Source organism: Enterococcus gallinarum NBRC 100675, from assembly GCF_001544275.1.
GTDB lineage: Bacteria > Bacillota > Bacilli > Lactobacillales > Enterococcaceae > Enterococcus_D > Enterococcus_D gallinarum.
The window spans coordinates 173,015-230,685 of record NZ_BCQE01000001.1 but is presented as its reverse complement, the minus strand read 5'-3'; the positions used below and the strand labels follow the sequence as shown (position 1 = coordinate 230,685).

The following is a 57,671-nucleotide window of genomic DNA, read 5'->3' as shown; positions in this document are numbered from 1 at the left end:
GTAAATTTGACAGTTGCGCCAGCCAATGAAACCGTAAATGTTCGGCGTAAAATTCCTGTTTGCATATCCAGTTCCATATAAAAATCGCTCGGACTGATTTTCGCAAGATCAACAGCTTGATTGTTGATGAAAAGATCCATTGCAATGAAGTTAACAGCATTGATCACTTTTCCAAAATAATCCGGATAGCCATTTTTCCACCAGCCAACACGAGTTTTGTCTGGATACCAGACCCCTGCCAGATAAGTCCCTAGATGGTGATCGCCACTATATTGTTCTTCAAAATTGCCCCGCATCCCCATGTAGCCATTTCCAATACTTGTAAGCGACTCTTGTAGTCGGCGATTTTCTTTATCTAAAGTAGTTGTTGCGATTTTCCAAGGATCGATATCGAACAAACGCTGGATTTTTTTCATAGGTTTTTCCTCCAAAATCTTTTTGATAACTCTATAATAAATGCAAACGATTGCGTTAGTCAAGCGTAAATCATTGGTTTCTCTGCTTTTTTAAATGAAAGTGTGACAAAGAGCTGTTTTTGCGCATTTTTATAAATTAATGACTGAGGAGAATGTAAATTGAAATTTCTCGGTTTACAAAATTTTCAATCTCCGCTACAATGTGGTTATTAAGAAACCGATTGCGTAAAACGGTGGAGGAGGAAGAAAGAGGATGAAAAAATTACTAAGCTTTGAATTTTGGCAGAAATTCGGAAAAGCACTAATGGTTGTGGTAGCTGTTATGCCTGCCGCCGGATTGATGATCAGTATTGGGAAGACGATCCCCATGTTCAATGCCGATTGGGCATTTTTGGTAACGACCGGTGGTGTGATCGAAAATATTGGTTGGGCAATTATTGGGAATCTGCACTTATTATTTGCATTAGCTATCGGTGGTAGTTGGGCGAAAGAACGCGCAGGCGGGGCATTCGCTGCTGGGATCGCATTTGTATTGATCAATCGAATCACAGGTTCGATTTTCGGGGTCACAAGCGCCATGCTGACGGAAGAAGGGGCTTTTACTCATACGTTGTTCGGTACGAAAATTATGGTGGACGGCTTCTTTACAAGTGTCTTAGAAGCTCCGGCACTGAACATGGGTGTTTTTGTAGGGATCATCGCCGGGTTTGTTGGTGCGACGGCTTATAATAAATACTATAATTTCCGCAAACTGCCCGATGCACTTTCGTTTTTTAATGGCAAGCGCTTCGTCCCGTTTGTTGTAATCGCTCGTTCCGTGGTTGTTGCGATCGTGTTAGCAATCGTTTGGCCTTACATTCAAGCAGGAATCAATAACTTTGGCTTGTGGATCGCACAATCGCAAGAAAGTGCGCCGATTTTAGCACCTTTCTTGTTTGGAACATTAGAACGATTACTATTGCCATTTGGGTTGCATCACATGCTGACTATTCCCATCAACTATACTGAATTGGGAGGCACCTATACAATCTTATCTGGTGCACAAGCGGGGACACAAGTTTTCGGTCAAGATCCTCTATGGTTAGCTTGGGCAACTGATCTAGTCAATATGCGAAATGCAGGGGATACTTCACAATACCAATTCTTGATAGAGAATTTTGTGCCTGCACGTTTCAAAGTCGGACAAATGATCGGTTCTTCTGGTATTTTGATGGGACTTGCCTATGCAATGTATCGCAATGTCGATGCAGACAAGCGCCATAAATATACCTCGATGTATTTATCCGCTGCCATCGCGGTTTTCTTGACAGGTGTGACAGAGCCATTGGAATTTATGTTCATGTTTGCGGCTGTACCGTTATATGTTGTTTATGCAGTCGTTCAAGGGGCAGCATTTGCTATGGCGGATATCGTTCACCTGCGTGTTCACTCTTTTGGAAATATCGAACTATTGACTCGGACACCAATGGCGATTAATGCAGGTCTGGGTCAGGACTTGATCAATTTTGTCCTGGTAACGATCGCATTTGGGGTCGGCATGTATTTCTTGGCTAACTTCTTAATCAAAAAATTCAACTTTGCGACGCCCGGACGCAACGGCAACTACGAAGTAGAAGGAGCTGACGAAAACGTAGCAACAACTGCCTCTGACGGAACGTTAGATCCAAACTCTCAAGTGGTTAAGATCATTCATCTGTTGGGAGGACGTGAAAACATCCGCGATGTGGATGCATGTATGACTCGCTTAAGGGTTTCTGTCAAAGACCCTAGCTCAGTAGGAGACGAGAAGTCTTGGAAAGGTGCTGGCGCATTAGGTTTGATCGTAAAAGATAACGGAGTTCAAGCGGTATATGGTCCTAAAGCCGATGTACTTAAATCAGACATTCAGGATATCTTGGATTCCGGTGTGGCGATTCCTGAAGCAGTCATAAAAGAAGTCGCTAACGAGACGAATCACGAAAGCCAAGGGATAACCGCTGAGGTTGTTTCAGTAGCCGATGGGCAAGTGATTCCGATCACGGAGGTCAGTGATCAAGTCTTTGCTGAGAAAATGATGGGGGACGGATTTGGCGTGATTCCCGATAATACGCGGGTGTATTCACCTGTTTCTGGGAAAGTGACGAATGTTTTTCCTACGAAACATGCGATTGGTTTGCTATCTGATGAAGGAGTCGAAGTATTGGTTCATATGGGCTTAGATACTGTTGAACTTCAAGGGGCGCCATTCACAGTTTCTGTCACAGAAGGGCAGCAAGTCACAAAAGGTGACCAGTTGGCTTTAATGGATCTCGCAGCTATCAAAGAAGCGGGTAAGGATACAACGATCGTTGTAGTAATGACAAATACCGATCAAATCGATTCCTTTGAATTGGCCCAAACTGGTCAGCAAAAAGCTGCAGCAGTTGTTGGAATCGTCAAACTATAATAAAATGACTAAGAGCTGTGCCATAAGTATTTTACCAAACTGAATATCCAAACGATCGTGGGGTTGCTACAGTCTGGTAGTTTCTCGTCGCAATTCACGAGAAGTACAGCTGATTTCATACAGTGCGGATAGTTTCGTCTGGTTCATACTTATGGCACAGCTCCGTTCTTTTATTTACATTTTGAAAGAAGATAATCAAACGCAGAGGAGCGTTATTCATGAAAGTTTTAACATTAAACACCCATAGCTGGTTAGAAGACGATCAAGAAGCAAAATTAAAAGTGATCGCACAAGAAATCGCAGCAGGTGATTATGATTTGATTGCGTTGCAAGAAGTCAATCAATCGATTGCTGCTACAACGATCGTTCCGGATGGTCTTTATTGTCCGACAGAGGCGATCCTTGAGATCAAAGAAGACAATTTTGCTTTGCGCTTAGTAGAAGAACTGCAGATTCTGGATCACGATTATTATTGGTCATGGACTTACAGTCATGTGGGTTATGATGTCTATCATGAAGGGAATGCCTTACTGTCCAAAAATCCAATCATTGCCAAAGAATATTTGGCTTCTGAGACAACCGATGTCTGGGACCATACTACGCGAAAAAATCTTAGCGGTCTCACAGAAGTAGACGGCAAAATGATCCAAGTGTTAAGCTGCCATTTTTCTTGGTGGAATGACGGCAAGTTTGCCTATGAATGGCAGCAGACCGAAGCGTTTTTGACTGAGCGAGCAGCATCGCTCTTGCTTTTAGGTGATTTCAATAATGAGGCAGATAGCTTGGGTTATCAGCTAGTTAAAAACAGTTCATTGCAGCTGCAGGATAGTTTTCTTGCCGCAACAAAAACGATCGGTGAGGCTTCGGTTGTTAAAGCAATCGATGGCTGGCAAGACAATCAGACAGCCTTGCGTATCGATTATGTCTTTGCCTCACAGAATGAACAGCCCGTAGAGTATGAAGTGGTTTTTGACGGTCAGCGGCTGCCGATAGTCAGCGATCATTTTGGTATCTGTGTGGTTTTTGAATAACCAAGAATAGAGAAGACGACTTCGATTATTCGCTTGCCATCGCTTGAATCGGCTAGAGATTCAGGAAGCAGACAATCGATTAAAAAAAGGATGAGACCAGAAACGAATTTCTGATTTCATCCTTTTTATTTTGATCAAATGTCAATCGAACCATAGCGGTTTTTTAAGGCAGTGCGTATTAAGCGTTCTGCCAAATGTTCATTCCGGGCAAGTAGTGGACCATGGAAATAGGAACCAAAAACATTGCGGTAGACCACGCCTTCTGTTTGATCCTCGCCATTGTTTCCCTGGCCTTCTACGACTTTACCTAGTGGTTTCTCACCTTTGCCAAGAAACGTCCGACCATTGTGATTTTCAAAACCATAATAGGTCTCATCGAATTCTTCATTATGGATAACGATATCTCCGATGAAGCGATTGTTTTCTTGACTCAATGTGTAATGATCCAAGGCACTAATTCCTTTGATTTTCTCTCCGTTAGCTCCCATGTAGTAATGACCTAACAACTGATACCCGCCACAAATGGCCAACATGACTCCATCGTTCTCAATGTATTCCGTCAATGCTTCTTTTTTTGTTTGGATATCTTCAGAAACGATCAGTTGTTCAAAATCCTGTCCGCCGCCAAAGAAGACTAAGTCATACTTCTTCGGGTCAAATGGTTCATGGATGCTGACGACTTCCGAAATGAATTCTACACCCATTTTTTCGGCTACATAACGCAACATCAACAAATTGCCATTATCCCCGTAAGTGTTCAGCAAATTCCCGTAAAGATGAGCAACATTCAAACGATAATTAGCCACGATCCATCCCCCCTTTGATATAGCCTTTTTCTGCCAATTTTTTGCGTAGTTGCAAAACAGCAGTATAGGTTGCTAGGATATAGACTTTTTCAGTTGGTAGATTGGCGATATCTTTAATGACCTCATCAAGGTCTTTTGTTTCGGTGATCTTTTCTTCGGGAATTCCTGCTACTTTTAAACGCAGCGCCATATCTTGATGGCGGTCACCGCCAGCAATGACTTGAGGAATCGCCATTTCGGCAAATGCTTCATGATTTCCATCCCAGATCCAGCTAACATCAATGCCGTCCGCATAATTTGCATTCAAGAGACTGACGAGAGAAAAAGGATACGGAGATAAGCCGATCATATCGATCACTTGATTCAGGCCTACCGGATTTTTGACTAACACGAGTGTACACTCTTTGCCATCAATGGTAATGACTTCTTGACGGCCAAAGACTTTTTCATCATAGGCCAATCCAGCTCTGATTTTTTCAGGTGCGACTTGATAATATTCCGCTACAGCGGTCGCTGCCAATGCGTTATAGACATTGTACATGCCGCCAACTTCGATTCCATATGAATTCCCATCAATGACAAAATCAGCAGAAGTATTGTCCATTGCTGTGATGGCTGTCAGTTTGTAGTCTAGTTCTGGACGTTTGAAGCCGCAGTTTGGACAATAGTATTTGCCTAGATTCGCATAGGTAATCATTTGGTAATGTAAGATGTGGTGGCATTCTGGACAAAGAACCCCGTCTGTATTGTAATGGGCCATCTGCTCCTGATCAGGTAAGTGATCAAAGCCATAATACTTTCTTGGATTAACAGTAGTGACAGAATTGAACAACGGGGAATCACCATTACATAGAATGGTGGCCGTCGGTGAATTTGCTGCTCCTTCAACGATCATTTTATATGTTGTATAGATTTCACCATAACGGTCCATCTGATCGCGAAAAATATTCGTGAAGACAAATAGTTCAGGTTTGATATACTTCGTTACTTTGCTAAGACTAGCTTCATCAATCTCTAGTACTGCAAACTTTTTGCCGCCTTTTGGTTTGGCAGATAAGAAAGTAGAAACGATTCCTTGGACCATATTGGCACCTGTTGGATTTGTCAGCACATCATCAAATTCTTGCCGTAAAATATTCACCGTCAATGCAGTAGTCAAGGTTTTTCCGTTCGTACCAGTGATAACGACAACTTGATAATCTTTTGCTAGATGATCTAAAATATGCGGATCGATTTTTAATGCTATTTTCCCTGGCAGACTTGATCCGCCTTTAAAAAAGTTTTTTAATACCCACTGAGAGGTCTTACCGACTGTGACAGCCAGTTGACTTCTTAACCCCATAGTTGAACCTCCAAACGAGATGATTGTCTTTTTAGTTTAAATTCAATTTATCATACCATATGTTCTAAAAAAGGTTAAACGGCTTTTCGATTTCTTTAAGTTTCTGCAAAGAGTTCAGTTTATTGTACCAAAAAAGGCAGAGACATTCGTTACAAACAAGATGTCTCTGCCGTTTCAACACGCTTGTGGAAGGCTCACGACTTTAAGATACAACGCTTAGAATCTTCAATAGCGCCATTTTACTGGCTGTTTAACCAATAATAATCTTCTCGGTTGGGTATTCATAACCTAAATCTCGGGTTTCTTTTGGCACAAACAACAACAACGTATAAAGCATACCTACACGTCCAATGAACATCAGTAAGGCTATCACTAACTTACCCACACTTGAGAGATCATCGGTGATCCCTAACGATAAACCGGTGGTCCCAAACGCAGAAGCTACTTCGACAATGATGGCAATCAACGGGATATCTTCAGTGGCAGTCAAAAATAATACGCAGAAAAAGCACATTCCTAAGGATAACATGAAGACAACAACAGACTTACGCACATCGTCTTCATCGATCCGTCGGCCAAATATGTTGATATTGTCTTCACTCTTTAAGAAGGCATAAAGATAAAGACCAATAATGGCGATCGTTGTCGTACGAATCCCGCCACCAACTGAACTTGGGCTACAACCGATAAACATTAGTAACGAAAAAACGATCAATGTCGTGGTCTGAAAGTTCCCTAAATCATGGATTTGCAGTCCAGCATTACGAGTAGTCATGGAATAAAACATACTGTTGATCCAGGTGCTGCTAAAGCCGTAATCTTTGAACAGATGGTCTTTCTCTAGGAAATAAATGGCGATCGTTCCACCGATAAACAAAATCACAAAAGCCAACATCGCGATTTTTGTAAACAATGAAAAGCGAAAAGGCAGTTGTCGGCGATTTTTTTTCAGCTTGAAGAGGGCCCATTCTCGGAAATCCATAATCACTGGAAACCCAATCCCACCGATAAAAATCAAAAACATGATACAAATCAAAAAGAAATAATCATGAGCGAAAGGTAAAATGGAATTTCCTGTCACGTCAAAGCCAGAGTTTGTGACCGCGGAAATAGCTTGGTAAAAACCATAAAATAGGGCATCCCGCCAATTGTCATAATAGCCATTAAAATAAAAATAAATAGAAAAAATAGCGCCAGAGATGGCTTGGCAAAGTAAGATGATCGTAAACGTGATTCGAATCATCCGCACGATTCCGCTTAGCTTTGGCTGATTCATATCCGTCATAATCAACTGACGCTGCTTCAACGAGATCTTTCTCCGAGAAACGATCGCAAAGAAAGTGGAGATCATCATAATCCCTAGTCCACCCACTTGAAAAAGAACTTCAAGAAGCACTACACCGCGATCATTGAACACATCATCGATAGGGAATGTCGTCAATCCGGTGACACTGACCGTGCTGACTGCCATAAAAAACATATCGATGAAGGAAGCATGAGAACGAGGTTCACGAAAAAAGGGAAGGTAAAATAAACCTAAGGAAATAATCGTCATCAGAATATAGTAAAAAACGATCACTTGGATCGAAGAAACATTTTGGGCAATAAAATATTTGCTTTTGCGTTGTGTCAGACGAGCAAACCGCGTGAAATTCATAACTAGTCTCCTCACTAAATAAACTACCCACAGTATACCAAAGAACCAAGCAGTTTCAAAAGAAAGCAAGATCGAAAGTAAGTAGCAGCCAATATCATCAAAGAAACGCTTTGCAAAAATATGAGATAGCGCCGCAAAACAATCACTGGAACAGAGAAGACGGTAGCCTGTCATTGAGAGAGTACTAGAAGATAGCGGTGAGTCGGACAAAAAACTGTAAGCCCAACAGACTTATCGGGCATACAGTTTTTTTGAAGAGAGCTGTTAGTTAGAGTGCTTCCACCGCTTCGATTGCGCGAAAGACTTTTTCTGGAGTGATCGTTGGGTCGATCAGGACAAATGTTTCTTCTTCTTTAACGGCATAAGTCAAAACAGGTGCAAAATAGGCGCGATCCACACGAGAGACATGCAAGTCCTTTAGTTTCATAGGTAAGTGCAATGCTTCGTAGAAAGGACGCAGTTCCTCGATAACAGCAAAATCGTTGGTGTAGGCAAGTTGTACCCAGATGCAGTAGGCCACTTTATTGCCATGGAGGACACTGTGGGTTTCACTCAGATAAGATAAGCCGTCATGTAATGCGTGGGCGCCAGAAGTTCTGCCAAACTCTACAGCAAATCCACCAACTTCTCCTGCTAAAGCGATGATGGCATCTGTGATTCGCGCAAAAGCTGGCGTCAAGCGCCCGGCTTCTAAATCAGTGACTGCTTGGATGGCATCTGCGATCAAGAGTTCTTTGATTAGTTTTGCACTTTGAAAACCAAGCCGAACTAAGGCTGTTTTATCTTCTTCTGCCATCGTGCGTACAATGGCTTCCATTTCATAATACTTAGCTAGCGTGTCTGCGATGCCTGCAATGAAATAATCCACGGGTGTTGCTAGCAAGAATCGAGTATCGACGATCGTCATATAAGCCCCTTTTTTGGCATAATCGATCTTGCAGATTGTGTGGTCTGGGTAATAGGCGACGATCACAGGAGTAAAGGGTGCACAGTTGGAAACCAATGTAGGGATGACGATCAGCTCCGCTCCCATTCTTTCTGCAGTAATTTTTGCGGTATCTGCGACACGTCCACCACCGATCGCAAGCAGGACATCTGCATGTTTGATCTTATCCGCTAACTCCTGAGCATTCTCATAACTTGAGGAGCCATCATAGCGATAAACAGGATAGTCAAATGGATGCGGATAATAGGTTTGAAAAACGTCAAATGATTGATCGCCAGTAATGACGGCAACCTGATCAAAATCATTGAGATACTCTGGTAGATCAAAAAGAACTCCTTCACCAGTAATATACCGGTTTGGTCCAGGGCGGACTTCATTGGCTAACATAACACAACACTCCTTTGCAATCGTCAGAATTTTCTAACTAGTGTAACGTGGAATAGCTCCTGCTGTCAATTTTTCTTTTGAGCCGTCTCGTTAAAATCAGTCAGACCAAAGTCAACTAGCGCAGACAGACATAAAAAAAGACCCTCTCAAAGGAGGGCTTGTTCTGGCTAGTCTTCGCATAATTAAGACTGTTTTGCGAAGATGCTCTCCTTTTGAGGGTCAGCTGTTGGGTGAGACAACAGCACTATTTCTATCTCAGAAAACTAAAGGAATATTCAAACTGCCGCTTCTCAAAATAGGTTATGTCCAGTTTTGACGGATGAAACCAGCTCGTCCTGAACCTTCACGGTAGGCGTTGTAATGCGCCGCATTTTTCTTATAAAAATCTTGATGATAGTCTTCTGCTGGATAGAAAGGTTCAGCAGGTTCGATTGTTGTCACGATTGGATCTGTAAAGCGGCCACTTGCTTGCAAAGCGGCTTTTGAAGCTTCTGCGATTTTTCGTTGTTCTTCACTATTGTAATAGATGACTGGACGGTAAGAGTCCCCACGGTCTGCGAATTGTCCAAAGGCATCTGTAGGATCGGTTTGTTGCCAATAGATAGCCACGAGTTCTTCATACGTTATTTGTTCAGGATTGAAAGTGATTTCTACGGCTTCTGTATGTCCTGTGGTTCCAGTTGTTACTTCTTGATAGGTAGGATGAGGGACATGTCCACCGGTAAAACCTGAGACTACCGAAAGAATTCCTGGTAAAGAATCGAAAGGTTTGACCATACACCAGAAGCAGCCACCGGCAAAAATTGCAGTATCTTTCATTGTGATTCCTCCTTTGGTTTTATGGTATGCTTCTTATAGAGAAAGACAAGCGATATGCTTACAAGAAACGGCCAAAGAAAGCGAGGTTTGCTGTGGACACGATCGTCATTTTATTGCGGGGGAATTCTGGCAGCGGCAAAACGACAGTAGCAAAGGCGCTGCATCAACAATTAGGGGCAGAAGCGGTGTTGATCTCACAGGATGTATTTCGTCGAGAAATTTTTCACGTGAAGGATACACCTAATAATCATGCTGTAGGTCTAATGATGGAGGCTCTTTTATATGCGCGAGGGAAGGTTCCTTTCATCATCGTTGAGGGGATTTTTGCCCGTGAAAAATACCAGGACTTCTTGCTCTTTTTACTAGAATCCTTTGAGAAGTGTCTCATTTATTATTTTGATGTGCCTTTTCAAACAACGATTGAAAGACACCGAACACGGCCGCAGCGGGCATTTTTTCCCGAATCATCGCTACAAAAGTGGTGGCTCGAAAAAGACCTTCTTTTTGGGGAAAACGGCATAGCGTCCGAGAGCAATGATACGAGTAATAAATCAGTCCTCTCAAAAGAGAAGATATTTACAGAGAAGCAGACAATATCTGAAATGATCACGATGATCTTGGAGGATACGAAACAGTTTCAAGAATAGCCTTGAAGCAAACGATCTGTTTTCCAAAAAACTAAAGCGAGGTATCTCTATGTTAGACAAATCAATTCCTTATGCAGAAATTTGGATGGAGCGCATGGCTGCGGATGAAGTAGCACCGGTCCCTGCCTCAAATAACTACATCATTCAACCTTATCAATCCGGTGATGCGAGTGAGTGGGCGCGGATTGAGACAGCGGTGGGAGAATTTGATACAGAAGCCGCGGCACTTGCGTATTTTGAAAAAGACTTTCTCCCCTATGAATCTCAATTGCCGCAACGAATGTTTTTTGCAGTGGATCCAGAAGGAACAAAGGTAGGAACAGCGACTGCTTGGTGGAAGAAGAAACAAGATGGCAGCATTGTGCCGCTCGTTCATTGGGTAGCAGTCATTCCCAGCGCTCAAAGACAAGGGATCGCTCGCGGCTTGGTAACCAAAGTTTTAGAAACATGCCAGCAACAAACGGCAGATTCCGAAGAGTCTGCTGCCGCTATTTATCTTCATACGCAAACATGGAGTCATGCGGCGATTGGACTGTATCAACAACTAGGCTTCAAACTTATTGACACAGACTATCAGGGACAGATGAATCCCGAGTACGATCAAGTATTGACTATTTTGAGAGACGTGGCGCAGAAGGAAAACGGGCAGTAAAGCCAATCATTTGCAGGCATCGTTCCGTTCAGTACCCCTCTTAGCGACTTCTGAATTTAAACCTGTAAAAATTCCTTGTTTTCAAGTATAATACCAAAGGAGTATCAGGAAGGATGGGCAAGATGGCACAACTTTTTTTTAAATATGGCGCGATGAATAGTGGAAAAACGATCGAGATTTTAAAAGTTGCACATAATTATGAAGAACAAGACAAGCCGGTCGTGATTATGACCAGCGGCATCGATACCCGAAGCGGGATCGGAACAGTTTCCAGTCGTATTGGGTTAGAGCGTGACGCCATTCCGATTTTCGATGAGACCGATTTGTATCATTTAGTAAAAGATCTAGGTTATCAACCCTATTGCATTTTGATTGATGAGGCACAGTTTTTGAAAAAACACCATGTCTTGGCGTTTACTAAAATCGTAGACGAATTAGGCATTCCTGTGATGGCATTTGGTTTGAAAAATGATTTTCGCAACGAATTATTCGAAGGTTCTAAATATCTGCTTCTTTATGCAGATAAAATTGAAGAAATGAAAACGATCTGCTGGTTCTGCCACAAAAAGGCGACCATGAATCTGCATTACATTGACGGTAAACCAGTCTATGAAGGCGATCAAGTTCAAATCGGCGGTAATGAAGCCTATTACCCTGTTTGTCGCAAACACTATTTTCACCCTGGAATCAAAAAAGAAGGAGAATAAAACATGTACGATCAGTTACAAGCGATTGAAGACCGTTATGAAGAACTAGGCGAACTGCTTAGTGATCCTGCTGTCATTTCAGATACGAAACGGTTCATGCAGTTGTCCAAAGAAGAAGCAAATACCCGAGAGACGGTCGAAGTGTATCGCCGTTACAAAGAAGTCGTTGAGGGCATCAAAGATACAGAGGAACTATTGGGCGAAAACTTGGATGCAGAAATGGCAGAAATGGCTAAAGAAGAACTATCTGACTTGAAAAAAGAAAAAGATGTTCTTGAAGACCGCATCAAAATCTTATTATTACCTAAAGATCCCAATGATGACAAAAACATTATCATGGAAATTCGCGGGGCTGCCGGTGGAGATGAAGCGGCACTATTTGCTGGAGATCTCTTTAATATGTATCAGAAATATGCGGAAACACAAGGTTGGAAAGTCGAAGTGATGGATGCCAACGTTACCGGCATCGGCGGCTACAAAGAAGTCATCATGATGATCAGCGGTGAGAATGTCTATTCAAAATTGAAATATGAAAGTGGCGCGCATCGGGTACAACGCGTGCCGTCGACAGAATCTCAAGGACGAATCCACACATCTACGGCAACCGTAGTCGTGATGCCAGAAGCAGAAGAAGTAGAGATCGATATTGCTGATAAAGATATCCGAACAGATATCTATCATGCTTCAGGCGCTGGTGGTCAGCACGTCAACAAAACGGCATCAGCTGTCCGCTTGACACACTTGCCGACTGGTATCGTCGTTGCCATGCAGGATGAGCGTTCGCAGTTGAAGAACCGTGAGAAAGCGATGAAAGTCTTGCGGGCAAGAGTATACGACCAAATCCAGCAAGAAGCACGAAGCGAATACGATGCAAATCGTAAATCAGCAGTGGGAACTGGGGATCGTTCTGAACGGATCCGCACGTATAACTTTCCGCAAAATCGGGTGACGGACCACCGCATCGGGTTGACTATCCAAAAATTGGATCAAATTTTGGCTGGAAAACTTGATGAGATCATTGATGCATTGATCATGTACGATCAAACATCAAAATTGGAAGAAATGCAAAATGGGTAAAACCTATCGAGAAGTCCTTTCACGGGCTTCTTCTTTTTTAGAAACAAAGGGACTAGAAGGGTATGCGATCCAATACCTTTTTCTGGCTCGTAAAAATTGGCAAAAACTAGATTGGTTGCTGCATATGGATCAGCAAATTTCACCAGCTGATGAAGTGCAAATTGAAGCAGATCTGGAGCAGCTTTTAGCGCATCGTCCCCCCCAATACCTTTTAGGCTATGAAGAGTTTTATGGCCATCGTTTCAAAGTAACAGAAGACACATTGATTCCTCGACCGGAAACAGAAGAATTAGTCGCTTTATGTCTGGAGCAAACAGAACTTGCAGAGAATTTGCGGGTCGTAGATATTGGGACAGGGACAGGTGCGATCGCGGTCTCTTTGAAATTGGCACGTCCTCACTGGCAAATCGCTGCTGTTGATCTTTCAGAGGCCGCATTGGCGGTAGCTAAAGAGAATGCGGCGCAATTAGGTGCAGAGGTCGCTTTTTATCAAGGCGACACCCTGACACCAGTGAGGGATCAATCATGGGACATCATTGTATCAAATCCGCCTTATATCAGTGAGCAGGAGTGGGAGCTGATGGATGCCAGTGTGCGTCAGTTTGAACCCCAAATGGCCCTTTTTGCAGCGGAGAATGGTCTAGTGATGTATCGTAAGATCGCAGACCAGGCAAAGAAGTTATTGACACCTGACGGAAAAATCTTCGTGGAAATCGGTTTTCAGCAAGGCAAATCTGTCCAGCGTATTTTTGCGGAAGCTTTTCCAGATAAAAAAGTTGCGGTTATTCAAGATTTATCTGGAAAAGATCGGATGGTCGCAGTACAATAATCCACAGCATGTGGACAACCATTTTTTTTGAAAAATTTTTTTGATAAAAAACAGTGATAGAGTAAGACTTACTTGCGAATAAAAGTTATAAACAGGGTTATCCACACTTGACAAACGACTTATCCACAAAATGTGGATAAAAACCGAAAAAATGTTGATAAGTGTGGAAGCCCTCAAAATAAGGATGTGGATAAACTGTGGAAACAAAAAAATTCAGTGAAGAACAATTATCCGAAGCAGCAAAAATTTTAGCCGCGGGTGGATTAGTTGCTTTTCCTACAGAAACAGTGTATGGCTTAGGCGCCAACGCTCTTTTGCCTGAAGCGGTAACACAAGTCTATGCCGTTAAAGGAAGACCTAGTGACAACCCATTGATTGTCCATCTCGCCGACCCGGAACAACTGAAGGATTATGTGGATAACTTGCATCCAGCAGCGGAAAAATTGATGGCAAAGTTTTGGCCTGGCCCCCTAACATTGATTTTTTCTATCAAAAATAACAGTTTACCGCCTATTGTGACCGGGGGGTTATCCACAGCGGCATTCCGTATGCCAGCGAATAAAAAAACACTTTCAGTCATTAAACAGGCACATGTCCCACTAGTCGGACCTAGCGCAAATACCTCTGGCAAGCCAAGTCCGACCTCAGCTGAACATGTATTGCATGATTTGAAAGGAAAGATAGCTGGTGTGATCGATGATGGGGCTACTAGTATCGGAGTTGAATCAACAGTCTTGGATTTAAGTGATCCGGCAGCAAACCCAATGATTTTGCGACCAGGAGCCGTGACCAAAGAACAATTAGAAACGGTTTTAGGCAGTGAAGTCGAAATAGATAAACATCTAGTATCTGAAAGTGAAAGACCCAAAGCACCGGGAATGAAATACAAACATTATGCTCCGGATACAAAGGTTGTGATGGTTCAGTCAGAGGACTGGCCAGCAGCACTCGATTGGGTCAAGCAGCATCGATTGCGAGCTGGTGTCTTGGCAGGCCCATCAATTTGTGAGACAGCCAGATTTGAAACAGCAGCTGTTTACATGTATGCGGACGACACGGTTGAGGCAGCAGCAAAAGGACTTTTTGCAGGTTTGCGAGCCTTAGATGAATCGATCGCTGGCTTGGAGATCATTTTAGCGGCCGCTTTTCCTGAGACAGGGATGGGCAGCGCCTATATGAATCGCTTGAAAAAAGCAGCCAATCAAAATTTTTTTCAGGTAAAATAGAAAAAACGCTGCTTTGATCATAGGTAGTGCTTAGGAAATATGATACAATGCTAGCATTAAGGTAAAGGGGTGTTGTATGAATGGACTATCAAACGTTTGATCCTGATTTATGGCAAGCCATTGAAAAGGAAGCGGATCGCCAACAAAACAATTTAGAATTGATCGCATCTGAAAATATCGTTTCCGCAGGTGTAAGAGCGGCTCAAGGCAGTATTTTAACAAATAAATATGCCGAAGGATATCCAGGTCGCCGTTACTACGGTGGTTGTGAATTTGTCGATGTTGTTGAAAATTTAGCAATTGATCGTGCCAAAGAACTTTTTGGTGCGGCCTATGCAAACGTACAGCCTCACTCAGGCTCACAAGCCAATACTGCAGCATATCTAGCGTTGATTGAACCAGGAGATACGGTGATGGGCATGGATCTATCCGCAGGTGGGCATTTGACCCATGGCTCTCCAGTCAATTTTAGTGGGAAAACCTATCACTTTGTTAGCTATGGCGTAGACCCAGCGACTGAAGTGATTGATTATAATGTCGTACGGATCTTAGCGAGAAAACATCAACCAAAATTGATCGTTGCTGGTGCCAGTGCGTATTCACGAACAATCGATTTTGCCAAATTCCGTGAAATTGCTGATGAAGTCGGTGCTAAGTTGATGGTAGATATGGCACATATCGCAGGGTTAGTTGCTGCTGGTCTACATCCAAATCCAGTTCCTTATGCAGATATCACTACTTCTACGACCCATAAGACCCTTAGAGGTCCTCGTGGCGGCTTGATTTTGACCAATGACGAAGACTTAGCGAAAAAAATCAACAGTGCAGTCTTTCCTGGCATTCAAGGCGGACCTTTGGAACATGTGGTCGCTGCCAAGGCAGTCGCATTCAAAGAAGCATTGGATGAAGACTTCAAGACTTATTCAGAGCAAGTGATCAGAAATGCGCAAGCAATGGCAAAAGTGTTCAATCAAGCGCCGCAAGCGCGGCTTGTTTCTGGTGCAACGGACAATCATTTATTGCTGATTGATGTGCGAGGATTTGAGCTTAACGGAAAAGAAGCCGAAGCATTGCTTGACCAAGTCAACATCACAGTCAATAAAAATTCGATTCCATTTGAAACCCTTAGCCCATTTAAAACGAGCGGTATTCGTGTTGGCACACCGGCAATCACTAGCCGTGGGTTCAAAGAAGAAGATGCTGTAGAAGTAGCAAAACTGATCGTCAAAGTGTTGGAACACCCTGAAGATACGGCTGTTTTGGAAGAAGCAAAAGCACAAGTGAAAGAGTTGACGGACAAGTATCCGTTGTATTAAGATGTAGCAGGAAAAGGGTTTGAGCCGTTGCTCAGATCCTTTTTTGAAGGAATATGGCTATGACGTGATGCAAGGTTGTATCAATCGTTGATTTGCTTTAAAATAAAAGAAAAACCAAAGGAGACTTTTAAAATGGGTAAATTCCAAGTAATTGACCACCCCTTGATTCAACACAAATTAACAATGATCCGCGACAAGAACTGTGGAACGAAAGTGTTCCGTGAAGTTGTCGATGAAATCGCCATGTTGATGGCGTATGAAGTATCACGGGATATGCCCCTCGAAGATGTAGTGATCGAAACACCGATCGAAGAATCGACCCAAAAAACACTTAGTGGTAAAAAAGTAGCAATCGTACCGATTCTACGGGCCGGACTAGGCATGGTCGACGGTATTTTAGAGTTGATCCCAGCGGCTAAAGTAGGACACATTGGTATGTATCGTGATGAAGAAACCCTTGAACCACATGAGTATTTCGTTAAATTGCCTGAAGACATCGACACTCGTCAGTTATTTATTGTTGATCCAATGTTAGCAACTGGTGGTTCAGCGATCATGGCCATCGATGCGTTGAAAAAACGCGGCGCTTCTAACATGAAGTTTGTTTGCCTAGTTGCTGCGCCAGAAGGTGTGAAAGCATTGCAAGATGCCCATCCTGATGTGGATATCTACACAGCAAGCTTAGATGACCGCTTGAATGAACATGGCTACATCGTTCCTGGATTAGGCGATGCTGGTGACCGTTTGTTTGGAACAAAATAAAAGAAAGAGCGTGAAACAAAAGTGAAAAACACTTTTGTTCCACGCTCTAAACACGTCTAAACGCTGGGAGCAGAAGCAACTCCTTCGGAAATAAATCGAACTACCAAAAAATTTGAAAAGCAATTTCTGCGTATTTCTCCTTATTTCTAGGAGATTAACACTTTTGTCCCAGTCTCCTTTTGAACGAACTACATTTTCGTTAACTGTTTATAATTAATGATCAATACACCATTACTTTGTGTAACAAGCTTTTGATTCTCCGCTGTCTGATTCAATTCAACAACCGCAGAGTTCTTAAGCTGCTTAGTGACTGTACCGGTTTGTTTTATTCCATGGATCGTGAACATGACAGGAGTAGCGACCTCAAAATTTGCACCTTCAGCTGATGGGACAACGGTTGTTTCGAACTTACCAAATGTTGCCATGTAAAAACCTCCTTGATATAATTAAATTATACCACATTTTTTGAAAATTTTCAGTAATCCTATTTTTTCCCTAAACTTCTCTTTACAAAGTTGTGTTTTTTTCTTATAATCTTCTTTGTGTTAGTTGCCAGCTTAGCTCAGTTGGTAGAGCAACGCACTCGTAACGCGTAGGTCACAGGTTCGAATCCTGCAGCTGGCATTGAAGCAGTCTAATTAGACTGCTTCTTTTTTTAGATGATTTTTTTAGAGAAAACTTTAAAGTTTCTAAATTTTTTCTGAATGAGAACGGGGAATCCTTTCTTTTCTGCGCAAACATCACTATAATGGATAAAGATTCTACAGAAGAGAGTGTGGGCATGGAAAATACACGAATAAAAAAGAATGATAATCGAATTGACTACGGTGTGATATTACCCGTATTTTTATTGTGCTTGATTGGGTTTGCGTCATTGTATGTCGCATTGACGAATGACCCAAGGAATCCATCCGTGGGGAAAACCTTAGGATTTCAAGCTTTATGGTATGTACTAGGAGTTATCGCAATTATAGTGATCATGCATATAAAATCCAAGTGGTTGTGGAAGTTGACTCCCTATATTTACGGAGCAGGATTGCTGGTAATGCTGGGACTCTTGAAGTTCTATGATGCAGGGTTAGCCGACTCTACGGGCTCGCGAAACTGGCTGCGTTTTGGCTCCTTTACGATCCAGCCTTCGGAATTGATGAAGATTGCCTTTATCATGATGTTGGCGCTGGTGGTCACCCATCACAATGTTCGTCATCGAGATCGAGATTTAAAGACGGATGGCTTATTGATCGCTAAAATGTTAGCTGTAACCATTCCGGTCCTAGTTTTAGTCATGCTGCAAAAAGACTTTGGAACGATGTTAGTTTTCTTAGCTATTTTTGGTGGGATCTTTTTGATGTCGGGGATTTCTTGGCAGATCGTGATCCCAGTTATCGCCGCTTTTGTTTTGATAGGGGGCGGGACCATCTTTTTAGTCACAACAGATATGGGACGAGAGTTTCTCTATAATGTCGGCTTTAAAGAATATCAGTTTGCACGTATCGATTCTTGGTTAGATCCGTTTCACGATACTCAAGGCCAGTCTTTCCAACTAGCTTATGCTTTAATGGCCATTGGGTCTGGTGGGATGTTCGGTAAAGGGTTCAATGTGAGTGATGTCTACGTGCCAGTTCGTGAATCAGATATGATTTTCTCTGTGATCGGAGAGAACTTTGGGTTTGTCGGCAGTGCCTTTGTGATTTTATTATATTTCATTTTGATTTACCGAATGATTCGGGTTTGTTTTGATACAAACAATGAATTTTATGCCTATCTTGCTACCGGGATCATCATGATGATCTTGTTCCATGTCTTTGAAAATATCGGTGCTAATATTGGCTTATTGCCTTTGACAGGTATTCCATTACCCTTCATCAGTCAAGGGGGATCGGCATTATTAAGTAACATGATCGGCATTGGCTTGATTTTATCGATGCGCTATCAGGCTGAGAGTACACCAAAAACCTTGTAAGGAGATAGCTATGATCACATTTTACTGGTATCCGAAATGCAGTACATGTAAAAATGCGAAAGCTTGGCTAGAAGCAAATGGGATTCCCTATGAGGCCATTGACATGATCAAAGAGGTGCCTACGAAGGCGCAATTGTTACAATGGATCACCTCTAGCGGCTTGCCAGCTCGCCGCTTTTTTAACACAAGCGGAATGAAATATCGTGAATTAGGTTTGAAAGAGAAAGTACCAACGTTGTCGAATGAAGAAGCCGCAACTTTGTTGGCCACAGACGGCATGTTGATCAAACGCCCGTTGTTGATTAGTGAAGATCGCTTTTTGATCAATGGGTTTAAAGAAAAAGAATATGAAGGAGTCTTGTTAGAATCATGGAAAAGAAATGCTTGAGAAAAAAAGATAATTTGTGGGTACTGTTCAATGGCAAAGAATACTGTGTTGGTTTGACAAAAGAAGCACAAGAAGAATTAGGTGCTGTGTCTTTTGCTTCTTTGAAAAAAGTTGGTACAGCCTTGAAACAAGGAGATACGCTAGTGGAGTTGGAAGCAGAAAAAGCTGTCAGTGAATTTCCAAGCCCATTAACAGGTGTGATTTCTTCTGTAAATGAAAAAATCGATCAAAACGTTGATATCTTAAACGACAGCGATGAAATGAATGCTTGGCTAGTCAGCTTTAAAGATGTTGATCCAAGTCAATTTGACGAATTATAAAACAAGATCCAACCACTGATTTACAAAAAGAATTGACAGCAGATTGAGACGTTGCTATAATTTGCTCAATAAATGAATGCTTTGAAAAGAAGAGTACATGTTCTTGACGTACACAGAGAGCCCTGTTTGGTGTAAATGGGCAACGAAGAGAAGATGGAAGATGGTCTTTGAGCAGGATGGGTGAGTCTAAGGACAAGCCTATCACGGGATGCACCCGTTACTGTGCAACAGTATGCGAAGAAATTCAAGTACTGGAAGAGGCTGTTGATGCGAGTCGACAGTAAATCAAGGTGGTAACACGGAAGTTGTGCTTTCGTCCTTTGTAACAGTATAATGTACAAAGGATGAAAGCTTTTTTTGTGTTTAACTAGTGAATGAATAAAGAAAGATGGGAAATTTATGGCATTAATCGAATTGACCCACGTAAAGAAATCCTTTGACGGTAAAAGTGGCGCAGTCCATGCCGTCAATGATGTTTCTCTGCAAGTGGAAAAAGGCGATATTTATGGCATCGTTGGTTATTCAGGTGCCGGCAAAAGTACATTGGTTCGTCTATTGAACGGATTAGAACTTCCTTCAGCTGGTGATGTAGTGATCAATGGCCAAAATATTTTAGCCTTGAAGAACAAAGAACTACGGGATTTTCGTAAAAAAATTGGAATGATTTTTCAACACTTTAACCTCTTGTGGTCACGAACAGTATTGGAAAATATCGAATTACCATTAGAATTGGCAGGGATCCCCAAAATCAAACGCCGCGAGCGGGCACAAGAACTGGTAAAACTTGTCGGGTTAGAAGGACGCGAAAAAGCTTACCCTTCCCAATTGTCAGGTGGCCAAAAACAACGGGTAGGAATTGCCCGCGCGTTAGCAAATGAGCCAGAAATCTTGCTATGCGACGAAGCAACCAGTGCACTTGACCCTCAGACAACCGAAGAAGTTTTGGATTTACTGCTGTCCATCAACAAAAAACTGAATTTGACAATTGTGCTGATCACCCATGAGATGAACGTGATTCGCAAAATCTGCAATAAAGTAGCTGTAATGGAATTAGGCAAAATCGTTGAAGAAGGTTCCGTACACTCGGTGTTTCGTCATCCGCAACAAGCTGTGACTAAGCGCTTTGTGCAGCAGGATTTGGAGCCAGAAGAAGATCCCGAGGAATTGCGTCAAGCCTTTTTAAGAGAAAATCCCCATGGCCGCTTAGTGACATTGACCTTTACGGAAGACAATGCGAATGAACCAATCATTTCGCAAGCGATCCGAAAGTATCTGATTGATGTCAATGTTGTTTATGGCAAGATTCAGCAAACGAATGAAGGCTCTTTTGGCGCATTAACCGTTCTATTGACCGGTGAAACACCAGAAATCGATAAAGCATTGCGCTTTTTTGCGCAAGAACAAGTAGGCGTGGAGGTGATCGAGCGTGGGTAAATCATTTTCAGAAACCTATTTTGATTTTGAAAAAATCGATTGGGCAAACATGCAACAAGCGACGATCGATACGTTATTTATGACATTCTTCTCTATGGTACTAGTCATTGTGATTGGACTAATACTAGGATTGGCTCTTTATTCATTAGGTCGCAAGCAAACATTTGGATCACGCTTTGCCTATACCTTAGTCTCGATTATCAGTAACGTGTTTCGTTCAACTCCGTTTATGATCTTGATGGTTTTGATTATACCGTTCACGACACTATTGGTAGGATCCTTCTTAGGGGCAAAAGCTGCGATTCCAGCATTGGTTCTATCAGCAGCTCCTTTTTATGCACGGTTAGTAGAGATTGCCTTTCGAGAAGTAAGTCCAGGTGTAATTGAAGCTGCCGAGGCGATGGGGGCAAGTTACTGGGAGATTATTTATAAGATTATCATTCCTGAGAGTGTCCCAGCATTGATTTCGGGCATCACTGTCACTACCATTTCAATGATTGGTTACACAGCCATGGCAGGGGCGATCGGTGCCGGAGGTCTTGGTTCATTGGCTTGGCAAGAAGGTTTTCAACGGGGAAATTACACTGTGACGCTTGTAGCAACAGTGATTATTTTAATTATTGTCTTTATCTTACAAGCAATCGGCGACTTTTTGACAAAAGCAACAGACAAACGCTGATTGGCTGAAAAAGAAAAACATCAAACAGAAAATTGGGAGGAATAAAAATGAAAAAGATTTTTGGTTTTGCAACAACAGTATTGTTAACATTCGCTTTAGCAGCCTGCGGTACAGGTTCAAATAACAGCGCCGATTCAACGTCAGCTAGTGGAGAAAACACAAAATTGGTGGTGGGAGCATCTGTCACACCCCATGCAGAAATTTTAGAACAAGCAAAACCATTGTTGGAAAAAGAAGGAATCGATTTAGAAATCAAAACCTTCGATGATTACATCTTGCCAAACAAAGCTTTAGAAAATGGCGATATCGATGCCAACTATTTCCAACATATCCCTTACTTGAACAAGCAAATTGCCGATAATGGCTATGACTTTGTTAATGCAGGAGCGGTTCATATCGAACCGATGGGGTTGTATTCAAAACGGATCTCTGACATTTCTGAATTAGCTGAAGGTGCAACCGTGATTACTTCAAATTCGGAATCCGATTGGGGTCGTATCTTAACGATTTTACAAGATGCTGGTGTGATTAAGTTGAAAGATGGTGTCGATGCTGAAACAGCAACATTTGATGATATTTCTGAAAATCCAAAGAAATTAGAATTCAAGCATGATATTGATCCTTCACTATTGGCAACGGCTTACCAAAATGATGAAGCAGACCTAGTGGCAATCAATGCAAACTTTGCTTTTGGGATCGATTTGAATCCAGCAGATGATTCTGTTTTATTAGAAGCTGATAATTCACCATATGTCAATGTGATTGCCGTTCGCAGTGGCGACGAAAACAGCGATAAAATCAAAAAATTGGTTGAAGTGCTTCACTCTGACGAAATCAAAGACTTTGTCGAAAAACAATGGCAAGGTTCTGTGAAAATCGTTGATGCGGACGCAAAATAGTTTCATTCATTAAGCAGTACAAACAGAGCAGTGACATAAGTTAAAAACAGACGAAACGTACTAAATGATAAAGAGATTTGACCTTCCTCGCAATCTTGCGTCGAAGACCTCCTGAATCGCAGGAGTAATCTCTTTACGCTTCGGTTAGGTGGTTTGTTTCATACTTTTGTCACTGCTCTTTTTTAATTCCAATCTAGCAAAACAGAGCGGTTATGCCAGATCATTTCATACAGCAGCGGCAATTCTGGGTGCTTTTTTAATAATTGATCGTAGTGGGGGAGCTGGCCCAGAAACAGACGAATGAGTGTGAGGGTATCAGGTGAAAGTGATCTACTCGCTTTCAACAAGATCAGATTGCCTTCTAATAAAGCACAGAGCAAGTGGATTTGAGTGATTTTGACCAGACAGATTTGAAAGGAGTCACTTCCCAGACGTTCTTTGAGCAGTTCTGCAGCAAATATTTGGTTCAGCAAGTAGGTATCTTCTTCAGATAAATAGAAGGCTTCAAGTCCAAGTAATTGTTTCCATAAGAAAAGATAGTTGCGTTCATGGCGCAAATAATAGGCAGGGACAAAGTTTTTTGGAGAAACTGTAGCTAATGCGATCCCATTTTCCAACGGATAAACCGCTTTTCTTTTTTCATGGATTGTTTTGATACAAAAGAAGGCCTCACTGGAATTTTTTATCAAGTGTGGACACATCCAGCGCAACAATTGATAATAGAAAAAACGGATTTGTATTTCGTTCCCTTGTAAAAGTGGAAAATGCTTGCGATTCAGAGATAAGTGATACGCTGCCAAAGAGGATGATAGAGCAGTGAAACGTCGATTGACACTGGAAGGACTCAGGTGGCATTTTCTGCATAATAATGGATAAGTCAACGAAGGTTCTTCCAGCTGGGTGTTAAGAATACGATAGTTACTGCTCTTTTTTACAAGAGAAGCGATGACTTTTTTTGTAACTCAGCAACCGGCATTGCTTCCGTCTGTAAATAATCAAGTTGGCCTTTTTTAATCAAAAATTTGATTGGTAACTTGAGACCTAACTCGCTGGCGATCATCCGTCTAATAGTCTTGACGGAGATCCCTTGTTGCAGGGCTGCTTGTTGGAGGGGGAGCGGACTTTCTTTGAAAAGACTACGGATCAGACGCAACATGCGCAACACTTCTTTCTCGAGAAAATCCTCCAAGTTGTGAATCACCTCTTTCGGATGAGATTACATTTATTATAGTGGATAACTAGTTTCTTGGTTTTTTTAGAAAAGAATAATCATCAAAGTTTAATAAATAATTTTCATTACAAAGAGACAGATATGGAGCTAATCAGCTAAAAAGAGAAAAAAATGAAGAAAGCAAGGAAAAAAACAGGGATTCTGGATTCATAGTAGGAAATGATGGAAGGGGAAATTGGGTGATCCTGCAAGCAGGGCCGCTTAAAAGCAGACTCAAAAGAACCGAACAACCGAACAACTGAATAGCTGAACAATAGTAGGGCAACACTAAAAAAACTACTAGGCTAAGAATACCTTAAGCCTAGCAGAAAGTGTCTAGCTATCCCTCACTCGCTGGATATTTTGTACGTAATGCAGAGAAATAAATCATAGAAGATCAGCTTGCTTCACTAGGCAATAAAATGGTTTGGCGCTGACCATCGTCATAGGCATAAACGGTTTGAGGCAAATACTCATTGTAAGCAATCGGCAGATCGATACACATCCCAGCACGGCGATCATCTTGTGAAAAATGAATACTAACACGGCCGTCATTATTTTTTACGTGAAAAGTTAATAGATTTTCTAACGGAATAACGCCTTTCAGATCCAAGTCAATGATCAGCCATAAACTATCGATCAATTCTCCCGGCATGGTTTGGACGATACCGCCAGAAGCATAGCGGCTGCGGCCACTGTCAAATGGTTCAAACATGGTTGTTCCCTCCTTGAGGATAAAGTCGGTCGTGCAATCGAAAGATAGAATCAACTTGTTTAAAATAAGACCACTCCCCAAGGAATGGTCTTATTCTTTACTTCTAGCAAAAATTATTCTTGATCTTCACCAATAACAGCTGGTTCTGCTGCTTCACCGTTTTCGTCATCTTCTGAAAGTTCTTGTGCTTCAGCAACAGCAACGATTTGTTCTTCGGCTTCTGTGACGATCGTATAATCATCATTTTTCTCTAAATCGCCTACAGTCAACGCGTCACCAATTTCAAGTCCAGTGACATCAACTTCAATACGTTCAGGTAATTTATCTGGTGTTGCGGATACAACGACACTGTATAAGTTTTGTGTCAATACGCCGCCGGCTTTCACGCCTGCTGCATCACCAACTAAGGTCAATTCAGCTTCTACCTCAGTTTCTTCATTCATATCGACTGAGATGAATTCAACATGGGTCAATGCACGAGTGAACGTGTCTGATTGAAATTCTTTGATCAGTGTATTTACTTTCTTGCCTTCTAAGTTCATAGTGATTACGGTATTCAAACCATTTTCACGTAGCAGTCTTTCTAATTCCGCTGCATTGACTGCAATTGGAGTACTGTCTACTTGATAACCATTCACGATAGCAGGTACTTTTCCTTCGTGACGCAATTTGTTCCGTAATGAACGGGGGCGAACTTCTCTTTTCGTAACTTCTAATGATACTGACATAACTCAATTCCTCCTAAAATTTCCCGAAAAAAACGGGATGTTTTTAAGCAAATTTTGTTAACTCTGCACATTAAGTGGTACGTGAGTAAAAACACGCAAAAGGGCAGTTGTTTACACAACTGCCCCAGAAAGTTTTGGTTCAACTTTTCTCCACCAGGTCGTAACGCTGTGTATGAGAAACTTTATTTACTTTACTCTTTAACCTTACGTGGAAAGTCGAAGAAAGTCAAATGAAATGATGAGTCGAGGATTTGCAAGCAATTAAATCTGAGCTATAATAGCCAAGATGGAGAGAAAACAATGCGTTTAGACAAACTGATAGAAGAGCGGTTAGCGACCTCTCGCAAAGAAATGAAACGTCTTTTTCAACAAGGGAAAGTCTTGGTGGATCAGCAAATCGAACGGAACCCTTCTCGAAATGTCGACAGCCGATTGCATGAAATCAAGGTTGCTGGGGTACTGCTGCAAACAAGAGATGTGTATTATTTACTCAATAAGCCAGCGGGGGTAGTGACAGCAAATAAAGATCACCAGCATCCCACAGTCATTGATCTTTTACAGCCAGAAGACCGACAGGCGACACTTTATGCAGTGGGACGTTTGGATCGCGATACAGAAGGATTGGTATTGTTGACGACGAATGGACAGTTAGGCTATGAGTTATTGCACCCAAACAAGAAAGTGCCGAAACGATACGATGTCGTTGTCAATGGTCCGGTAACAGCGGAAGATGTGGCTGCTTTTGCTCAAGGCATCGTTTTTCATGGAGGTGTCGTTTGTCAGCCTGCCAAATTGACCATAGAGATGACTTCAGGTAGGCGGTCCTTTGTTCATCTAGAGATTGCTGAAGGGAAGTTCCATCAAGTGAAGAAGATGTTTTTAGCAAGAGGGAAAAAAGTGATTGCCTTAAAAAGAGTTGCAATTGGTCCTTTGGAACTAGGGGATCTATTGTCCGGAGAATACCGGGATCTCGCCCAATTTGAATTAGAAAGCCTAGCGAATTATTTTCGCTGAGAAAGAGGAGACTATGACTTATAAAACACTGTTATTTGATGTCGATGATACGATTCTTGATTTCCAAGATACTGAACATGAAGCGCTGATGGCTCTTTTCGCGGAACAAGGTCTGACGATGGATCTCGAAATGAAACAGACTTATCAAGAGGTCAATCACAGATTGTGGCAACAATTTGAACAAGGGAAGCTGTCTAGAGACCAAGTAGTCAATGAACGATTTGGCTTATTTTTTAAAAAGTATGGGCGAATCGTCGACAGTGAAGCGATGGAAAAACACTATCGTTCTTACTTGGATCAAGGGCATAAATTATTAGGCAATAGTCAGCTAGTGTTGGCCGAATTGGCTGACAAGTTTGATTTATATGTTGTAACTAATGGTGTCTCTAAAACCCAATACCGCCGGCTGTCAGATGCTAAGTTAATGCCTTATTTTCAGGATATCTTTGTATCAGAAGATACAGGTTATCAAAAACCAATGAAAGAATTCTTCACCTATGTTTTTGACCGGATTCCTAATTTTGAGCAACAAAAAACAGTCATTATTGGTGACTCATTGTCTTCAGATATTTTGGGCGGACATTTGTCAGGGATCGATACAATCTGGCTGAATCCTAACAAAAAAGTAGCTTCAACAGTTCTCCCAACCTATGAGATCCAGTCGTTGGATCAATTGCCATCGTTATTAAAAAGCTGATTTCTTAAAAATGGATAGTAATTTTTCAGAATTTCGCTATAATAGAAACAGTGTAAATTTTAGAGACGAAAGAGGTTAATTGAATGACGAATGGCAAGCCCATTATTATTGGTGTGACTGGTGGTTCTGGTAGTGGAAAAACAAGTGTGAGCCGAGCGATTTTCAATCACTTTCCCAATCATTCCATTATGATGCTTGAACAAGACTCTTATTATAAAGATCAAAGCAACTTGAGCTTTGAAGAACGGTTGAACACAAACTATGACCATCCGTTTGCCTTTGATACCGATCTATTGATCGAACATTTGCAGAAACTCCTTGCCTACGAAACGATCGAAAAACCGGTCTATGATTATGTGGCACATACTCGCAGTGAAGCAACGATCATTCAGGAACCAAAAGAAGTGATCATTCTTGAAGGAATCTTGATTTTGGAAGACGAACGTTTGCGAGACTTGATGGATATCAAACTGTATGTAGATACGGATGATGATATTCGAATCATTCGTCGGATCAAACGAGATATGGAAGAACGCGGACGAACGTTGGATTCCGTTATTGAACAATATTTGACAGTAGTCAAGCCCATGTATCATCAATTTATCGAACCTACGAAGCGCTATGCAGATGTCATCGTTCCAGAAGGCGGCGAGAACCACGTAGCGATTGATTTGATCACAACGAAAGTTGCAACATTCTTAACCGAAAGCTGAACATTTTTTCTTTCGAAAACACTTATTAAAGAATTTTTTGATAAAGCAGTAGTTTTTCTTTATCAATTATGGTAAAGTATACCTCATGCGACGAGTCGAGATGGTCTAGCTTTGGCTGACCAGATTGATAACAGAGGCACAAGGAGCGATCCACCTGCCGGATGCAGGGTGTCGGAATATTCCTTTTGTGGAGATAGGGTATTCTACTAGTAATAGTACTGTGAATAAAAAACAGCTTTGAACATTCATGTTCAAGGCTGTTTTTTTGTCTATTTCTGTAGGGGATAGCGATAGATCATCGATTCTTCTCCCCAAGGATGATAGCCTGTACCCATCAGTTCAAAACCAAATTTTTCATAAAACGAAACAAGATCTGTACATAAGTAAAGGGTCGAGAAACCAGCAGTAGCGGCAGATTGCTTGATCGTTTCGATCAAAAGCCGAGCACCACCTTGTCTGCGATAGTGAGGATCGACATAGAGGGCGCACAGCCAAGGCATCAAATCCATTCGGCTGATAAAATCATTCGTGATCAGTCCACCACAGCCAATGATCGAGGGGACAGCAGCGGCTTGGTCATCCACGAGTAGAAACCATTGCGGTAGATCGGTATCAGAAAAACTGTGGGTCAAGCTATCTTCATACACTTTCATGGATGCGGGACTCGCCCATTTTGATTGAAAATAAGCGATCGCTTCCTGTAAATATTCAGGATATTCTCTTAAATGAATGACTTTCATTTTTATCCCTCCTTTGGCAAACGGATTTGAAAAATAACGCCTTTAGGTTGTAGATCACGTACACTGATTTGCCCTTTGTGTTCCTCCACGATTTGTTTGGCGATGGCCAAACCGAGACCATAGCCGCCGGTTTCTTTTGAACGGGAGCGATCTTCCCGATAAAAGCGTTCAAAAATATGTTTCTTGTCTTCATCGCTAATAGATGGACCTGTGTTTCTAACTTCGAGCAGCCAATACTTGTTGGAGATTTCTGAAAGCAGTGTGATCTTATCTCCTTGACTTGTATATTTCAGGGCATTATCCAATAAAATTACTAATACTTGATGTATTTTTTTAGGATCGAAGACAGCAGTTGTTAAGGCAAGGTTTTCCAAGACAAATTGTTTGTTATTCATTTTGGCAATCTCTTGAAACGGTTTTGCCAGTTCTTGAATGAAAGGGGCGATGGCAATGGTTTCTTTGGCTAACATCTGCTGGTTGGAATCGCTGCGGGCAATCGTCAATAAATCTGCCGTCAATCCAGTCAACCTCCGGGTCTCTGCTAATGCTTGAGCAATACTTTCTGATTCCTCAATGATCGTATGATTGGGCTTAGTGAAGGTGCGCTCTAAACTATTTTGGATGATCGTCAAAGGCGTCCGTAATTCATGAGAAGCATTTTCGACAAATTCTTGCTGTTTTTTCCACGAAGCGAGGATTGGCCGCATTGTCAATGAAGAAAGGTAATAGCTGATACCGATTGATAAGATCCAAAAGAAAATCATCGATAAAATCAAAATTGTTTGAAAGTTGTTCATTGCATTATTGATTTGGTTGGTGTTGGCCAACACTTGAACATAGGCTACCCCTGATTGGTTCGTAGGCGCGGCAGCTGTGATCGAGTGAAACAGCAAAGTCTCCGCTTCATTTTGATCGCTTACGGTCAGTGATTGAATCGTATTTAAATGTTCAGTATCTAATTTGAGTGAAGCTAGCTGAGAGAAACGTCCGCCTAATGATTGTTTGTTTACTATCGTACCGTCTTCTGACCAAAGAATAAATTGGGTGTTGAAACGATTGGTTCCAGGAATCTTTGGCATTGCTGTATTTGGCGGTAAGGCAATGGCTTCGTTTTGATTAGCGTTGTTGATCTCTGCTTGGACCAGACGTGTATCTTTAACGGCTTGTTCAAGAGCAATATCGGTTTCTTGATACGCAGATTGATCAAATAATTCTAGTACAATGATTCCGAGCAATGTAAAGATCAATGCAAAAGCAGCCACATTGATCAAAAACACCTTGAGCCGTTGTTTCTTGGAGAGTTCTTTATTCATTCGCTAATCTCCTTGCATAATATAGCCTACATTGCGCAGTGTCCGGATCTCTTTATCGATACCAGTATCCCGAAGATGTTTGCGTAAATTGCTGATGTAGACCTCGACTACTGTGATCGTTGTTTCTGAATCAAATCCCCAAATACGGTCAAAAATTTGTTCTTTAGTCAAAATAATGCCTCGGTTTTGCAAAAAATAAACGAGTAATGCAAATTCTTTTCCTTGGATAGGTAATAGCTTCTCTTGACATGTCACTTCATTAGTAGAGAGATTGCAGGTCAATCCTTTATAGATCACTTGGTTTTCATTAAATAAGCCTAATGAACGTTTTAACAAGGCTTTGCATCGCATCAATAATTCTTCCCGATAAAAAGGTTTTGTCAAATAGTCATCGGCGCCCTTTTGAAAGCCAGTGACTTTATCCTCTAATCCATCTTTGGCGGTTAAGATCAAGACTGGTGTCTGAACAGTGTGCTGTCGTAATTTTGCCAATACTTCATAGCCGTTCATTTCTGGAAGCATCAAATCTAGAATGATCAAATCATAAATCCCACTTTGGGCTTCATACAGACCTTCACTCCCATCAAAAGCTTGGCTGACTTCACCAATTTCTGCAACGATTTCTTTAATATTTTCTGATAACGTTCTGTCGTCTTCGATCAGTAATAACTTGATCATTCTGTCACCTCTTTCATTATAAGCATAGCATGAGTAACATAAAAAAAACTTAAAAAAGTGATTTTTGCTTAAGCTGTCTTTAAGTTTCAGCGTCTTAAATAAGGACTATAGCAATCAAAGGAGGAAAATACCATGAAATTAAAAAAGGTATTTCAACGAAAAGAAACCAAGTATCTTTTATCGTCTGAGCAGTTTCAGCCGTTTCTGGGTGCGTTGCAGCAGAGGATGAAGGTTGATGAATATGGCCAACACACGATTCTATCTCTTTACTATGACACGGATGATTTTCGTTTCATCCGTCATTCGATGGATAAACCAAAGTATAAAGAGAAATTTCGCATCCGGAGTTATGGTGCTCCATCTCAGGACAGTTTGGTGTTCCTAGAAATCAAGAAGAAAGTCAATGGCATTGTATATAAACGGCGTGTTCCTCTAAGCTATTCAGATTATCAATCATGGGTACGAAGCGGGGAGTTTCCTACCACTATTCATCCGCTTCAAATTGCCGCCGAAATTCGTTGGTTATTTAAACAAAATCATGACTTAAGCCCGCGCGTTTTGATTGCCTATGACCGCCTTTCGCTTTTTGCATCAGAAGACAGTGAATTTAGAGTGACCTTTGATCAAAACATTCGTTATCGGGAAAACAATCTGACATTGTCTGAAGGGAGTTATGGACAATTGATAGCGCCAGAGATTGGTGTGTTGATGGAAGTCAAAGCAATGGGGGCCTATCCCCTTTGGTTTGTTGAACAATTGAATCAGTATGGTGTGCGCAAAGCTAGTTTTTCCAAGTATGCTCAAACCTACCAACGTCATTTGTTTAAAAAGGAGGATATTCAGAATGTTATCTAGTTTGTTAAGTGATACCGCTACTCTTGAATGGGGTGGCTTGATTATTTGTATTAGTGCCTCACTGATTCTGGGTCTCTTAGTTGCCGGAGTGCATATGGTAAAGAATGTTTATACAAAAAATTTTGTTATTACGTTGGCAGTACTGCCGGTTCTAGTACAATCAGTGATTATGCTGGTCAATGGGAATTTAGGAACTGGGGTAGCGATTTTGGGCGCATTCAGCTTGATCCGCTTCCGTTCCGTCCCAGGAGGTTCTCGCGAAATCACTAGTGTGTTTTGGTCCATGGGGATCGGCTTAGCCACCGGTATGGGTTATGTCGGTTATGTGGTGGTTTTTTCATTCGTGGTAGCTGCCTTTTTATTGATGCTGTATACCGTACCATTTGGCGAACGACGTAAGACGAGCGAACGGGAATTGAAAATAACTATTCCAGAAGACTTAGATTATCCCCAACTGTTTGATGACATATTTGAGAAATTTACACATACAGCCAAGTTGGATTCGGTACGCACAACAACCATGGGCAGTCTCTACGAATTACGCTATCACTTAGTATTGAAGGATCAAACACAAGAGAAGGCTTTGATCGATGATGTACGGACGCGTAATGGCAATTTACCTGTTGTACTCGGTAAAGTCGCGGCTAATCGTGATGAATTATAAGGAGGAAGACCAATGAAAAAATCTACCCATTGTTTTTGGCACTGTTACTGGCAGCTTGTGCGCAGCAATCTGAAACAAATTCTTCAAGTTCTGTCACTGGAACTTCGGAAGCAACGGTTACGAATGGATCTACTTCTTTGGAAGATACAGATTATTATGGAAAGTATGAAGAAGAGGATTTGGATGCTTCTTATGAGACATCTTCAGCTATAGCGATAAAACTGGCGGATGCACAAACGGAAGCTGGAGAAGGATTTACAGTTGATGATCAAACAGTAACGATTACTTCGGCAGGGACATATATGGTCAGCGGTTCTTTGACAGACGGTCAATTGAAAATCAATGTCGACAAAGAAGCCAAGGTTCATTTGATTTTTGCTGGAGTAAGTATCACGAATGCTAACAGTTCAGCAGTTGTTATCGAGCAGGCAGAGAAAGTCATTACGACATTAGCTGCGGATACAACAAATACGTTAACGGATGGAACGAGTTATACCTTTGCAGAAGGAGAAACCGAACCGGATGCTGCTTTTTATAGCAAAGACGATTTGTCGATCAATGGGGAAGGGAAATTGGTCATTGAAGGCAATTATAGCAACGGCATCCGCAGCAAAGACGATTTAGTCTTGGCAAGCGGCACCTATGAAATCACAGCAAAAAACAATGCGATCAAAGGAAAAGATTCGGTGTCGATTCGAGATGGGAATTATACTCTGACGACCTCTGAAGGAGATGGTATCCAAGCCAACAATACCGAATATGCTACAAAAGGCTATATTGGGATTGATGGCGGTATATTTACGATCCAAAGTGGTCGGGATGGTATCCAAGCTGAGACAAGTCTTAGTATTCAATCAGCAGAAATGACCGTTAAGACAGCTGATGGTGCAGCTAGTCAATCGGTCGTCGCTGATGAAAGTTATAAAGGAATGAAAGCAGGCGGGACAATCCTACTAGCAAGTGGTTCCTATGCTATCGATAGTGCGGATGATAGTATCCACGCCAATGATTCAGTCACCATCAATGGCGGGGAGATTTCAGCAGTGACTGGAGATGATGGCATTCATGCGGACAATGATCTAACCATTAATGATGGGACGATTATTGTCAACAAATCTTATGAAGGCTTAGAAGCAAGCGTCATCACCATTGCTGGTGGAGATATTCAAGTGCTAGCAAGCGATGATGGTGTAAATGCCGGCGGCGGCAGCGACACGACGGACAGCGGACAATTTGGACAAGATAGTTTTGGAGGAGGACCAGGCGGTGGCGATCAAGCAGATGATAGCAAAGAAGTTGTCATCACAGGTGGAACCTTGTCAATTGATGCTGAAGGAGATGGATTGGACAGCAATGGCAATGTCACAATGAGCGGTGGAATCGTGATTGTCAATGGACCGACGAGAGGCGGGAATGGCGCTTTAGATTATAATGGTACTTTTGAAATTACAGGTGGGACCCTCGTCGCTGCAGGAACCACTGATATGGCAATGAATGTGAGTGGCGGAACACAACGGTCAGTGGCGATTACTTTCGATCAATCTCAGGCAGCAGACACGTTGATTACCTTGCAAGATACTGAGGGCAACACGTTATTATCCTATGCACCTAGTAAGAATTTTCAACATGTGGTGATTTCAAGTCCAGATTTACAATCAACAGACTATACACTACTTAGTGGCGGCAGCAATAGTGAAGCTTCTGTTTATGGTCTTTATCAAGGAGGAAGTGTGAAGGATGCTTCTGAATTAGGCATATTATCTTTAACAGATACCCTTTCAAATTTGACTCAATCTGGCGCAACTGCCTCGACAAACCAAATGGGCGGATTTGGACGCTGATGAATTCTAGCAGCCCTCGTTGGAGGAACCAAAGAAAGAAAATACTACGAACGATGACCGCTACAACTTAGTTTATTCTTGCTATAAATGAGTGGTGAAAAGCTATTAAAGTGTAACATTCTGAAAGGATATTCTAGCCCTCTATTTCCGAAATTGAAGCAGACAGTGTCTAAAGATATCGTGGATAGACCAGGCCTATTTTAAGGTTTACTTAAGCTAGTAAACATATAGTCAAGCTACGTTTAGTAGAGGAGGATATGAGATGAATTTTATGAAACGCGGCTTACAAAGTTTGTGGGCAAAGAAAGGTCGAAGTTTGCTGCTGATTGCTGTTTTTTCGGCAATTTTGATTTTTGTTTTAGCAGGATTGACAATCCGCAGTGCTGCTTTAGTCGCAACCGAAAACGCACAAAAAAGCGTGGGAGCGACGGTGACGCTGCAAGCCAATCGGGAGTCTCTTCGACAAAACAGCCAAACAGCTTCTTCAGATACTTCAGAGGGGGAGTCGACACCGCCAGATCCAGGCAGTTTCCAGAATACACCGGTAAATCTTAGTGATGCTCAAGCAATTGCAGCATTAAGTGGGGTAGCATCCTATAGCTTTGAAGCGAGTACATCAGCCGATGCTGTCAGTGGCATTGAAGCTATTTCAAGTGAGGATGACGAAAGTACAGCGACAGAATCTACGGAGGATTCATCTAGAGCAACGAATGGCCAGCCAAATGGCATGCCTAATATGCAAGGAGGCAGAATGAGCAGCGGCGATTTTCAAATCACTGGTGTTTCCGAAAGTACGAACTATACAAGTTTTTCAGAAGGCACTGCAAAAATTACCGATGGTGAAGCCATCACTGCAGGAGATGAGGGCACGAATAATGTCTTGATCGAATCAGAATTAGCAGAAGCAAATGGGCTTTCGGTTGGCGACAAATTTGTTATTTCTGATAGTGAAGACAATGAAGTTGAAGTAACGATCAAAGGGATCTATGAAACCAGTGAAGTTGGGAACAGTATGAGCCAAATGTTCAATTTTTTGAACCCGGCCAATACATTGTTTGCATCCTATACTCTCGTTAATACATTGGCGGGTAATGAGGATACGTTAGATTCGGCGACTTATACGTTGAGCGATCCTTCAGAAATGGACAGTTTCGTTGCTCAAGCTGAAAAACTGATTGATACCGATACCTATAGTATCCAAACGAATGATCAAATGTATCAGTCGATGTTGACACCATTGAATAATGTTGCAAGTTTTGCCAAAAATATTATTGTGCTAGTTGCGGTTGCCGGTGTCATCATATTGACATTGATCGTAATGTTGTCGATCAGAGAACGCAAATATGAGATCGGCGTTCTGTTATCTTTAGGCGAATCGCGAATAAAAGTCATTTTACAGTTTTTTACCGAGATTGCTATCTGTATGTTCTTTGCATTGGGAATCGCTGCAGCTAGTGGCAATGTTGTAGGGAATATCGTGGGCGAGCAGCTGTTGGCTCAACAAACGACAACGGAACAAGCGAACACAGGGATGAATGGTCCGGAAGGAATGCCAAGTATGGGCAACGGCGGTCCTAATGGCAGAAGCGGGCTATCCGCTTTTACACCATCGGCAGAAGTCCAAGAGTTGGCTATTACGGTTTCATTCCAAGAAATCGGCTTATTGGCATTGTTAGGTGTAGGGATCAGCTTTGGTTCCATTCTATTATCTTCAGCTGGAATTTTGCGTCTCAATCCAAAAAAAATATTGGTTTCCTAGGAGGGATAGCATGACGTTACAAACAGAAAAATTAGGCTATTGGTACCAAACAGAATCTGAAGCCCTTTTTCGAGAAGTAGATTTGACCTTTGAGTCTGGAAAAATGTACGCGATCCTTGGTTCCAGCGGTTCTGGTAAAACGACATTTCTCTCATTGATCACGGGGTTGGACACGCCAAAAGAAGGGAATATTTATTACGATAACGAACCGTTGAACAAAATTGGATTGCGAGAATACCGTCGTAAAGATGTTTCTATCGTCTTTCAAGCTTATAATTTGTTGCCCTATATGTCGGCACTGGATAATGTGACTACTGCAATGGCGATTGCCAAGTCACAACAAACAGATAAAAAGGCATATGCTTTGGCAAACCTGGCTAAAGTTGGGATAACTGAAGAATTAGCTATGAAGAAAGTTACCCAGCTTTCCGGTGGACAACAACAACGAGTGGCCATCGTCCGGGCTATATGCTGTGAACATGAGTTGATTGTGGCAGATGAGCCCACCGGTAATTTAGATGAAACGACCTCAAAAGATATCGTTCAGCTGTTTCAAGAAATTGCCCATGAACAAAAGAAATGTATCATTTTAGTGACCCATGAACAAGAAGTAGCGAAAGTCTGTGATGTTGTTTATGAACTAAAAGAGCGTCAATTTGTCATGCGGGACTCAAAATAAACTTGTTACTGAAAGACTAAACTCAAGGCTGTATTTTCTCATCAGAGAGGATGCAGCCTTGTCTTGCATCTTGCAGTAGAAACTTCTACAATAAAAGGAAGGGGGCGAGACGATGCGATTACTGATCGATGGGGATGGTTCTCCAGTAAAAAACGAAGTCATTGAATTAGGCGCGCAGTTTGCATTGCCAGTTGTGATCGTCACTAGTGTCGATCACTATACGGCCAAAGAATATCCAGATTTTGTTCATTTTGTCTATGTGGATAAGGGAGCCGATCGAGCCGACTATGAGATTGTTAAAGAAATTCAACCGGGCGATTTTTTAGTCACGCAAGACTATGGCTTAGCTTCACTTGTATTACCAAAAAAAGCCCGTGTTTTTCATCATAACGGGACAGAATATTTGCCGGAGACCATTGACTTTTTATTAGGACAACGGTATTTAGGAACACAAATGCGTAAAGCCGGCAAGCGGACCAAAGGACCGAAACCATTCACGAAAGAGGATCGTCAACAATTCAAACAAGTTCTAGAGCAAGAAATTAAAAAAACGATCCAGCAGTAACCATCATTGAGGAGACTGCTGGATCGTTTATTTTTTTCGAAAACGATCATAAAAATATTTTCCGGCAACGATAACGATGGCCACAAAGGCTATACAATAGCCAAAGATACCCATCTGATGAACAAAGCCGCCCTGTTGGGGACTTGCAACGACTAAAAGAGAGGAACCTAAAATCACTGCTGCTAAGATAATGCCAATCACTAGCCGGTTGATCATTTGATCAAAACGATCCAGCAGCTGTTTTTGATGGCGGATCTCAATATTCAGACGATGCTTGCCAGTAGCTAGTGTGTTGACAGCAGCTAATGTCCGATCAGGGAGTTGACTGAGTGCTCGGAGACTTTTGGCACTGGCTAACAAACTTTTTTTCATTTCTTCTTCAAGATCCAGCTGCTGCAAAAAGTATTTCTGAGCAAATGGTTGTGTCACTTCCATCATCGATAATTGAGGGTCAAGTGCCTCGATTACTCCTTCAAGCGTTCCGAAAGCTTTGATCAGCAGCGTGATGTCACGGTGCATTTGCAGATGATTGTCATGACAGATAGTGATGACTTCAGCTAATACTTTCTGCAAATCAATATCTTTGATCGGCATGTTGTAATAATTTTCAACAAAAGACTGAAGATCTTGATAGAAATCCACTTCATCGAAGTTTCTTTCCCGACGGCAAAGGCGTAGGACAGCTCTACCAACTTGCTGGGTATCTTGAGTGTACAATGCGATCAAGGCATCTGCCAGCCGACTGCGAAGGGTCTGGTCCAGATGTCCCATCATTCCGAAATCTAAAAAGATCAAGCGATAAGGCGGCAATGTCTCCTCATCCTGCCATTTTAAGGAGTAATCGACACCGCCTAAAACACCAACTTTCTTTTTTACATGGAAAGGAGCTGTTTGCTGATCGGGGTCCAGTGGTTGCAAGAAGAGATTTCCAGGGTGAGGGTCCGCATGGAAAAAGCCATCTTCAAAGACTTGCTTCATAAAGTTCTCTACCAGCAGGGTACCGACTTCTTTCTTGATTTCTTTTACTGTCCGGTTGGGAAAAAATTGTTCATTGTTTTTTCGAGCAAGCAAACAATTTAGGTTTTCTCCTTCCATATAGTCCATGACGATGACTTTACGTGTACACCACTGAGGATAGACTTTTGGAATCTCGATCTGCTGCCAGTGGTGATTGAAGTGATAAAACTCTTGCGCATTTTTCGTTTCTTGCAGAAAGTTTGTTTCATTATCCAATGAGCGTCGAACTTCATGCAGAACGCTTTTAAGATCCACCACATTCGTTTCTGGAATATAGCGAATCAAAGGAATCGCTTTTTCAAACAAATCGAGATCTACTTGGATAGCGGAAATAATGCCGGGATGCTGTACTTTGACAACAACTTCTTTGCCATCTTTTAGAGTCCCACGGTGAGCTTGACCGATAGATGCCGAAGCTAAGGGCTTTTCATGCAAAGTTGTAAAAATGGCTGTCAGAGGTTGTTCCCATTCTGCTTCTAACAACGCTTGGACTTGCGGAAAAGGATCGCTTTTGACATTGTCTTGCAAGTGTTTGAATTCATTGATAAAAGCGTCGGATAATAAGTCGCTACGGACGGAAAGCATTTGTCCGATTTTAATGAAGGTGGGTCCTAATTCTTCAAAGGCTTTGCGTACAGCGATGGGATCTTGCTGCTTACTTAAATTTTGAATCACTTTGTATTTGAGAAACACTTGAACGATCTGTCTGAGTCTTTTTTTCTTAGATGGTGATTCCTGTTCCATACGGGCACCTCTATTCTTTAAGTTTCGCTAGTCTAATAGTACGAAGAAATCGAGAAACATTCAACTACGGATGATTTCAGTTGTTAAAATCGGCAAGAAATAATGTCGCAGCTTCGTTTTTGTGCTAAAATGTGGAAGAATTAGTTTTGGTAGAAACAATGAATACAGGAGGAATTTCTTTTGAAAATTATTTTATTATATGGCGGACGCAGTGCAGAGCATGATGTATCGCTTCTATCCGCTTTTTCAGTAGTCAATGCTGTATATTATAATTACTACCAAGTACAATTAGTAATGATCACGAGAGATGGCCAGTGGCTAAAAGGCTCTTTATTGACTGAAGCCCCTACATCCAAAGAAGTGTTGAATCTGACGGATTCGGCTTACCAAGGGACGCCGATCCAACCTGGTGAGATCAAAGAAGAGGATGCGATTGTTTTTCCGCTGCTCCACGGACCAAATGGAGAAGATGGAACGATCCAAGGTTTTCTAGAGACCATCGGTATGCCTTATGTAGGCGCAGGGGTTTTAACTAGTGCCTGTGGCATGGATAAGATTATGACCAAATATATCTTGCAGGCGGCGGGGATTCCGCAAGTTCCTTATGTACCCGTTCTTAAAAACTATTGGAAAGAAAATCCTAAAAAAGTATTTGAACAATGTGAAGGCAGTCTTTTGTATCCAATGTTTATCAAACCCGCCAATATGGGTTCAAGTGTTGGGATCACAAAAGCTGAAAATCGGGAAGAATTGCAAAATGCACTTCAAGAAGCTTACCGTTATGATACACGGGCGATCGTAGAACAAGGGATCGAAGCTCGCGAAATCGAAGTCGCTGTTCTTGGAAATGAAGATGTGCGTACGACAATGCCCGGCGAGATCGTTAAAGATGTAGCTTTTTATGATTACAATTCGAAGTATCTTGACAATAAGATCGAGATGCAGATCCCAGCTCAAATTCCTGAGGAGACACAAGCGAAAGCACAAGAGTTTGCCAAAAAAGCTTATACGATGCTTGGAGGAAGCGGCCTCAGCCGCTGCGACTTTTTCTTGACGAACAAAAACGAATTATTCCTGAATGAATTGAACACGATGCCTGGTTTTACCGAGTTTAGTATGTATCCGCTATTGTGGGAAAAAACCGGCCTGCCATATGGTGATTTGATTGAGGAATTGATTCAATTAGGAGTCAACCGTTTTAAACAGCGTCAAGCCTTTTTAACCGATGTCGAATAATCACAAACAGGGAAATCAGTTCAACTCAAGGTGAAGCTTGAAAGGACCATGATCTTCCCTGTTTTTAACTTAAGGAGATAAATAAGATGAACCTATCGATAAAAGAAGTTGCCGCTTTATTTGGCGTAGAATGTGCCGATCAGACAATGATCAGCAGTGTAGAATTTGACAGCCGCTTGGTCACTACCGATAGTTTGTTTGTGCCGTTGGCCGGAACGAGAGATGGCCATGAGTTTGCTCAACAAGCGCAAGAAAAAGGAGCAATCGCTGCTTTTTGGAGCCATCCGACAATCCAGCCGCCAGAAGGACTATTGATCATCGAAGTATCAGACACCCTAGCTGCCTTTCAAAAGCTGGCAAAATTCTATAAAGAAAAACTGGCGCCAAAAGTAATTGCTATTACAGGCAGCAATGGTAAGACTACTACAAAAGATATGGTAGATGCGGTGGTGGCACAACAGTTCAAAACCTACAAAACACAAGGAAATCACAATAATGAAATTGGTTTGCCACTAACGATTCTGCATGCACCAGCGGATACAGAAGTTCTTGTATTGGAGATGGGGATGGATCATGCGGGAGAAATCGAGGTCTTGTCACACTTGGCTCAGCCAGATGTTGCAGCGATCACATTGATCGGTGAAGCCCATATTGAGAATCTTGGTTCTCGTGAAGGAATCGCGAAAGCCAAGATGGAAATCACGGCCGGCTTAGACCCAGCAGGATTTTTCATGATACCAGCAGATGAGCCTTTATTGATCCCCTACCTTGCAGAATTGACTCAGCAGGTAGAAACCTTTGGTTTGGGTGAAGGCGATCTTAAAGGAACGATCCAAGAAGAAACCCAAGAACAAACAGCTTTTACGGTAGCGGATCAAGTCTATACGATTCCAGTGATCGGCGGCTACAATGTAAAGAATGCCTTGATCGCGATTGGCATCGGCCGCTATTTGGGGATTGAAGAAGAAAAAATCAAAGCAGGATTGGCTGATTTTCAACTGACAAAGAATCGTACACAATGGTTGAAAGCTGCGAATGGCGCTGCTATTTTAAGTGATGTCTATAATGCAAATCCAACAGCGATGGGATTAGTCTTAGACAGTTTCAGAAAACTGCCTCTGACTGGCAGACGGATCGCTGTGCTAGCAGACATGTTGGAGTTAGGTCCTGATTCAGCGAAGATGCATGCCGGGATGGCGGATCATTTAGATGAAAGGTTCGATTTGATCTTTCTGTACGGTAGTGAGATGCAAGCGTTGAAACGTGTATTGGATCAAAGCAGCTTAGCTGATCGAGTCCATTTCTTTAGTAAAGAGGAAAAAGCGGCGTTGATTACACAACTACAAAAAGAACTGCAGCCTACGGATAGCATTGTTTTAAAGGGAAGCAACGGAATGGGCTTGGTTGAGGTAATTGATTCTCTAACAGCAATGTAAAGTAAGCGTGAAATCTTGCTGAAATTTTCATTCTGTGCTATACTTATTTAATGCCGAAAGATGAAGCACAGAATGATTACTGTAAATAAACATTGACGTTTTGAGATAAAATGATGGCTGAGACAGAAAGATTTGTTTTAGCCTTTTATAATGCCTTCGTGAAGCGGTTTTTCGGTAACAAGAGAAAGATAAGAGATGGGACTGCTCTTGTGTTTCTGAAGAAAGTACGCTTCGATTAAAGAAAACAGGCATCATGATGATGACCAAATTAGGAGGATCCATTTGAAATTTAAAGATCTAGAATTATCAAACGAATTATTGACTTCTGTTGAGCGTGCCGGCTTTGAAGAAGCAACACCAATCCAAGAAGCAACAATTCCCCTTGCGTTGCAAGGAAGAGATGTTATCGGTCAAGCACAGACCGGTACCGGAAAAACAGCAGCATTCGGCTTGCCAATGTTGGAAAAAATCGACCCAGCAAATCACCAACTACAAGGATTAGTGATTGCACCTACTCGGGAATTAGCGATCCAAACCCAAGAAGAACTATATCGTTTAGGAAAAGACAAAAAAATCCGGGTTCAAGCGGTTTACGGTGGTGCGGATATTGGTCGTCAAATCCGTCAACTAAAAGATCGTCCCCATATCGTTGTCGGTACACCAGGACGTATGTTAGACCATATCAACCGTCACACATTGAAACTTGGCACGGTGGAAACACTTGTTTTGGATGAAGCAGACGAAATGTTGAACATGGGCTTCTTGGAAGATATCGAGAAGATCATCAGCCAAGTACCTGAAGAACGTCAAACATTGCTATTTTCAGCAACAATGCCTCCTGCAATCAAGAGCATTGGCGTAAAATTCATGAAAAACCCTGAACATGTTCAAATCAAGACGAAAGAAATGACGGCTGATTTGATCGATCAATATTATGTTCGTTCAAAAGACTATGAAAAATTCGATATTATGACTCGTTTGTTGGATGTGCAAACACCTGAGTTGACGATCGTTTTTGGTCGGACAAAACGTCGTGTCGATGAATTGGCACGAGGACTAGAAGCTCGAGGCTACAAAGCGGAAGGGATCCATGGAGACTTGTCTCAACAAAAACGAATGAGCGTATTACGTTCATTCAAGAGCGGTCATTTAGATATTTTGGTTGCTACAGACGTTGCAGCTCGGGGATTAGATATTTCTGGTGTGACTCATGTCTACAACTATGATATTCCTCAAGATCCAGAGAGTTATGTTCACCGTATCGGACGGACGGGCCGTGCAGGTAAAGGCGGAATCTCCGTAACTTTCGTTACACCAAACGAAATGAGTTATTTGCATGTTATTGAAAATCTAACTAAAAAACGGATGTCACCAATGCGTCCGCCAACCGAAAAAGAAGCTTTTAAGGGGCAATTAGGTGCAGCACTTGAACAAGTAGAAGTGAAAATGGATGAAAACGGGTTGGATAAATACCTCCAAGCTGCAGATGATTTATTGGAACGCTACTCAGCACAAGACTTGGCTGCTTTGCTTCTTAAAACAATCGCGAAAGATCCATCTGATCTTGTCCCTGTGAAGATCACACCAGAAAGACCATTACCGCAAGGAAAGAAATCTTTCAATAAAAATGGTCGTCGCAGCAACAACAGCAACAACCGCAACCGTAAAGACAACGGCGGCAGCCGCAACGGCAAAGCCCGAGGAAATTACAGCAAAGACGGCGCTCGCAAAAATAACCGTCGCAGCAATGACAAAAAACGCGGCTTCGTTATCCGCAACAATCAAGACTAGTCCTTAGAGGTCGCTTTCAGCACCTTTTTCGACACCAAATTATCTGAACTTTTTTCGATCAACCTGCCAATGTGTGCCACTGACCAAGAGGCCACTTGGCGTGATCGATCATTGTTCGGATATTTTTTTTGCCCTTTTTGAGAAAAGACGGTATAGTCAAGGAAAACTGGAGAACGAGCCTCTCAAAAATTTCTTAACCATCCATTAAACCCTTTAGTTTTGAGTGGTAATTCCCTTTTTTTTTGGTAGAATGAAACTAAAATAAATGAAGCTGATGTATTTAATAGATAGATAATCGTAATGATCAGTCATGGAATAAAGGTTCTTGCTGAACAGAAAAGGATAGAAAATGATCAAAGGTATCGGGATCGATGCAGTAGAATTAGCCCGCATCAAAGAATTGATTGAAAACAAACCGCAATTTATTCAGCGTATTTTAACTGAGAAGGAATCTGAACTGTTTTTCAAGCTGCCAAAAAAAAGGCAGATTGAATTTCTTGGGGGACGGTATGCTTGTAAAGAAGCTTTTTCGAAAGCTTGGGGAACAGGAATTGGGAAATTGTCTTTTCAAGATATCGAAGTGCTGACCAACGAGGCTGGAGCGCCCGTTGTTACAAAGGCACCTCACCCTCTACATCAGACGTTTGTCAGTATCACTCATACCAATGAGACTGCCTTTGCGCAAATCTTGTTGGAGAATGAATAATGCCAGAGATAGCGATTCGTTAAGGGAATCACTAGAGAAAGAAGGAAAGTGGAATGGTCGTTTCAATCCATAGACCAACGAAAGCCATTATAGATTTAAAGGCAATCAAAGAAAATGTTGAAAATGAAGTGGCGCGTTTGCCAAAGGCAACGAATTTATTTGCTGTGGTCAAAGCAAATGGCTACGGACATGGGGCTATTGAGACAGCAACAGCAGCTCTAGAAGGGGGCGCTTCCGGTTTTTGTGTTGCGACAGTCGATGAAGGTATCGAGTTGCGGGAAGCTGGATTCAGTGAACCAATATTGGTGTTGGGGATCGTATCTGTGGCAGACATCGGTTTGCTGAGCCACTACAATCTTTCATTTCCAGTAAGCACAAACGAGTGGTTGCAAGAAGCGGCTGCTTTCTTGCAAAAAAATCCTGTTACCAATCCGCTGAAGGTCCATTTGAAAGTTGATACAGGAATGGGGCGAATTGGCTTTATTTCTAATGAAGAGTTACTCTTGGCTGTCAAATGGCTCCAAGAGCAGTCTATGTTCACATGGGAAGGGATTTTCACCCATTTTGCGACAGCCGATCAAGCAGATGATACGTATTGGCAAGAACAAAATCAACGGTTTCAAACCGCATTGGCCTGTCTGCCTGAATTGCCAAGGTATGTCCATGCCGGCAATAGTGCTACTGCTTTGTGGCACGCAGAAGCCGTAGGGAACATGGTTCGCTATGGCATTGCGATGTATGGATTGAATCCTTCAGGAACGACATTGCCAGAAACATATCCATTGAAACCAGCCTTGTCTCTTGTTTCTGAACTGGTCCAAGTGAAATTACTTGAAAAAGGAGCCGGAATTGGCTATGGTGAAACATATATCACGCCGCAAGCAGAATGGATCGGGACGGTACCGATTGGTTATGCGGACGGCTGGTTGCGAAAAATGCAAGGATTTTCTTTATTGGTAGCTGGTGAGTATTGTGAAATCGTTGGTCGTGTATGTATGGATCAGCTGATGATCCGTTTACCCCGGTCATTTCCTGCGGGAACAAAAGTCACATTGATCGGCGAAGACAACGGACAGTGCATCACTATGCAAAAAGTAGCGGAACAATTAGAGACGATTCATTATGAAGTGGCATGCACGCTTTCTGCAAGGGTGCCGCGAGAATATAAAAGTTAGGGTGGTCCTATGGTAAAAAGGGGAGACATTTATTTTGCCGATCTGTCACCGGTCGTTGGATCGGAGCAAGGAGGGATTCGGCCAGTATTAGTGATTCAAAATGATTTAGGCAATCATTTTAGTCCAACAGTGATCATTGCCGCGATCACGGCTAAAATGGCTAAGCCAAAACTGCCGACCCATATTGGGATCTCAGCGACTTGTACAGGGATCGGTAAAGATTCAGTGATCTTGATGGAGCAGATTCGGACAATCGACAAAAGTCGACTAAAGGAGAAGGTTTGTCATCTAGATGAATCAATCATGTGTGAAGTCGATGCGGCATTAATGATCAGCGTGGGAGTCGAGACGGCTTATTCCACGTCGTCGATTCATTCATGATGCTAGGGTATTTGTTATTAGCGGCAACACTGATACTATTTTTATTTTATACTTATCAACACCTGCGGCGCTTTTTACGAGAAACTAAAAAGGGACAAGAAGACGTTGAAAAAGGGTATTATTTATTGAGCCATACATATGAAGATCAGGAAAAAGCAAGTTACTATGGTGTCTTTCAGCAAGGAGAAAAGACATTGACACTGGAGATGCCATTGCAGCTTTACCTGCACACAAGCCCACCGCAACGTGGCGAATTAGTCGCGAAAGATGGCAGAGTCATTGAATTCAATACGTGAATACAAAAAAACTTTCCTTCACTATATGTGATACGTGAGGAAAGTTTTTTGCATTAGCAGGGAAAGTTTTAGCGGAAACGATGAATTAGGAAAAAGAGCCCAGTGTCTAGAACAAGATCGTTCAGTCTTGTATCTTTTTTTTTATTCTGAGATCAGAGTGTTGTATTCGTAGTTCTGCTTTCAACAAGCCTCGGAGATGAGTTGCTTTATACGCAAAATTCAGTTATAGTATGTAGCGACTATTTTGAAAAGAGGAAGCAATGTGAAACCTTCAATTTATGGATTAACCAAAGAGTCATTATCTTTGTGGATGACTGAGCAAGAAGAAAAGAAATTCCGCACGAATCAAGTGTGGGAATGGTTATATGAGAAACGAGTAGCGACATTTGAAGAAATGACCAATTTGCCTAAATCATTGGTATCTAAGTTAAATGAATCGTTTGTGATCAATCCTTTGAAACAAATCGTCTTGCAAGAAGCAAGCGACGGCACAGTCAAATATTTGTTCCAGTTACCCGATAATCATATGATCGAGACTGTTTTAATGCGCCAGGAATATGGTATGTCAGTCTGTGTGACGACACAAGTCGGCTGTAATATCGGCTGCACATTTTGTGCGAGCGGTCTGCTAAAAAAACAACGAGACCTAACTGCTGGAGAAATTGTCGCTCAGATCATGCTGGTGCAACATTATTTCGATGAATTGAATGCTGGAGAACGTGTCTCCCATGTGGTGGTGATGGGAATCGGCGAGCCTTTTGACAATTACGAAAACGTCATGCAGTTTCTGCAGATCATCAATGATCCGAAAGGACTAGCGATTGGTGCGCGCCATATCACTGTTTCAACCAGTGGCTTAGCTCATAAGATCAAAGAGTTTGCTGAAAATGGCTTACAAGTGAACCTTGCGATTTCACTCCATGCTCCAAATAATGAAGTACGAACTTCGATGATGCGGATCAACCGCAGTTTTCCGATTGAAAAACTAATGGAAGCTATTGACTACTATTTGGAAAAAACCAATCGGCGAATCACGTTTGAATACATCATGCTGGATCATGTCAATGATCGACCAGAGCATGCGCGGCAATTGGTCGAATTGCTCAAGAATAAACGCAAGCTTTCTTATGTGAACTTGATTCCTTACAACCCTGTCAGTGAACATGATCAGTATGCTCGCAGTAAGAAAGAAGATGTTTTAGCATTTTATGACATCTTGAAGAAAAATGGTATCAACTGTGTGATTCGTAAAGAACACGGGACGGATATCGATGCAGCTTGCGGTCAGTTGCGCAGCAAACAGATGAAAAAGCAAGTCACTGCCTAGAAACAAATAAGTCTGACCATGAAGGCGGGAAAGTCGCTCATTGAACAGACCACTATCAAAAAACGGTCTCCTGTACCGTTTTTTTCAAAATCAGAAAAGTAGGTGAACGGCACTCTTTGTTGACAGACAGCTGAAAAAGCCAGATCTGAGACAAAGACGGGTGCGGTTCCTGCTTTTGCTGATTTTTTTATTTCAGAAAAGAACTGTTTTGGATAACAACGAAGGAAAGCGGTTTCTCTGAATTTTTTCAAAATTCCGATACTCATGGCTTGAAAAATCGTCTATACTATAAGAATTGATAGAAATAAAAATAACACACATGATGAAAGGATGATTCCATGGAATGGATCAAATTGATTGGTATTTTGGTAATTCTTGTCGGCTTTTTGCTGAAACTCGACACGATCGCCGTTGTTCTGATCGCAGGATTAGCAACCGCATTAGTTTCGGGGATAGATTTTACTGATTTCTTATCAATGTTAGGAAAGGCATTTGTAGACAATCGTCTCGTGACCTTATTCCTACTCACACTACCAATGGTAGGAATCTCAGAACGCTTTGGATTGAAACAACAGGCCGTTGTTTTGATTGAAAAAATCAAAGGATTGACCCCAGGCAAGTTTTTAAGTTTGTATTTGTTTATTCGAGAACTAGCAGGTTTCTTCTCGATTCGGATCCAAGGACACACGCAATTTATTCGTCCAATCGTTAACCCAATGGCGCAAGCCGCAGCGGAGAACAAGTATGGCGAAATAGAAGAAGCAGATCAGGAAAAAATCAAAGCTCGGGCGGCAGCTAATGAGAACTACGGGAACTTTTTTGCCCAAAATACGTTTGTGGCGGCTTCGGGTGTTTTATTGATCACTGGAACGTTAAAATCATTGGGTTATGACGTAGCCGCCAGTGCAATTGCACAGGCTTCAATCCCTATCGCGCTGATCGTTTTAGTCATTGCTACCCTTTCAAATTTGGCTTTCGACCGCAAATTATCTAAAAAATATGGCGAAAAGGAGGAAAAGTAAATGGAAGCAATCATCAATAATATTTTAGAATTCTTTTATATTTTGATCGGTCTCTTGTCAATCATGACTGCTGTTCGAGTCTTTAAAGATGCGACCCATCCAACACGACTGGGTACAGCAACATTTTGGCTTTTACTAGGTATCGTTTTTGCTTTCGGAAACTTTATTCCTTACATCATTGATGGGATCATCATTATTTGTATGGGCGTATTGACGTTCTTCAAGCAAGTTCGAATTGGTAAAATCGTGGATGTCGATGAACAAAAAGCAGAACAAGCCGCCGAAAGAATCGGCAGCAAGATTTTTATCCCTTGTATCTCGCTAGCAGTCATCGCAGTTGCGATTTCCTACACACCTTTAGGCGGACAAGTTGGGATCGGGATCGCTTCTGTTTTGGCGTTGATTTTAGCAATGATATTGACCTCTGCTAAACCAAAAACAGTGCTGGATGATTCCGATCGTATGTTCCAACAAGTCGGTACTGCTGGTATCTTGCCACAATTACTAGCGGCTCTAGGCGTGATTTTTAATGCTGCTGGTGTTGGAGAAGTGATCTCCCATGGTATTTCAGGTGTAGTACCCGAAGGCAACCGTTTGATTGGTGTGATTGCCTATTGTTTAGGCATGGTTTTATTTACAATGATCATGGGAAATGGCTTTGCGGCATTTACTGTCATTACTGCCGGAATCGGTGTCCCATTCGTAATCGCTCAAGGGGGAGATCCCGTTGTAGCAGGAGCATTGGCGATGACTGTCGGTTTTTGCGGAACATTGTTGACACCGATGGCAGCCAATTTCAATGCATTACCCGTCGCATTACTCGAGATGAAAAATTCGAATGCAGTAATCAAAACCCAAGCACCGATTGCCGTGCTGCTAATTGTGATCCATATCGGATTGATGTACTTTTGGGCATTTTAGTGGTAAAAAGGAATAGAAAGGATGATCAATATGAAATGTTTAGTCACAGGATTTGATCCATTTGGCGGAGAAGCAATCAACCCAGCGTTGGAAGCTGTTAAATTATTACCAGAAGAAATCAACGGAGCAAAGATAGTTAAATTAGAGATTCCTACTGTTTTCGGTAAATCAGCTGAAGTTGTACAAGCTAAAATCGAAGAGATCCAACCTGATGTTGTTTTGAATATTGGACAAGCAGGCGGACGTTTTGCTATTTCACCTGAGCGAGTAGCGATCAATGTCGATGATGCACGTATTCCAGACAACGAAGGCAATCAACCAGTAGATGAAGCCATCCAGCCTCAAGGCCAACCTGCTTATTTCAGTCAGTTGCCGATCAAAGCAATGGTAGCTGCGATGAAAGAAGCCGGGATTCCTGCTGTTGTTTCAAATACTGCCGGTACATTTGTCTGCAACCACATCATGTATCAAGTACAATACATGATCGATACAAAATACCCAACGCTTAAAGGGGGCTTCATTCATGTCCCATTTATTCCAGAGCAAGTTGTTGACAAGCCTGGTCAACCGGCTATGAGCTTGCAAGATATTGCGAAAGGATTGGAAGCGGCAATCGGTGCGATTGTCGATTATCAAGAAAAAGAAGACATCAAAGCAATCGGGGGCGCCATTCATTAAGCGGCACGAACAGATTGTCGATTAAAATGAATTGATTTAACGATAGATCAGACAACTAGGAATATAACTTGTAAGAGGATAGGTTGCTTGCGAGAATAAGCCGATGTTGTCTGGTCTTATTTATTTCAAGTAACGAGCAAGTATGAAGCGCGGAAAGTCATTTATTCGTCTTTTTATCGATTTATTGATAGAATTCATCTAGTGGAACACGCGAAATGCGAAGGGGGCAAATCATGATCATTACTGAATTTGATAGAGAGAATTATATTTTACGTGATCAGCTGATCGACTTAGCCGTTCTAATTTATCCGTCTACCTATCAAAAAGAGCAGCGAACAGCAGAAGAATTACTGCAGCCGAATAAAGTTGTCATTGCAGCTATTGAAGGAGAGCAATTGGTCGGCTTTGTGAATGCCTTCCAAAAAAGCGACACTATCTGGCAGCAAGAGATCAGCTTAGTTGATCCCCGTCATCCAGATGAACAAATAGGAGAGCGTTTGACTGCCTTTTTGCGAGACGAAGTTGTTGCTGCTGGTGGAGAAAGGCTAGTTTCTTAAGTCTTCTAGTTGAACATTGCTTGTCAAAACGGACACAGATAGTTATAGTGGCCAAGATGTTTCTTAAAACTAGTCGAGAGTTGTAACATAAGTTGAAACAAATGATATCCGAATGATCAAAAATGAAGGTCGCAAGAATCATCAAGGTTAGCGACAAGACACGGCTGTAAAGTGGGTGTCTTTCATTGATTGTTCGGATATTTACTTGTTTTTTTGTAACTTATGACACAACTCTTTTTGTTTTTTTTAAAAGAAAAAATGGTCTTTAAAATAAAAATGAGAAGAAGATGAAAGTAGCATATTTATTAGTTTTTTAGGAATATTTAGTAGAAATTCTTCAAAGTTATTGTCTTTTATCGTGTTTTTTAATGCTAAAAATTGCAAAAAAAGATTGCTTTTTTAATAATTATTAATTAAAATCTAATCTAACTTCAGAAAAGAGCGATTATTCTGAAAATTAAATCAATTAAGGAGTAGTTCAGGATGAAAAATAAATGGGCATATGGATTGGTTGCTGTGTGCGGCTTAGTTTTAGCAGGCTGTACCACAGGTGGTTCAAATAATTCAAGCAGCGGATCAGCTGCCAGCAGCGAAAGTAATGCGGAACAGGTATTCAATGTTGTGGTTCAACAAGAAATGCCAAGTGCCGATTTGTCCCTTGCGACAGATACAATCAGTTTCAGTGCGCTAAATAATGTATATGAGGGGTTGTACCGCTTAGACGCTGACAGCAAACCGCAGCCAGCTGGAGCAGCAGAAGAAGCAGAAGTCAGTGAAGATGGATTGACTTATAAGATCAAATTGCGTGATGATGCAAAATGGTCAAATGGCGAACCTGTAACAGCAGCTGATTATGTCTATGGTTGGCAACGAACAGTCAAGCCTGAGACGGCTTCAGAGTATGCCTACTTGTACGCACCAGTAAAAAATGCGGAAGCTATCACAGCCGGAGAGAAAGATCCGTCTGAATTAGGAATCAAAGCAGTTGGCGATCATGAGTTAGAGATCACACTAGAAAAGGCCACTCCTTACTTTGACTACTTGCTGGCATTCCCATCTTTCTTCCCACAAAGTCAAGCGGTTGTTGAAGAACACGGGGATCAATATGCGGCAACTAGCGACAATGCCGTCTATAATGGACCTTTTGTTCTTACCGGATTTGATGGGCCAGGAACCGATACCGAATGGGCATACGAAAAGAATGATCAGTATTGGGATAAAGATACAGTGAAATTAGAAACCATCAATGTGAGTGTTGTTAAAGAATCAGCGACTGCATTGAACTTGTTCCAAGATGGTCAAGCTGATGATGTCATTCTTACAGGGGAACTTGCACAGCAAATGGCCAATGATGAAGCGTTTGTCTCTCAACCAGAAGCAACGACCTATTATTTTGAAGTCAATCAACGCGATGAAAAATCACCATTCCGCAATGAAAATTTACGTAAAGCAATTTCATATGCCATTGATCGTGACGCTTTAGTGACATCGATTTTAGGGGACGGCTCAATTGCTTCGACAGGACTAGTACCAGAAGGCATGACCTTTAGCCCATCCGACAATACTGATTTTACTAAATCAGCAGGCAGTGTCTTAGAATATGATGAAGCCAAAGCCAAAGAGCATTGGGAAAAAGCTAAAGAAGAATTGGGAATCGATTCTCTTGAATTTGATATCTTAGCCTCTGATACAGATTCTACGAAGAAAATCATTGAATACGTACAAGATACATTGCAAAAAACATTGGATGGTTTAACAGTAACGTTAAGCCCCGTTCCATTCTCTGTTCGTTTGGATCGTTCCAACGCTGGAGACTTCGATATGTTGATGGGTGGTTGGGGAGCTGACTATGCAGATGCTAGCAGTTTTACAGACCTATTCACGACTGGCAACTCATATAACCGTGGTCAATGGAGCAATGAAGAGTATGATGCCTTGATTAAATCTGCAAGTACGACTAACGTCAATGACCCAGAAAAGCGTTGGGAAGATTTAGTCAATGCGGAAAAACTAATCATGAGTGAACAAGGAGTAATCCCAGTTTACCAAAAAGCAGAAGCTCATTTACGTGCACCAAATGTAAAAGGTGTCGTTGCTCATGCAGCAGGCGCACAATACGATTACAAGTGGACATCGATTGAATAACCACTTGAATGCCTAGCGGCTGGGACAGTAACTGGATACAAGATGACGATTATCGATGAATAGCTGGAATAACAGGCATAACAAAAATGGAGAAGCAGCAGCTTCTCCAAAATGCCAAGTGCTTCACTATTTGTCACGTATGGAAATCTTCTCTTGAATACAGTCTCAGCCGGCTTTTTTTTCTAAAGCAGAAAGGCAGTCGACAAAAGACACGAAACGATAGGTTACTAAATTAAAGAGTATTGATTAATAAAAAGAGCAAAGAAAGTAGCAGTAAAAAAATTCCTGGCCATAGCCAAAAGCCGTAGCTTTGTTTACCAACATCGGAGAGTTTAAGGTAATCGGTTTTATTCTTGGAAAAAGCTTTTTTCATTGAATATTGGAAATGATCAAAGAAGCCAGAGGCAAAGACCCAAAGAAAACCGCCGATGATCAAGAAGAATAAAGCCCAAAGAAATAGTGCATCCGAGATAGTTGACAGGGTCAATTCCTTTTTGAAAAACAACCAGCTAATGGAAATAAGGGTACATATGAGGGCGATCAGCCCACTACTTTTTTTTATCCGCATAAGTTGACTCCTTTTTAATGATTCGTACTACTTAATTTACATAATTATTGATAAGAAGTCAAAATACCTAGGGGGAAGACGCGTGAACGGTTTTTTGAAATATTTATTGAAACGGATATTCTATATGGTATTGACCTTATGGTTGATTGCCACGATCACATTTTTCTTAATGCAATTTTTACCAGGAACACCTTATACCAATGCAGAAAAACTGAGTCCCGAACAGATTGCCTTATTGAATGAACAAGCAGGTTTAGATAAACCGATGATTACTCAATATGGGCTGTACTTGACGAATTTAGTTAAAGGCGACTTTGGGATTTCATTCCAATTCAAAAATCAACCGGTAGCGAATCTATTATCTGGTCGGATTGGTCCTTCTTTACAATTGGGACTGCAGGCAATTATTTTTGGGACTTTTTTCGGTATCATTTTAGGGACGATCTCCGCTATGAAACAAAATACATGGGTTGATACAACGTCAACGCTAGTAGCGATCTTGGGACGTTCGATTCCGAACTTTGTCTTTGCCGTTTTGCTGCAATACATTTTTGCCATCAAATTAGGTGTCTTGCCAATCGCCAAATGGGAAACTTTTGCAAGCACGATTTTGCCAACGATCGCATTAGCCATGTCGCCACTGGCAGACTCTGCCCGCTTTATTCGAACCGAGATGGTCGAGGTGCTCCACAGTGATTACGTTGAGTTGGCTCGTGCCAAAGGGCTGAGCCGCTGGGAGATCGCCTTCAAGCATGGTTTGCGGAACAGTTTGATCCCGCTGCTTACCTTGTTAGGGCCTTTAGCCGTTGGATTGATGACGGGTTCATTGGTTGTTGAGAATATTTTTGCGATTCCGGGGATTGGCGAACAATTCGTAAAATCAATCATGACAAATGATTATCCAACAATCATGGCAGTCACGATTTTGTACTCTGCCATGTTAGTATTTGTGATTTTAGTGGTAGATATTTTGTATGGTATCGTTGATCCGCGTATCCGTGTGTCAGAAGGGAGCCGTGGCTAATGGAAGAGAAAACAATCAATCAAGTAGCTGCCATTGATGCAGCCAAATTTCAGCCGTTACAAAAAAATACCAAAGAAGAACGAGAAGCAATTGCTGCGCCATCGCTGACCTTTTTCCAAGATTCATGGCGCCGTTTGAAGAAAAACAAAGCAGCTGTATTTTCGATCGTACTATTGCTGATCATTATTGCAATCTCGATTATTACGATCTTTGTTTCTCCCCATGACCCTACTGCGCAAAACGTGAAGTTCACGAATCTGCCTCCCAAAATTCCCGGACTCAATCTCCCTGGATTAAATGGGTATGCAATGGTTGGCGGTGAATTGGTTGATAAATATGCTGCTGCCAATGTTCCAGAAGGCACTTACTATCTACTAGGAACCGATGGACTAGGACGGGATCTGTTGAGCCGTTTATTTGTCGGAACGAGAATCTCGCTATTGATTGCCTTTATTGCCGCTTTGCTAGATATCATCTTTGGCGTGACCTATGGATTGATTTCCGGTTTATTAGGGGGAAGAGTGGATAATATCATGCAACGTTTCTTAGAGATCCTTTCTGGGATTCCTAATCTAGTGGTGATGATTTTGATGCTGGTGGTCTTTAAACCAGGAATCTTTTCGATCGTAGCTGCGATGGCTATCACTAACTGGATTCCAATGGCTCGGATCGTTCGCGCGCAAACAATGAAATTAAAAGATCAAGAGTTTGTGCTAGCTGCTACGACATTAGGTGAGAGCCGTATGAAGATTGCGATGAAGCATATCTTGCCGAATATTTCGAGTGTGATTATTGTCCAAATGATGTTCAGTATCCCATCAGCGATTTTCTTCGAGGCTTTCCTAAGCTTTATCGGTTTGGGCTTAAAGCCGCCTTCAGCATCGCTAGGGATGTTACTGAGCGACGGGTACAAGACCTTTTTATTCTTGCCTTACCAAATGTGGGTGCCGGCGGTTACGTTGTCGGTCATTATGATCGGATTCAACTTACTTGCTGACGGACTCCGTGATGCTTTTGATCCGAAAATGAAAGAGTGATTGCTATGGAAAAAGTGTTAGAAGTGAAAAATTTAGAGATCTCCTTTGATACCTTTGCAGGGAAAGTCCAAGCGATCCGCGATGTCAGTTTCGAACTATATAAAGGCGAAACACTAGCGATTGTTGGCGAATCCGGTAGTGGGAAATCAGTAACTACCCGCAGTATCATGGGATTATTAGCTAGTAACGCCAATGTAGATAATGGAGAGATTCTATTCAATGGAACGGATATTCTCAAGAAATCTGAGAAAGAACTACAAAAGATTCGCGGAAAAGAAATTGCGATGATCTTCCAAGATCCCATGACTTCTCTGGACCCGACGATGCCCATCGGCAAACAAGTGGCCGAATCTTTGATGAAACATAACAAACTTAGTAAAAAAGAAGGGCTCCGACAAGCCTTGGATCTTTTGAATCTGGTAGGGATCCCGAATGCTGAGAAGCGTTTGAAAAATTATCCGCATCAATTTTCAGGGGGACAACGGCAACGGATCGTCATTGCCATCGCATTGATCTGTTACCCACAGATCCTGATTGCTGATGAGCCGACTACGGCACTGGATGTAACGATTCAAGCCCAAATCCTTGAGTTGTTGAAAGACATCCAGCAAAAAATCAATTCATCGATCATTTTTATTACCCATGATTTAGGAGTAGTAGCAAATGTGGCAGATCGGGTAGCCGTCATGTATGGCGGTAAAATCGTAGAGGTGGGAACAGCAGAAGAAATATTCTACAATCCACAGCATCCTTACACTTGGGGGCTGTTAGGTTCCATGCCTACCTTGGAGGGGACGGGGGATCGTCTTTATGCGATTCCTGGCTCACCACCAGATTTGTTGGATCCGCCGACTGGGGATGCTTTTTATCCTAGAAATGAGTTTGCTTTGCAGATCGATGCCGAACAGCAACCACCATTCTTTGATGTTTCACCGACCCATAAAGCAGCTACGTGGCTTTTAGCTCCGCAAGCTCCTAAAGTTACCCCTCCGGATGAAATCTTGATTCGTTGGAAAAAATTCCAAGAAAAAACTAGACAGGCATCTGTATAAAGGAGGAGAACCCATTGGAGAAAGTGCTGCTTGAAGTAAAGAACTTAAAACAATATTTTAATGTCGGCCGCAAAGACGAAGTCAAGGCTGTAGATGATATCTCCTTTCAGATTTATGAAGGAGAAACCTTTGGACTAGTAGGAGAATCCGGTAGTGGGAAGTCAACGACTGGCCGAACGGTCATTCGACTGAATCATCCTACGGCAGGAGAAATCTTGTTTGATGGACAAGATGTCATGAAAATCAAAGAAAAAAAAGATTTAGCTGATTTCCGTCGAGAAGTACAAATGGTTTTCCAAGATCCGTATGCATCATTGAATCCTCGAATGAAAGTTCGCGATATCATTGCTGAAGGGATCGATATCAACGGATTGGTAAAAAACGAAAAGGAACGCAACCAGCGCGTAGATGATTTGTTGAAAACTGTTGGTTTAAACCCAAGTCATGGAACTCGCTATCCCCACGAATTTTCTGGAGGACAGCGGCAACGGATCGGGATTGCCCGAGCACTAGCGGTAGATCCCAAGTTCATCATCTGTGATGAACCGATTTCGGCTCTGGATGTTTCGATTCAGGCCCAAATCGTCAATTTGCTGCAAGATTTGCAGCAAGAACATAAGCTGACTTATCTATTCATCGCCCATGACCTGTCAATGGTCAAACATATCAGCGATCGCATCGGTGTGATGCATAATGGTAAACTTTTGGAAGTAGGCTCTAGTGATGAAATCTATCATTATGGGGTCCATCCATACACAGAGAGCCTCTTGTCGGCGATTCCACTGCCAGACCCAGATCATGAACGAGAACGGAAGCGCATCAAATACGTCAGCGAACCAACAGATGACAAACCTCGTGCCATGGAAGAAATCGCAGAAGGGCATTTTATTTATGCTACGAAGGAAGAAGCGGCACAGTATCAGAAAAAATTGGCACAAAAAAAGGGGTAGACCTGTTTAGGAGGAGATGAAACTGAGTGTTTTAAAAGCATACAAATTTCGGATCTATCCTACAGAGGAACAAAAGCAGTTCTTTATCCAAACGTTTGGTTGCGTACGCTTCACCTATAATCAATTGCTAAAAGCAAAGATGGAAGAACTTACTACAAATGCAGAAAAAGAAAAACTAACACCTGCAAAATTAAAAAAAGAGTATCCTTTTTTAAAAGAGACCGACAGTTTGGCACTGGCCAACGCCCAGCGCAATTTGGAACGGGCTTTTCGCAACTATTTTCAAAAGCGAGCAGGCTTTCCTAAACTGAAGACGAAAAAGAATGTTTGGCAATCGTATACGACAAACAATCAACAACATACGATCTACTTGGTCGATGATCAGTTGAAATTGCCTAAATTGAAATCATTCGTTGCAGTCAAGCGTCATCGGCCAATCAATGGTCAGATTAAATCGGCGACGATTTCTGCAAGAAACAATACTGAATTTTATATTTCGATTCTTTGCATCGAAGAAATTCAGCCTTTGCCGAAGAACCAACGAAAGATTGCCTTGGTTTATCATCCAGAAGTGTTGGTAGAGGCCAATGCACAGTTACCCTTTATCAGTGCCAATGCCATCAAATCGCAACAAAAGCTGGCTCGTGCAGAACGAAAACTAAATGTGAAAGCAAAAGCTGTCAAACGAAAAAAAATGGTGCTTAGTCAT

59 protein-coding genes, 1 tRNA gene, 1 pseudogene and 1 other annotated feature (2 of these 62 running past the window's edge) are annotated in these 57,671 nt (G+C 41.9%); of the genes and pseudogenes, 44 read left to right on the top strand and 17 right to left on the bottom strand.

Translation table 11 applies throughout. The features are described from left to right. Positions 1–416, bottom strand: the start of a protein-coding gene (locus EG2_RS01055; protein ID WP_060813134.1) for a glycoside hydrolase family 65 protein. Its footprint begins 1,849 nt before the window's first position; 416 of the gene's 2,265 nt are visible here — the first part of the coding sequence; it begins with the start codon at positions 414–416; its stop codon lies off the left edge, out of view. Between the two features lie 253 nt (positions 417–669). Between EG2_RS01055 and EG2_RS01050 the strand changes: the two genes are divergently transcribed. Both EG2_RS01050 and EG2_RS01045 read left to right on the top strand, forming a co-directional pair. Then, positions 670–2,841: a PTS transporter subunit IIBC gene (locus EG2_RS01050; protein WP_060813133.1), complete on the top strand. Its 2,172-nt coding sequence runs from the start codon at positions 670–672 to the stop codon at positions 2,839–2,841. 218 nt (positions 2,842–3,059) lie between these two features. After that, positions 3,060–3,872, top strand: a complete 813-nt coding sequence (locus tag EG2_RS01045) for an endonuclease/exonuclease/phosphatase family protein (protein ID WP_003128501.1) — start codon at positions 3,060–3,062, stop codon at positions 3,870–3,872. A 134-nt stretch (positions 3,873–4,006) separates the two neighbouring features. On the opposite strand, the gene EG2_RS01040 is transcribed toward EG2_RS01045, so the two are convergent. From EG2_RS01040 to msrA, 5 genes are all read right to left on the bottom strand, one after another. Next, on the bottom strand, positions 4,007–4,678 hold the full coding sequence (locus EG2_RS01040) for a type 1 glutamine amidotransferase (protein WP_003128503.1): 672 nt from the start codon (positions 4,676–4,678) through the stop codon (positions 4,007–4,009). Beyond that, a complete protein-coding gene (locus EG2_RS01035) occupies positions 4,671–6,020 on the bottom strand; it encodes a Mur ligase family protein (RefSeq protein ID WP_060813132.1) in 1,350 nt (449 codons plus the stop codon). The genes EG2_RS01040 and EG2_RS01035 overlap by 8 nt, the downstream gene beginning before the upstream one ends. Positions 6,021–6,270: 250 nt before the next feature. Beyond that, the gene (locus tag EG2_RS01030) at positions 6,271–7,677 is read right to left on the bottom strand and encodes a TrkH family potassium uptake protein (protein ID WP_029487306.1); all 1,407 of its coding nucleotides are present in this window, start codon (positions 7,675–7,677) and stop codon (positions 6,271–6,273) included. 268 nt (positions 7,678–7,945) lie between these two features. Further along, on the bottom strand, positions 7,946–9,010 hold the full coding sequence (locus EG2_RS01025; protein WP_060813131.1) for an iron-containing alcohol dehydrogenase family protein: 1,065 nt from the start codon (positions 9,008–9,010) through the stop codon (positions 7,946–7,948). Between the two features lie 300 nt (positions 9,011–9,310). After that, a complete protein-coding gene (msrA, locus tag EG2_RS01020; RefSeq protein ID WP_060813130.1) occupies positions 9,311–9,829 on the bottom strand; it encodes a peptide-methionine (S)-S-oxide reductase MsrA in 519 nt (172 codons plus the stop codon). Positions 9,830–9,921: 92 nt separating this feature from the next. On the opposite strand from msrA, the gene EG2_RS01015 reads away from it, so the two are divergent. The 8 genes from EG2_RS01015 to upp all read left to right on the top strand — a co-directional run bounded on the left by EG2_RS01015 (position 9,922) and on the right by upp (position 17,045). Beyond that, a complete protein-coding gene (locus EG2_RS01015) occupies positions 9,922–10,476 on the top strand; it encodes an AAA family ATPase (RefSeq protein ID WP_060813149.1) in 555 nt (184 codons plus the stop codon). Between the two features lie 49 nt (positions 10,477–10,525). Continuing rightward, on the top strand, positions 10,526–11,128 hold the full coding sequence (locus EG2_RS01010; RefSeq protein ID WP_060813129.1) for a GNAT family N-acetyltransferase: 603 nt from the start codon (positions 10,526–10,528) through the stop codon (positions 11,126–11,128). Positions 11,129–11,250: 122 nt separating this feature from the next. Further along, a complete protein-coding gene (locus EG2_RS01005) occupies positions 11,251–11,835 on the top strand; it encodes a thymidine kinase (RefSeq protein ID WP_029487305.1) in 585 nt (194 codons plus the stop codon). Positions 11,836–11,838: 3 nt separating this feature from the next. After that, a complete protein-coding gene (gene prfA, locus EG2_RS01000; protein ID WP_003128515.1) occupies positions 11,839–12,912 on the top strand; it encodes a peptide chain release factor 1 in 1,074 nt (357 codons plus the stop codon). Then, on the top strand, positions 12,905–13,741 hold the full coding sequence (gene prmC / locus EG2_RS00995) for a peptide chain release factor N(5)-glutamine methyltransferase (RefSeq protein ID WP_060813128.1): 837 nt from the start codon (positions 12,905–12,907) through the stop codon (positions 13,739–13,741). Before prfA ends, prmC begins: the two co-directional genes overlap by 8 nt. A 197-nt stretch (positions 13,742–13,938) precedes the next feature. Continuing rightward, complete coding sequence (locus EG2_RS00990; protein ID WP_060813127.1) at positions 13,939–14,967, top strand: L-threonylcarbamoyladenylate synthase; 1,029 nt, start codon at positions 13,939–13,941, stop codon at positions 14,965–14,967. Positions 14,968–15,047: 80 nt separating this feature from the next. Beyond that, positions 15,048–16,283 carry a serine hydroxymethyltransferase gene (gene glyA, locus EG2_RS00985; protein ID WP_060813126.1) on the top strand — a complete coding sequence of 412 codons (1,236 nt, stop codon included), beginning with the start codon at positions 15,048–15,050 and terminating at the stop codon, positions 16,281–16,283. 132 nt (positions 16,284–16,415) lie between these two features. Then, complete coding sequence (gene upp / locus EG2_RS00980) at positions 16,416–17,045, top strand: uracil phosphoribosyltransferase (RefSeq protein WP_005472811.1); 630 nt, start codon at positions 16,416–16,418, stop codon at positions 17,043–17,045. Positions 17,046–17,233: 188 nt separating this feature from the next. Here upp and EG2_RS00975 read toward each other — a convergent pair whose 3' ends face one another. Beyond that, positions 17,234–17,470 carry a hypothetical protein gene (locus EG2_RS00975; protein WP_003128523.1) on the bottom strand — a complete coding sequence of 79 codons (237 nt, stop codon included), beginning with the start codon at positions 17,468–17,470 and terminating at the stop codon, positions 17,234–17,236. A 126-nt stretch (positions 17,471–17,596) separates the two neighbouring features. Between EG2_RS00975 and EG2_RS00970 the strand changes: the two genes are divergently transcribed. The 7 genes from EG2_RS00970 to EG2_RS00940 all read left to right on the top strand — a co-directional run bounded on the left by EG2_RS00970 (position 17,597) and on the right by EG2_RS00940 (position 22,728). Beyond that, positions 17,597–17,669: transfer RNA gene (locus tag EG2_RS00970), tRNA-Thr, on the top strand. Positions 17,670–17,826: 157 nt separating this feature from the next. Then, on the top strand, positions 17,827–19,008 hold the full coding sequence (locus tag EG2_RS00965; protein WP_005472807.1) for an FtsW/RodA/SpoVE family cell cycle protein: 1,182 nt from the start codon (positions 17,827–17,829) through the stop codon (positions 19,006–19,008). Between the two features lie 10 nt (positions 19,009–19,018). Next, positions 19,019–19,396, top strand: a complete 378-nt coding sequence (locus EG2_RS00960) for an arsenate reductase family protein (RefSeq protein ID WP_003128525.1) — start codon at positions 19,019–19,021, stop codon at positions 19,394–19,396. Continuing rightward, positions 19,378–19,716, top strand: a complete 339-nt coding sequence (locus EG2_RS00955) for a glycine cleavage system protein H (protein ID WP_003128526.1) — start codon at positions 19,378–19,380, stop codon at positions 19,714–19,716. Before EG2_RS00960 ends, EG2_RS00955 begins: the two co-directional genes overlap by 19 nt. Before the next feature lie 72 nt (positions 19,717–19,788). Continuing rightward, positions 19,789–20,040, top strand: a binding site (T-box leader). 75 nt (positions 20,041–20,115) lie between these two features. Further along, positions 20,116–21,150 carry a methionine ABC transporter ATP-binding protein gene (locus EG2_RS00950; protein ID WP_060813125.1) on the top strand — a complete coding sequence of 345 codons (1,035 nt, stop codon included), beginning with the start codon at positions 20,116–20,118 and terminating at the stop codon, positions 21,148–21,150. Further along, complete coding sequence (locus EG2_RS00945) at positions 21,143–21,829, top strand: methionine ABC transporter permease (RefSeq protein WP_003128528.1); 687 nt, start codon at positions 21,143–21,145, stop codon at positions 21,827–21,829. Before EG2_RS00950 ends, EG2_RS00945 begins: the two co-directional genes overlap by 8 nt. A 47-nt stretch (positions 21,830–21,876) precedes the next feature. Next, positions 21,877–22,728, top strand: coding sequence for a MetQ/NlpA family ABC transporter substrate-binding protein (locus EG2_RS00940; RefSeq protein WP_060813124.1), 852 nt, complete (start codon positions 21,877–21,879; stop codon positions 22,726–22,728). Between the two features lie 182 nt (positions 22,729–22,910). Here EG2_RS00940 and EG2_RS00935 read toward each other — a convergent pair whose 3' ends face one another. The 5 genes and pseudogenes from EG2_RS00935 to EG2_RS00920 form a co-directional block, all read right to left on the bottom strand. Next, positions 22,911–23,417: a hypothetical protein gene (locus EG2_RS00935; protein WP_249024247.1), complete on the bottom strand. Its 507-nt coding sequence runs from the start codon at positions 23,415–23,417 to the stop codon at positions 22,911–22,913. Between the two features lie 81 nt (positions 23,418–23,498). Further along, positions 23,499–23,624 (bottom strand): annotated as a pseudogene (locus tag EG2_RS19480) (winged helix-turn-helix domain-containing protein); the annotation flags it as partial. Between the two features lie 35 nt (positions 23,625–23,659). Further along, complete coding sequence (locus tag EG2_RS00930) at positions 23,660–23,917, bottom strand: hypothetical protein (protein WP_060813122.1); 258 nt, start codon at positions 23,915–23,917, stop codon at positions 23,660–23,662. 418 nt (positions 23,918–24,335) lie between these two features. After that, positions 24,336–24,653 carry a DUF960 domain-containing protein gene (locus EG2_RS00925; RefSeq protein ID WP_060813121.1) on the bottom strand — a complete coding sequence of 106 codons (318 nt, stop codon included), beginning with the start codon at positions 24,651–24,653 and terminating at the stop codon, positions 24,336–24,338. A gap of 113 nt (positions 24,654–24,766) precedes the next feature. Next, on the bottom strand, positions 24,767–25,381 hold the full coding sequence (locus tag EG2_RS00920) for a 50S ribosomal protein L25/general stress protein Ctc (RefSeq protein ID WP_003128535.1): 615 nt from the start codon (positions 25,379–25,381) through the stop codon (positions 24,767–24,769). Between the two features lie 300 nt (positions 25,382–25,681). On the opposite strand from EG2_RS00920, the gene EG2_RS00915 reads away from it, so the two are divergent. From EG2_RS00915 to udk, 3 genes are all read left to right on the top strand, one after another. Then, positions 25,682–26,395 carry a pseudouridine synthase gene (locus EG2_RS00915; protein ID WP_060813120.1) on the top strand — a complete coding sequence of 238 codons (714 nt, stop codon included), beginning with the start codon at positions 25,682–25,684 and terminating at the stop codon, positions 26,393–26,395. A gap of 13 nt (positions 26,396–26,408) precedes the next feature. Continuing rightward, positions 26,409–27,092 carry a YjjG family noncanonical pyrimidine nucleotidase gene (locus EG2_RS00910; protein ID WP_060813119.1) on the top strand — a complete coding sequence of 228 codons (684 nt, stop codon included), beginning with the start codon at positions 26,409–26,411 and terminating at the stop codon, positions 27,090–27,092. 83 nt (positions 27,093–27,175) lie between these two features. After that, positions 27,176–27,805: a uridine kinase gene (udk, locus tag EG2_RS00905; RefSeq protein WP_003128539.1), complete on the top strand. Its 630-nt coding sequence runs from the start codon at positions 27,176–27,178 to the stop codon at positions 27,803–27,805. 269 nt (positions 27,806–28,074) lie between these two features. Here udk and EG2_RS00900 read toward each other — a convergent pair whose 3' ends face one another. From EG2_RS00900 to EG2_RS00890, 3 genes are read right to left on the bottom strand one after another with little or no spacing between them, the layout of a single operon-like run. Next, positions 28,075–28,545: a GNAT family N-acetyltransferase gene (locus EG2_RS00900; RefSeq protein ID WP_060813118.1), complete on the bottom strand. Its 471-nt coding sequence runs from the start codon at positions 28,543–28,545 to the stop codon at positions 28,075–28,077. Between the two features lie 2 nt (positions 28,546–28,547). Next, positions 28,548–29,858 (bottom strand): sensor histidine kinase, encoded by a 1,311-nt coding sequence (locus EG2_RS00895; RefSeq protein WP_060813117.1) that lies wholly within the window; start codon positions 29,856–29,858, stop codon positions 28,548–28,550. Positions 29,859–29,861: 3 nt separating this feature from the next. Continuing rightward, positions 29,862–30,536: a response regulator transcription factor gene (locus EG2_RS00890; RefSeq protein WP_060813116.1), complete on the bottom strand. Its 675-nt coding sequence runs from the start codon at positions 30,534–30,536 to the stop codon at positions 29,862–29,864. A gap of 132 nt (positions 30,537–30,668) precedes the next feature. Between EG2_RS00890 and EG2_RS00885 the strand changes: the two genes are divergently transcribed. The 6 genes from EG2_RS00885 (at position 30,669) to EG2_RS00860 (ending at position 36,899) form a co-directional block, all read left to right on the top strand. Further along, entirely contained in the window at positions 30,669–31,391 is a 723-nt protein-coding gene (locus EG2_RS00885) for a polyphosphate polymerase domain-containing protein (RefSeq protein WP_060813115.1), read from the top strand. Beyond that, the gene (locus EG2_RS00880) at positions 31,381–32,055 is read left to right on the top strand and encodes a DUF4956 domain-containing protein (RefSeq protein WP_060813114.1); all 675 of its coding nucleotides are present in this window, start codon (positions 31,381–31,383) and stop codon (positions 32,053–32,055) included. Before EG2_RS00885 ends, EG2_RS00880 begins: the two co-directional genes overlap by 11 nt. A 20-nt stretch (positions 32,056–32,075) precedes the next feature. Next, positions 32,076–33,896 carry a carbohydrate-binding domain-containing protein gene (locus EG2_RS00875; protein WP_409359859.1) on the top strand — a complete coding sequence of 607 codons (1,821 nt, stop codon included), beginning with the start codon at positions 32,076–32,078 and terminating at the stop codon, positions 33,894–33,896. A 262-nt stretch (positions 33,897–34,158) separates the two neighbouring features. Further along, on the top strand, positions 34,159–35,655 hold the full coding sequence (locus EG2_RS00870) for an ABC transporter permease (protein WP_060813112.1): 1,497 nt from the start codon (positions 34,159–34,161) through the stop codon (positions 35,653–35,655). 10 nt (positions 35,656–35,665) lie between these two features. After that, on the top strand, positions 35,666–36,334 hold the full coding sequence (locus tag EG2_RS00865; protein ID WP_060813111.1) for an ABC transporter ATP-binding protein: 669 nt from the start codon (positions 35,666–35,668) through the stop codon (positions 36,332–36,334). 112 nt (positions 36,335–36,446) lie between these two features. Next, positions 36,447–36,899 (top strand): YaiI/YqxD family protein, encoded by a 453-nt coding sequence (locus EG2_RS00860; RefSeq protein WP_003128555.1) that lies wholly within the window; start codon positions 36,447–36,449, stop codon positions 36,897–36,899. A gap of 27 nt (positions 36,900–36,926) precedes the next feature. Here EG2_RS00860 and EG2_RS00855 read toward each other — a convergent pair whose 3' ends face one another. Further along, positions 36,927–38,660 carry an ABC1 kinase family protein gene (locus EG2_RS00855; RefSeq protein WP_060813110.1) on the bottom strand — a complete coding sequence of 578 codons (1,734 nt, stop codon included), beginning with the start codon at positions 38,658–38,660 and terminating at the stop codon, positions 36,927–36,929. A gap of 180 nt (positions 38,661–38,840) precedes the next feature. Between EG2_RS00855 and EG2_RS00850 the strand changes: the two genes are divergently transcribed. The 13 genes from EG2_RS00850 (at position 38,841) to EG2_RS00785 (ending at position 52,331) form a co-directional block, all read left to right on the top strand. Beyond that, positions 38,841–39,896: a D-alanine--D-alanine ligase gene (locus tag EG2_RS00850; protein ID WP_003128558.1), complete on the top strand. Its 1,056-nt coding sequence runs from the start codon at positions 38,841–38,843 to the stop codon at positions 39,894–39,896. Positions 39,897–39,982: 86 nt separating this feature from the next. Continuing rightward, positions 39,983–41,332, top strand: coding sequence for a UDP-N-acetylmuramoyl-tripeptide--D-alanyl-D-alanine ligase (locus EG2_RS00845; RefSeq protein WP_060813109.1), 1,350 nt, complete (start codon positions 39,983–39,985; stop codon positions 41,330–41,332). 282 nt (positions 41,333–41,614) lie between these two features. Next, positions 41,615–43,123 (top strand): degradosome RNA helicase CshA, encoded by a 1,509-nt coding sequence (gene cshA, locus EG2_RS00840; protein ID WP_060813108.1) that lies wholly within the window; start codon positions 41,615–41,617, stop codon positions 43,121–43,123. Between the two features lie 349 nt (positions 43,124–43,472). Further along, complete coding sequence (acpS, locus tag EG2_RS00835; protein WP_003128562.1) at positions 43,473–43,829, top strand: holo-ACP synthase; 357 nt, start codon at positions 43,473–43,475, stop codon at positions 43,827–43,829. 53 nt (positions 43,830–43,882) lie between these two features. Beyond that, a complete protein-coding gene (alr, locus tag EG2_RS00830; RefSeq protein WP_060813107.1) occupies positions 43,883–45,004 on the top strand; it encodes an alanine racemase in 1,122 nt (373 codons plus the stop codon). Positions 45,005–45,013: 9 nt separating this feature from the next. Then, positions 45,014–45,385 (top strand): type II toxin-antitoxin system PemK/MazF family toxin, encoded by a 372-nt coding sequence (locus tag EG2_RS00825; protein ID WP_003128565.1) that lies wholly within the window; start codon positions 45,014–45,016, stop codon positions 45,383–45,385. Continuing rightward, positions 45,382–45,681: a hypothetical protein gene (locus tag EG2_RS00820; RefSeq protein WP_060813106.1), complete on the top strand. Its 300-nt coding sequence runs from the start codon at positions 45,382–45,384 to the stop codon at positions 45,679–45,681. The genes EG2_RS00825 and EG2_RS00820 overlap by 4 nt, the downstream gene beginning before the upstream one ends. 262 nt (positions 45,682–45,943) lie before the next feature. After that, the gene (gene rlmN / locus EG2_RS00815) at positions 45,944–47,008 is read left to right on the top strand and encodes a 23S rRNA (adenine(2503)-C(2))-methyltransferase RlmN (protein ID WP_255210064.1); all 1,065 of its coding nucleotides are present in this window, start codon (positions 45,944–45,946) and stop codon (positions 47,006–47,008) included. A 338-nt stretch (positions 47,009–47,346) separates the two neighbouring features. Then, entirely contained in the window at positions 47,347–48,030 is a 684-nt protein-coding gene (locus EG2_RS00805) for a DUF969 domain-containing protein (protein ID WP_060813104.1), read from the top strand. Beyond that, positions 48,031–48,951, top strand: a complete 921-nt coding sequence (locus tag EG2_RS00800) for a DUF979 domain-containing protein (RefSeq protein ID WP_060813103.1) — start codon at positions 48,031–48,033, stop codon at positions 48,949–48,951. Positions 48,952–48,981: 30 nt separating this feature from the next. Then, the gene (gene pcp, locus EG2_RS00795; protein WP_060813147.1) at positions 48,982–49,629 is read left to right on the top strand and encodes a pyroglutamyl-peptidase I; all 648 of its coding nucleotides are present in this window, start codon (positions 48,982–48,984) and stop codon (positions 49,627–49,629) included. A gap of 233 nt (positions 49,630–49,862) precedes the next feature. Continuing rightward, complete coding sequence (locus EG2_RS00790) at positions 49,863–50,186, top strand: hypothetical protein (RefSeq protein ID WP_060813102.1); 324 nt, start codon at positions 49,863–49,865, stop codon at positions 50,184–50,186. 483 nt (positions 50,187–50,669) lie between these two features. Beyond that, on the top strand, positions 50,670–52,331 hold the full coding sequence (locus tag EG2_RS00785; protein WP_003128576.1) for a peptide ABC transporter substrate-binding protein: 1,662 nt from the start codon (positions 50,670–50,672) through the stop codon (positions 52,329–52,331). Between the two features lie 232 nt (positions 52,332–52,563). Here the strand turns inward: EG2_RS00785 and EG2_RS00780 are convergent, their stop codons facing one another. Beyond that, positions 52,564–52,899 (bottom strand): DUF3899 domain-containing protein, encoded by a 336-nt coding sequence (locus tag EG2_RS00780; RefSeq protein ID WP_003128577.1) that lies wholly within the window; start codon positions 52,897–52,899, stop codon positions 52,564–52,566. Positions 52,900–52,981: 82 nt separating this feature from the next. Between EG2_RS00780 and opp3b the strand changes: the two genes are divergently transcribed. The 5 genes in view from opp3b to EG2_RS00755 are tightly spaced (at most 16 nt apart) and all read left to right on the top strand, a layout consistent with a single transcriptional unit that may run on beyond the window. After that, positions 52,982–53,923 carry an oligopeptide ABC transporter permease gene (gene opp3b, locus EG2_RS00775; RefSeq protein WP_060813101.1) on the top strand — a complete coding sequence of 314 codons (942 nt, stop codon included), beginning with the start codon at positions 52,982–52,984 and terminating at the stop codon, positions 53,921–53,923. Beyond that, positions 53,923–54,960 carry an oligopeptide ABC transporter permease gene (opp3C, locus tag EG2_RS00770; protein ID WP_003128579.1) on the top strand — a complete coding sequence of 346 codons (1,038 nt, stop codon included), beginning with the start codon at positions 53,923–53,925 and terminating at the stop codon, positions 54,958–54,960. The genes opp3b and opp3C overlap by 1 nt, the downstream gene beginning before the upstream one ends. Next, positions 54,960–56,012 carry an ABC transporter ATP-binding protein gene (locus tag EG2_RS00765; RefSeq protein WP_218002386.1) on the top strand — a complete coding sequence of 351 codons (1,053 nt, stop codon included), beginning with the start codon at positions 54,960–54,962 and terminating at the stop codon, positions 56,010–56,012. Before opp3C ends, EG2_RS00765 begins: the two co-directional genes overlap by 1 nt. Positions 56,013–56,026: 14 nt before the next feature. Further along, positions 56,027–56,962: an ABC transporter ATP-binding protein gene (locus EG2_RS00760; protein ID WP_060813099.1), complete on the top strand. Its 936-nt coding sequence runs from the start codon at positions 56,027–56,029 to the stop codon at positions 56,960–56,962. A gap of 16 nt (positions 56,963–56,978) precedes the next feature. Continuing rightward, a protein-coding gene (locus EG2_RS00755) for an RNA-guided endonuclease TnpB family protein (RefSeq protein WP_060813098.1) crosses the window boundary here: on the top strand, positions 56,979–57,671 show its 5' portion. Its footprint extends 345 nt past the window's final position; 693 of the gene's 1,038 nt are visible here — the first part of the coding sequence; it begins with the start codon at positions 56,979–56,981; its stop codon lies beyond the right edge, outside the window.

Coding starts and splice junctions, on each gene's coding strand:
- EG2_RS01050 (WP_060813133.1), top strand. CDS start 670: ATGAAAAAATTACTAAGCTTTGAATTTTGGCAGAAATTCGGAAAAGCA.
- EG2_RS01045 (WP_003128501.1), top strand. CDS start 3,060: ATGAAAGTTTTAACATTAAACACCCATAGCTGGTTAGAAGACGATCAA.
- EG2_RS01035 (WP_060813132.1), bottom strand. CDS start 6,020: ATGGGGTTAAGAAGTCAACTGGCTGTCACAGTCGGTAAGACCTCTCAG.
- EG2_RS01030 (WP_029487306.1), bottom strand. CDS start 7,677: ATGAATTTCACGCGGTTTGCTCGTCTGACACAACGCAAAAGCAAATAT.
- EG2_RS01025 (WP_060813131.1), bottom strand. CDS start 9,010: ATGTTAGCCAATGAAGTCCGCCCTGGACCAAACCGGTATATTACTGGT.
- msrA (WP_060813130.1), bottom strand. CDS start 9,829: ATGAAAGATACTGCAATTTTTGCCGGTGGCTGCTTCTGGTGTATGGTC.
- EG2_RS01010 (WP_060813129.1), top strand. CDS start 10,526: ATGTTAGACAAATCAATTCCTTATGCAGAAATTTGGATGGAGCGCATG.
- EG2_RS01005 (WP_029487305.1), top strand. CDS start 11,251: ATGGCACAACTTTTTTTTAAATATGGCGCGATGAATAGTGGAAAAACG.
- prfA (WP_003128515.1), top strand. CDS start 11,839: ATGTACGATCAGTTACAAGCGATTGAAGACCGTTATGAAGAACTAGGC.
- prmC (WP_060813128.1), top strand. CDS start 12,905: ATGGGTAAAACCTATCGAGAAGTCCTTTCACGGGCTTCTTCTTTTTTA.
- glyA (WP_060813126.1), top strand. CDS start 15,048: ATGGACTATCAAACGTTTGATCCTGATTTATGGCAAGCCATTGAAAAG.
- upp (WP_005472811.1), top strand. CDS start 16,416: ATGGGTAAATTCCAAGTAATTGACCACCCCTTGATTCAACACAAATTA.
- EG2_RS00975 (WP_003128523.1), bottom strand. CDS start 17,470: ATGGCAACATTTGGTAAGTTCGAAACAACCGTTGTCCCATCAGCTGAA.
- EG2_RS00965 (WP_005472807.1), top strand. CDS start 17,827: ATGGAAAATACACGAATAAAAAAGAATGATAATCGAATTGACTACGGT.
- EG2_RS00960 (WP_003128525.1), top strand. CDS start 19,019: ATGATCACATTTTACTGGTATCCGAAATGCAGTACATGTAAAAATGCG.
- EG2_RS00955 (WP_003128526.1), top strand. CDS start 19,378: ATGGAAAAGAAATGCTTGAGAAAAAAAGATAATTTGTGGGTACTGTTC.
- EG2_RS00950 (WP_060813125.1), top strand. CDS start 20,116: ATGGCATTAATCGAATTGACCCACGTAAAGAAATCCTTTGACGGTAAA.
- EG2_RS00940 (WP_060813124.1), top strand. CDS start 21,877: ATGAAAAAGATTTTTGGTTTTGCAACAACAGTATTGTTAACATTCGCT.
- EG2_RS00925 (WP_060813121.1), bottom strand. CDS start 24,653: ATGTTTGAACCATTTGACAGTGGCCGCAGCCGCTATGCTTCTGGCGGT.
- EG2_RS00920 (WP_003128535.1), bottom strand. CDS start 25,381: ATGTCAGTATCATTAGAAGTTACGAAAAGAGAAGTTCGCCCCCGTTCA.
- EG2_RS00915 (WP_060813120.1), top strand. CDS start 25,682: ATGCGTTTAGACAAACTGATAGAAGAGCGGTTAGCGACCTCTCGCAAA.
- EG2_RS00910 (WP_060813119.1), top strand. CDS start 26,409: ATGACTTATAAAACACTGTTATTTGATGTCGATGATACGATTCTTGAT.
- udk (WP_003128539.1), top strand. CDS start 27,176: ATGACGAATGGCAAGCCCATTATTATTGGTGTGACTGGTGGTTCTGGT.
- EG2_RS00900 (WP_060813118.1), bottom strand. CDS start 28,545: ATGAAAGTCATTCATTTAAGAGAATATCCTGAATATTTACAGGAAGCG.
- EG2_RS00895 (WP_060813117.1), bottom strand. CDS start 29,858: ATGAATAAAGAACTCTCCAAGAAACAACGGCTCAAGGTGTTTTTGATC.
- EG2_RS00890 (WP_060813116.1), bottom strand. CDS start 30,536: ATGATCAAGTTATTACTGATCGAAGACGACAGAACGTTATCAGAAAAT.
- EG2_RS00885 (WP_060813115.1), top strand. CDS start 30,669: ATGAAATTAAAAAAGGTATTTCAACGAAAAGAAACCAAGTATCTTTTA.
- EG2_RS00880 (WP_060813114.1), top strand. CDS start 31,381: ATGTTATCTAGTTTGTTAAGTGATACCGCTACTCTTGAATGGGGTGGC.
- EG2_RS00870 (WP_060813112.1), top strand. CDS start 34,159: ATGAATTTTATGAAACGCGGCTTACAAAGTTTGTGGGCAAAGAAAGGT.
- EG2_RS00865 (WP_060813111.1), top strand. CDS start 35,666: ATGACGTTACAAACAGAAAAATTAGGCTATTGGTACCAAACAGAATCT.
- EG2_RS00860 (WP_003128555.1), top strand. CDS start 36,447: ATGCGATTACTGATCGATGGGGATGGTTCTCCAGTAAAAAACGAAGTC.
- EG2_RS00855 (WP_060813110.1), bottom strand. CDS start 38,660: ATGGAACAGGAATCACCATCTAAGAAAAAAAGACTCAGACAGATCGTT.
- EG2_RS00845 (WP_060813109.1), top strand. CDS start 39,983: ATGAACCTATCGATAAAAGAAGTTGCCGCTTTATTTGGCGTAGAATGT.
- acpS (WP_003128562.1), top strand. CDS start 43,473: ATGATCAAAGGTATCGGGATCGATGCAGTAGAATTAGCCCGCATCAAA.
- alr (WP_060813107.1), top strand. CDS start 43,883: ATGGTCGTTTCAATCCATAGACCAACGAAAGCCATTATAGATTTAAAG.
- EG2_RS00825 (WP_003128565.1), top strand. CDS start 45,014: ATGGTAAAAAGGGGAGACATTTATTTTGCCGATCTGTCACCGGTCGTT.
- EG2_RS00820 (WP_060813106.1), top strand. CDS start 45,382: ATGATGCTAGGGTATTTGTTATTAGCGGCAACACTGATACTATTTTTA.
- EG2_RS00805 (WP_060813104.1), top strand. CDS start 47,347: ATGGAATGGATCAAATTGATTGGTATTTTGGTAATTCTTGTCGGCTTT.
- EG2_RS00800 (WP_060813103.1), top strand. CDS start 48,031: ATGGAAGCAATCATCAATAATATTTTAGAATTCTTTTATATTTTGATC.
- pcp (WP_060813147.1), top strand. CDS start 48,982: ATGAAATGTTTAGTCACAGGATTTGATCCATTTGGCGGAGAAGCAATC.
- EG2_RS00790 (WP_060813102.1), top strand. CDS start 49,863: ATGATCATTACTGAATTTGATAGAGAGAATTATATTTTACGTGATCAG.
- EG2_RS00785 (WP_003128576.1), top strand. CDS start 50,670: ATGAAAAATAAATGGGCATATGGATTGGTTGCTGTGTGCGGCTTAGTT.
- EG2_RS00780 (WP_003128577.1), bottom strand. CDS start 52,899: ATGCGGATAAAAAAAAGTAGTGGGCTGATCGCCCTCATATGTACCCTT.
- opp3C (WP_003128579.1), top strand. CDS start 53,923: ATGGAAGAGAAAACAATCAATCAAGTAGCTGCCATTGATGCAGCCAAA.